A 57,671-nucleotide genomic window follows, 5' to 3' on the forward strand; every position below is an offset into this window, starting at 1 on the left:
CGCGATAGCGTTCGCGGAGCGTGCGCTTTGCGCTTAGCGTGCGTGCCAGCGCATAGGGCGCAAAGGACACAAAGAAACAATAGAAGGAATTTGGTGCAACCTCACAAAGAATTGGTATGGCGAAACTTCGCTCAAAATGTAGATGCATACACTCTCATTGCAACTACGAACTTTTTTTATTCCCCCTTTATAAGTGGGGATAAAGGGGGGTAAATTCAACTTGTGTGTAAACAGTAGCCTGATTCATGGGAAGGTGCTGCAGGAAATGCCGTTCTTCATTTCTATACATCTTCATATGCAAACGGTATTCAATCGAGAAATATTGCAACAGATGATTAAGATTCAAAAAATAGCATCAATCTTGACTGTCTGTTAACCAAAGTATAGTTATTTTAAATCTGGCAGTAGTGTCTTTTGGTAACTGTTTTTCTATATAAAACTAAAAATGACACTTGATACATCAAAACCTGTAGATTCCCCAAAATTATTACAAAATAAACAGGGCAAAAAAAAGAGCGTTACTGATTGGCTGTCTTGGCTACTCATCCCTTTTTTTATAAGTGGAATGAGCTATATTGTTTATCACCAAGTAATAATTGTTCCCCGGCAAGAAGCATTAAGGAGGATTTTAACTGTTCCTGTAGAGAGGCAAAGCCTACCGATAACAGTTTCAGCAAACGGAACCATTAAACCCGAAAGGTCGATTAACATTAGCCCGAAAAATGCAGGTGTGCTAAAAACACTACTTGTGAAAGAGGGAGATGCTGTCAAAAAAGGGCAGGCAATTGCTTACATGGATAACTCTAACCTTCAAGGGCAACTCATGCAAGCCAGAGGGCAGCTTGGACAAACGGAGGCTAATTTGCGAAAATTGATTGCAGGTAATCGCCCTGAAGAAATTGCCCAAGCAAAAGCACAATTGGATGAAGCATTAGCGAACCTGCAAAAGGTTATTGTCGGGAATCGCCCTCAAGATATTGCTCAAGCGGAGGCACGTTTAAAAAGCACTCAAGCTATTTTGAGGAAAGTAGAAGATGATTTTCGCCGCAATCAAGAGCTGTACAATGCAGGTGCTATTTCCCTTCAGACTTTAAATCAAAAACGCGCAGATCGAGACAGCACTCGATCGCAAGTGACGGAAGCACAGGAAGCACTAGCACTGCAAAAAGCCGGGTCGCGTCAAGAAGATATTGAACAAGCACGGGCTGTGGCTAGGCAAAGAAAGCATGCTTTGACACTCTTAGAAGCAGGAACGCGTAAAGAAGATATTGATGCAGCACGTGCTCAAGTGATTTCTGCTCGTGGTGCGTTACAAAATATTCAAACACAAATCAATGACACCACGATTCGAGCGCCTTTTGATGGAATTGTGACGAAGAAGTTTGCTGACCCCGGATCTGTTGTGACTCCCACCACTTCAGCTAGTTCTGTTTCTTCAGCACTGTCTTCTTCTATCTTATCCCTAGCTTCTACAAATCAAGTTGTCACAAATGTTGCTGAAACAAATATTGCTAAGATACGCCTCGGTCAAAAAGTCACAATTAAGGCAGATGCTTATCCCGGCAAAACCTTTGAAGGTCGAGTCAGTCAAATTGCTGCCCAAGCCACAGTAGAGCAGAATGTTACCAGTTTTGAAGTCAAAGTTACAATTCTCTCTGACTCGGAAAAGCTGCTGCGGTCTGGGATGAGTGTGGAAGCTGAGTTTCAAGTCGAGCAATTGAAAGATGCCATAGTCGTACCAACAGCAGCAGTTGTGCGCCGAGACAATTTTACGGGTGTGTTAGTGGCAGGAATTGATAATACACCCGTGTTTACACCTGTTGAGATTGGCGTCACAGTGGATAACTTGACGGAAATCCGGTCTGGTTTAGCAGGCAATGAAAAGGTTTTGCTTGGCATTCCTCAAGGGTTCCAACTGAAGGATAAAGGGTAAAGGATAAAGGATAAAAGTTGTGTTTATTGTTCTTTTCCTGAAGTTTTTTGATAGCTGAATATTTTTCATACTTGATACTTCTAATACTTTATCTTTTCGATGACAATATGGGTCACAAATTTTCTCAGTCCGGAAGTTACCGTAAAGTGGGAATTCTGGAAATCTTTTCAATGGCAGCAGAGGCATTGTGGAGTAATAAATTACGCACGGCATTGACTATGTTAGGTGTGATTATTGGGATTGCCTCAGTGATTTCTATTACTTCCGTTGGTCAAGGGGTGCAAAAGGGTGTTGAAAATGAGATACAGGCTTTGGGTACGAATGTTCTGCAAGTCTTTGCAGGTGCTGCTAGAAACGGAAATATCAGCCAAGGACAGGGGTCTGCAAGCACATTGACTTGGGAAGATGCTATTGCGATCGCAAAGCAAGCACCTTCTGCGGAGGTTGTTTCTGCCTACTTGCAATGGACAGCCCAGGTTGTTTATCAAGGACAGAATACTTCCACAACAGTATACGGTACGGATTTGAATTACCCAGAACTGAGAAATACTTATCCCCAACAAGGAAGATATTTTAATCAGGAAGAACTGGATACGGCTAAGCAGGTTGTTGTTTTGGGTCCAACGGTTCAAAAAACCCTATTTGGAGAAGGTGTTAAGGTTGTAGGCGAAAAAATCAGGATTCAAGGAGATCCTTATAAAGTGATTGGGGTGATGGAAGCTAAGGGAGCTTTGGGTCCAATGGATCGAGATGACCAAGTTTATATTCCCCTGAGCAGTATGTCAGCAAGATTGGTTGGGAGAAATGCGTTATCAAGTGTTTCGGTTGATGGAATTTTGATTAAAGCTGGCGATGGAGAGCAATTAGATGCGGCTGAGTTTCAAGCGACCAATCTTTTGCGCCTGCGTCACAACATTCATCCACCTCAAGCTGATGATTTTAAAATTACCAGCCAAGCCGATATTATCAATACTTTTAGCAGTATCGTAGGTTTGTGTACTGTTATGGTAGTTGCGATCGCCAGCATATCATTATTAGTTGGCGGAATTGGTATTGCTAATATCATGCTGGTTTCCGTTGTCGAGCGAACGCGGGAAATAGGCATTCGCAAAGCAGTAGGAGCGACTTATTCGGTTATTCTGAACCAATTTTTAACAGAAGCGATCGTGATTTCCACAATGGGTGGTTGTATTGGTACCGCAACAGGTGTCAGCATTGCAGCACTAGCAGCAGCTGTGTTCAAGTTACCATTTATTGTTGCCCCTTGGTCAGTTCTTTTTGGTTTCGGGCTTTCCTTTGTAGTTGGATTATTGGCTGGAGTCATTCCAGCACGCGATGCAGCTAAATTAGATCCCATCGCCGCATTAAGAAGTGATTGAGAAGATGTAAGGTGTTACTAACAGCCAAACAAATGTAGGTAGGGCTATGCCGCACACCCTCTGATTAAGTAACAGCCAAACAAATGTAGGGCACTGCCCACCGCCCTCTGATTGAGTCACAGCCAAACAAACGTAGGTAGGGCTATGCCGCACACCCTCTAATTAAGAAGCTGCAAGATGTTACTAACAGCACTGACCTGCGGTTCCAAGCAACCTCGACAGCAACAGACAATAATATTATGATGTTAGGGTAATCTTGCAGCTTTTTTGGCAGGGCAAAGCACGGGCAAAAACCCCCCACCTCCCGCCAAATCGCCAGAACCATGACAATACAATACTTTCAGCGATTAAGGTATGAGCACCAGCCGGTTTGCCAAAGCCTGAAATGGACTTTTAAAACAGTCCCGCCAAAAATGGTCTTGGGAATGGCTCTGTAGTTAGCTTCGGTTGGCTTCCCTTTCAATTAAATGAAACCCGCTTGCGGGATTGAAACTAACGAAACGCGAGGCAGGCAAGTGGCATCTCCCGACTTTCAATTAAATGAAACCCGCTTGCGGGATTGAAACATAGTTGTTTGGATCGAGACACTCAAAGCCTGTACTTTCAATTAAATGAAACCCGCTTGCGGGATTGAAACAAGCTTGTGACTGGCTGTGGCAAAGCAAGCCAAAACTTTCAATTAAATGAAACCCGCTTGCGGGATTGAAACCATTATGTTTTCTTAAGTTTTTTCGATGGCTCCGTCTACACTTTCAATTAAATGAAACCCGCTTGCGGGATTGAAACTTGATTTAAATTGGATAGATAGTGTTACGTCGGTCATCTTTCAATTAAATGAAACCCGCTTGCGGGATTGAAACACGTAAAAGCGATCGCTCACCTGATAGCACAAGACTTTCAATTAAATGAAACCCGCTTGCGGGATTGAAACATTTGTCTCCGACGTTGAATATAAAAGATAGAGGTCACTTTCAATTAAATGAAACCCGCTTGCGGGATTGAAACACGTGCGCGGCGACCAATTGGAGATCCTCGAAGCTTTCAATTAAATGAAACCCGCTTGCGGGATTGAAACTACGCAGGATGCTTCAGGTCAGTGGAAAGTAGAAACTTTCAATTAAATGAAACCCGCTTGCGGGATTGAAACCTTTTGAAGCCATCTCAAAAGCACTTCGGGATCGCTAGACTTTCAATTAAATGAAACCCGCTTGCGGGATTGAAACCTATGCGCCACTTATCATATTCATCGTAAATTACGTTCTTTCAATTAAATGAAACCCGCTTGCGGGATTGAAACACCCGCAACTGTTGCCCATCTCGCAGTTTCGGAACTTTCAATTAAATGAAACCCGCTTGCGGGATTGAAACAGCTTGAAGGTCAACCCGGAAGCGTGGGAACTTTTCCTTTCAATTAAATGAAACCCGCTTGCGGGATTGAAACAGTACCATGTACTTTTTACCAGGGCGATCTGATTTGGCTTTCAATTAAATGAAACCCGCTTGCGGGATTGAAACTTGTTCGTATATGGACACACTAGGATTGGCGCGTTCTAGCTTTCAATTAAATGAAACCCGCTTGCGGGATTGAAACAAATACGCTTTAATTCATAATCGTTAGGACAAACGACTTTCAATTAAATGAAACCCGCTTGCGGGATTGAAACTCCCAATTAGGAGAGATGGTGTATATCTTTCCATCGACTTTCAATTAAATGAAACCCGCTTGCGGGATTGAAACATTGCAGTTACCGTTTTTCATTTCCAAACCCCAACTTTCAATTAAATGAAACCCGTTCGCGGGATTGAAACTTAATTCAAGACACTTTATCTTGGAAACCTAAAGACTTGTAAATAATTGAAACCCGTTCGCGGGATTGAAACGACACTTAAGCGCGATCGCACTAATCTTTCTACTGCGCTTTCAAATTCTTGAAACCCGCTTGCAGGATTGAAACGATCATCCTTCAGAACTCCATTGAGCTATTTTGGACCTTTCAAATTCTTGAAACCCGTTCGCGAGATTGAAATACTGTTTATTAATTTATTTAGCGCGATCGCATTGGCTACTGCTTTCAAATAATTGATACCCGTTCGTGGGATTGAAATCTTAGAACAGTTTTTTTAGCGCAATGTCTAACGTAGGTAGGACTATGCCTTAGCAATTGAACAACGGTGGGCAGTGCCCACCCTACATTATTGATTTCCTGATTTTTTCATCCTTGATACTTTATGGTGTATTGGGTTTCGTTCCTCAAACGCCACTTGCTTCAATGGGGGGAACCCCCACAACGCAGTGGCTCCCCAACCTACGCTGGATACCCATGAGGAGAGAGGTTTTAAAACCCCCATTCCCTTGTAGGGAAGGGGGGCAGGGGGGTTAGGTCGAGACAGTTTACGTGTCTTGGTTTGTTTACCTGAGGTTATTGTTTTTATATTTCTGTGGATGGAAGTATAGACGGACTTTGTGTAAGAGGTGTACTAAAAATCGATATATACTGTGCCACTTTTGTAACTGGTTATCACCGAACTCTTTCGTAAAAGTCATCCATTCAGGTGAAGGCGTATACAAGCATGAAAAAATAGTATAAAGGAAAGTTAAGCAGTATAAACCTGCTTGATGACGGATTGTTGTGGTGTATATGTATTTATCATCTCTCCTTAAGTTACCATAACTTCTAGTCTTTTATAAATTTTGTTAAGTAAAATCAAATACATTAATAGTAATATGACTACATACTTAGAAATTCCTATCATTGGTAAAAAAGTTAAACACCCCTTCCGCTGGGTTATGGGTTTAGCCACGGCTGGGGTCTTGGTTGCAGGTACAGCCACAACATACAATATTGTAGCTAATCGTACAACAAGTCAGCAGGATATTACAGCCCTCACTGTTCCGGTAGCAGCAAAGGATGTCACTTTACGGATTTCTGCTAGTGGTAAAGTCGTACCAGTCCAAAGCGTAAATATTAGCCCGAAAAACTCTGGAACTTTAGTAGAGTTGTATGTTGAACAGGGCGATCGCGTGAAGCGGGGGCAAATTATTGCCAAGATGGATAGTGCAGATATTGAAGCACGCATTCTCCAAGCTCGTGCGAATTTAGCACAATCCCAAGCGCAGTTGGATCAAGCTGTTGCAGGAAATCGCCCTCAAGAAATCGCCCAAGCAAGAGCCCGTTTGGCACAAGCAGAGGCACAACTTGCGGAAGCGAAAGCAGGTAATCGTCCCCAGGAAATTTCTCAAGCTCAAGCTCAAGTGGATGCTGCTAGAGCCAGAGCAATTTATACTACCGAACAGGTAAACCGTTACAAATACCTGGTAACTCAAGGTGCTGAAAGAAGACAGTTATTAGACCAAGCGGTGAGCGATGATAATGCGGCTAAGGCTTCTTTACGAGAGGCTGAGAAACGGTTGGCACTTTTGCAAAGCGGTACTCGTTCTGAGGAAATCGCCCGAAGGGAAGCTGCTGTTTCTGAAGCGCAAGCGTCTTTGCGGCTGTTGGAAAGTGGAAGCCGTAGTGAGGAGATAGCTCAACGCAAAGCTGCTGTTGCTGCTTCTCAAGCCCAACTTAAAGCAGAGCAAGTGAATCGGGATGAAACTATTATCCGCGCTCCTTTTTCAGGTGTTGTGACACAAAAGTATGCCAACATTGGTGCTTATGTTACTCCAACAACCTCTGCATCTTCGAGTGCATCGGCAACTTCTAGTTCTATTGTTGCTGTAGCAAGCGGTGTGGAAGTTTTAGCCAGTATTCCGGAAGCTGATATCGGCAGAATCAAACAGGGGCAGCTGGTAGAAATTGTTGCTGATGCTTATCCCGACCAAGTCTTTAAAGGTCGTGTACGCCTGATTGCCTCTTGAATCATTTGCGCTCTTTTGGCAACCAGAGTAATCGCGTCTTCTAGAGATAACACCCCTGCTAGAGTGGCTGCGACATATTCACCGATGCTGTAGCCAATCATAGCCACTGGACGAATGCCCCAGGACATCCACAATTGAGCTAAAGCATACTCAATGGCAAACAGTGCTGGCTGAGTAAGATAGGTTTGATTCAGTTTTTGTGTAGCGGGATCTGGTGGTTGGGTATCGCGACCAAGCATCTGGCGTAAATCAATACCCGATTTTTCTTTTGTTGCTTCTTGCTTTTCGGTGGTCGAATGAGAAGTAGGATAAATGACTTCTTTAAGGTCAACACTCAACAAAGGTTGGAACAAAGAACAACAGCGATCGAGGTGTTCGCGAAAAGTTGGCTCGATTTGATAAAGTTCAAGAGCCATGTTAATGTGTTGAGTCCCTAAACCAGTAAACATAAAGGCTACGGGGCGCTCATTCGTCTCCTTAGTGGTAGTCAGAACTCGTTTGGGGTTTTGGAGAGCAATTATGGCATCTTGAACGTCTTGACAAATAACCGTGCGCCGATGGCTAAAAGGGTGACGACCAATTTGCAGCGTATAAGCTGTATCCGCAAGGTTAAGTTCAGGGTGCTGTTGGAGGTAATTAACCAAATTTGCAGTTGCAGTTTCTAAGGCTGAATCAGTTTTGGCAGATAGCATCAATAACTGCCAAGGGCGGGATTTTCCAGAGAGTTCAACCGTTGGAGATTCTTCAAGGACGACATGAGCATTAGTCCCTCCAATACCAAAAGAACTAACCCCAGCGCGACGTGGTGTTTCATTTGTTTGCCATGCAGACAGTTCGGTATTAACGTAAAAGGGGCTGTTGACAAAATCTATCTCGGGATTCGGTTCTTCAAAGTACAAGCTGGGTGGAATTTGTTGATGCTTTAGAGCCAAGGCTGTTTTAATCAAGCCCGTTACGCCAGCAGCTGTATTTAGATGGCTGACATTGGTTTTGACCGAACCGATCGCACAAAAACCCTTCTTATTGGTTCTGGGGCGAAACACTTTTTCCAGTGCCCGAATTTCAATCGGATCGCCAAGGGCTGTACCCGTTCCATGAGTCTCGATATAGGTGATTGTTTCCGGATCGAATCCTGCGATCGCTTGTGCTTCTGCGATCGCCTCTGCTTGACCTGTAACACTCGGTGCCGTATAGCTGACTTTCACTGCACCATCGTTATTGATGGCCGAACCTTTAATCACTCCATAGATATAGTCCCCATCTGCTGCAGCATCCTCTAATCTCTTGAGAACAACAATGCCTACTCCTCTGCCAAAAGGACCGCCTTGGGCTTTAGCGTCAAAGGCACGAGTGTGAGCATCGGGAGAAGCTATGCCACCAGGTTGATATAAATAACCCTCTACTTGTGGAGTTTGGACCGCGATTCCACCAGCCAGAGCCATATCGCACTGGTAACTCAGCAATCCTCGGCAAGCAAGATGAACCGCCACAAGGGAAGTAGAACAAGCTGTACCAACGCTAACACTTGGTCCCTTTAAATTTAATTTGTAAGAAGTTCGTGTAGATATTGAATCTTTATCATTGCCAAGGGCAATTTGCATATTTAGCGATTTGAGCAATTCAGGGTGTGAAGCGAGATTGTTAAGCAAGTAAGTACTTAAGTTGCCCCCAGCATAAATACCAGTCAGGTTGTTATCTGCTCTTGGGTTATAACCAGCATTTTCCAATGCTTCCCAAGCACACTCCAAAAAAACTCGCTGCTGAGGATCGAGAATTTCAGCTTCTTTAGGAGAGTAGTTAAAGAATGAAGCGTCAAACATCTCGATGTCTTCTAGCACAAACCCTGCTTTTACATATTGAGGGTCACATAACGACATTGGGTTTACACCTTGTGCCACTAACTCTTCATCGCTGAAAAATGAAATAGACTCCACACCGTCGCATAGATTCTGCCAAAACTGAGCTACATTTTTGGCTCCGGGAAACCGACCTGCCATGCCAATGACAGCTATGCCTTTCAATCGATTATTCATACACCCTCCTTCTTTGCTTCATCAGTTGCATTTCTTCTTCCATAGCTGCTTCTTGCCTCTTGGCACGTTCCTGTGCTTGCTCAAAGGCTGGTTGTTGATTCCGTTTCTGGCTGAAATATCCTGTCAAGGTACTTATAGTGGGATATTCAAATAAGTCACCTGTTGAGATATCACAGTTTAAAGCTACTTGCAGTTTGCTGCGGACTTGCACCAATAGGAGTGAATCACCACCTAACTCAAAGAAGTTGTCATGGACACCGACTTGTTCTCTTCCAAGAAGCTCTTGCCAGATAATAGAGATTTTTTGCTCGATTTCATTTCTGGGGGCAACATAAGCATTACTCAGTTGCGGTCTTGGATATGTTGGTTTGGAGAAATTGTCCTTTTGTATGGTTTCTTGTATGGCTTCCAAAGAATTTGGCGAGCTATAGGTTTGATCCAGTTTGACCGGAACCAAATCATGAGTCGATACCAGAACCTGGGAAAATGTAGTCCCCAGAATGCGGCTAAACGCTTCTACTCCCTCTTTTGGTACTAACCCTTGCAGCAGTAGCTGTCTTTGATATGCATTGGCAGGTGTAGTAGTTTTTCCACTGAGTCCACCGGAAACAAAAGCTCGCGAGTCAGGAAAAGCTGTTGTGATTCTTTGTTGGTCACCCGCTCCTTCTGTAACGATCTGAGTACTTAGAAAATCTTGATTTTGTACAGATACAATAATCTTACCGATATGCTTGGCTCTGGCCATATATTCAAAGGCGCGAACCACTGAATTCATGGGAAAGATTTGATGAGGCAGGGAATTAAAATCTCCGTCGTGGAAATGTTGCACCACTTCGCGCCACAAATCACTAAAGTTAGGAAGTTGCCGATCTACGTTGATAGCAAAGAAGGATAAGCATTTCGCAAAAACTTTTAGACCTAGCTGGCTGTTGTTGAGGATATCACGTTTACCAATTTCGAGAAAGCGCCCGTAGGGTGCTAGAGTCTCTAGGCTTTTGGTCATGAATTCGCCTGCAAGTGAATTCAAAACCACATCCATACCCCTGCCATGAGTGCGTTGCATGACTTCATTGGCAAAACCCAAAGATCTAGAATCAAAGACATGCTCAATGCCCATTGAATGTAAAAACGCCCTTTTTTCTGGGTTGCCTGCTGTGGCAAAGATTTCTGCTCCTACCCACTGGGCAATTTGCACCGCAGCTAAGCCAACTCCACCAGCAGCAGCATGGATGAGAACGCGATCGCCCTGAGTGAGCCTGCCCAATTTTATCAAAGAGTAGTAAGCTGTCGTAAAGGCTACCGGAATTGTTGCTGCCTCAGACAAACTCAGATGTTTGGGTTTAGGTGCAACTGACAAAGCAGAAGTCGTGAGAAATCGGCTAAAGCAGCCGTCGCCTAAGGCAATGACTTCATCTCCGATTTCAAATCCCTCAACACCTTCTCCCAACGCAACTATCTTTCCAGCACACTCCAAGCCGAACTTGAGATCGACATCAGATGGTACAGGAAGCATACCTAGAGCGAGGAGTACTTCCTTGAAGTTGAGACCAGTTGCACTAACCTCTATTTCTACCTCACCTGGATTTGGTTGCTGGCGTAGTCCCCTTTGAAATGTCATAGTCTCTAATATGCCAGGAGAAGAAATCTGCAAACACAAGTTTTGGCTTTCAGGAACGGAAGATTTTTGTTGAGTGGGGCTTGCATCGCTCTCTACCTTCCTCAGAGTATACTCTTCTATCTCGACCAACCCTCTCCCTTGGTCGTCCATAATGGTGATGTTAAATTTCAGAGTATTGTTTTGGGTTTGGTGATTTTCGGTGTATCTGATGTAACTGTATACTTTGGCAGGTAGAGACTCTCTGAACTTCAGTCTTTTATAAGAAAACGGTAAGTAAGCGCCTTCTTCCTTCAAGCTCAAAAAGCCAATGGCATTATCTAATAAGGCAGGATGCAATTTATATGAATTGAGGTCGGTGGCAAATTCTGAGGACAGTTCCAAAATAGCAAACCCTTGATTTGTGCCAAACTCTACCTCCTTGAAGTTATTCCATCTGGAACCGAATTCAATGTGTTTAACTTCAGGTTTACCGTCATCTTCCCTAAGGACAATTTTTTCGTTACACCTAGCAGCAATTTCTTCGATTTTATAATTTTCAAGCGATTCTGCTTCTATACAAGCTATTTCACCAAGAGCGTGTTCCTGCCATTTATCTTCCCTAGAGTTCGATTGGCTGATGATTGAGAATTCAAATTTATCGCCCTGCTTTTTCAAAAGTGTACGAACTTCTTTTTCCTCATCTGCTTCTATAACTAAAGGAGTGATAAAATATGCTTCACGGATTTCTATTGTACAGTTCTGAGCGTGGTTTTCAACAGCGGCTCTAGCCATTTCCAAGTAGGCTGTTCCTGGAAGAGTCGCCTTTCCCATCACTTTATGTTCATTGAGAACCCAATGTTTAATGACACTAAACTTAGAAATATATATTTCTTGCTCTGTTCCCTCTACTATGCATTGCTCAAATAAGGGATGGTTCACTGCTTGAAATTGAGGTTTGGGAATATCCTGGGTTTGGGCAAATTGCTTAATTGCTTCTGCTGCCATACCCACTTCTTGCCAAGCAGACCAGTTGATAGATACGGTGAATATACCATCTCGATTGGTCTTATAGTGAGCAAAAATGTCGAGAAAAGCGTTGGCACTAGCATAATCTACCTGCCCAAATTCGCCTCGTATCGCAGTCATTGAAGAACACAGGACAAAGAAATCTAGCTGAGTGCCTTGGAAAATACTATCAAGAACCAGTGTCCCTTTGACCTTAGGTGCTAAAATACTTGCTGTCATTTCCGGCGTTTTTCGCTGAATCACGCCACCTGCGGGAACTCCAGCAGCGTGGATCGCACCGTTGAAGTTGCCAAAGTGTTCCTGCGCCTTTTGAATCGCCCAAAGCATTTGTTCATGGTTGGTGACATCAGCGCTGACTACCAAAACTTCTGCACCTACTTGTTCAAGTTCTTGCACTTTGAGAATCTTGCGGCTGGTGCTGTCTTGCTCGTCGTGATGAGTCAGCCACTCACTCCACTTGTCTCGTTCTGGAAACTCCGAACGTCCTACAAGTAGCAGTTTTGCTTGTACTGTCTTTGCCAAATGTTCTGCTAGTGTAAGTCCAATTCCTCCTAGTCCACCTGTGATTAAATAGACTCCTTTTTCCCTTAATCTTAGTGTTTTTGCGGTATCTTTATCCAAACGGATAGGTTCAAAGTGTTGTACCCAGCGATGATTTCCCCGATAGGCGATCGCCCTTGGTGGGGCTGAGTCCTGCGGACACGCTACGCGAACGCCCATCGCTGAATCAGAGGATAAAGCTTCTAACTCGTTGAGCAACTGGTCTATAAGTTTCTCGCCTTGCCAACTTTTTGCTGACGGGGAAATCACAATATCAATACTACGACAACTGATGCCAGGATATTCTTGTGGAATGACTTTAACAGGACCAATGACGGTTGCCTTTTCTGGACACAGCACCTCTTCACCTGTTACTTCCTGCATATTGTTGGAGATGACTGCTATATGCAGTTGCTTGGTAAGGTCTTGTTTTCCAAGTGCCTGAGCGAGAAATAGCAGACTGTAGAATCCTAAATCTTCAGCTTTGTCAACTGCTGCTAGATTTAATTCTGCATTATCAACAGGCGTGACATTCCATAAATGCACAATCGTGTTTGGGAACTTGTTTTGTGCTAGAAGTTCCTTGAGCAAAGCATCGTAGTCATCCCTTTGTTGAGGATTTAAGGTGTACTTGCTATCGCTCAGTTTTCTCAACTTCGATCCTACACTAACAGCGATCGCATCCCGACCTTCCAGTGCAAGTCGCTTCACTAATTCTTCGCCCAAGCCGCACTCATCGGTAAACACAAGAGTACAAGACAAAGCCGATTTTTGGCTCTTGTGCTTTTCGGGTAGTGGAGAGCGTTTCCATGATGGTACGTAAAACCAATTGCCAATGTCTGACTTTTTACCAGGTAGAGAAGAGGACAATGGCTCTACACTCGTCTTGACGGTTACGGCTGGTTTTTGGGCATGAATCCAATAACGCTGGCGCTCAAAGGGATATGTTGGTAAGGGGAGACGATGACGGCGCTCATTGGCATAAAATCCTAACCAATCTACCTGTACTCCATACAACCAGAGTTTGCCTAGTGTGTTCAGTAAAAACGCCACATCTGACTGTTTTTCCCGAGGATGCCGTAATGAACAGAGTGCTGGGGAATCTGAATGCTTTTGAGCAAAAGTACACAAACTGCGTCCCGGTCCGACTTCCAGTAGAATGCGATCTGGCTCTTGCAATAATGTAGAAATGCCAGTAGCCAACTGCACGGGTTGCCGTAAATGTCTCGCCCAGTAATTCGGATCTGTGGCTTGTTCTGCTGTTATCCAGGTTCCTGTAACGTTGGAGATAAAGGGAATTTGTGGAGGATTTAGCTTGACTTTTTTAACTTCCTTAATGAATGGCTCAATGATGGGTTCCATCATTTGCGAATGAAAGGCGTGGGAGGTATGCAGACGGCGACACTCTACACCTAATGCTGTGAGTTGCCCATGAACTGTGTCTATAGCTTCATGAGTTCCTGAAACTACGCACAAAGAAGGAGCATTGCTAGCGGCTAAAGATAAATTTTCATTTAGTAAAGTTTTAATCTCTGCTTCTGTTTGTGAAACTGAAAGCATGGCACCTGCTGGAAGTTGTTGCATCAGTCGCCCACGGATAACAACCAGAGTCAAAGCATCTTCAAGTGACATGACACCAGCAAGGCAAGCTGCGACATATTCGCCAATGCTATGACCAATCATTGCCTGGGGAGAAATCCCCCATGACATCCATAATTTAGCGAGAGCATACTCTATTACAAATAATGTAGGCTGAGTGATGGCAGTTTGTTGTAGTTTTTTTGCTGCGGCTTCTGACTCAGCCTCGTTGGCATAAATCAGTGAACGCAAATCCAGCCCCAAATGAGGTTGGAGCAATTGACAGCACAAATCCACCTGCTCCCTAAAGATTGGCTCACTTTGATAAAGTTCTTTCCCCATATCCACAGACTGAGCGCCCTGTCCGGGGACCATGAATACGAAACCAAAAACCGTGCTTTGGCAACGGTTAAAGCATTGGAAATGGAGTTAGAACTGACTCATCCTGTAAGAATACACTGGACTGGGTGCCCTAACTCCTGCGGGCAGCCACAGGTTGCAGACATTGGTTTAATGGGAACCAAAGCTCGCAAAAATGGTAAAGCAGTGGAAGGCGTTGACATATACATGGGTGGCAAAGTTGGTAAAGAAGCCCATTTGGGGTCTTGCATTGCTAAGGGTATTCCCTGCGAAGACTTACTACCAGTCCTGCGCGAACTGATGATTGAACATTTCGGTGCTCGCTTGCGAGAAGCAGCTACAGTTTAATGTTATTTGTCCGGTGTCATTTGTCCTTTAGAACTACAACTAACGCTGGACAAATGACCGATGGCAAATGACCCTTCACAACAATATTTTTGGTTTTTTACCATGCTCAAAGGACTATTTTCGCTTCAAGGTCGCTACCGCATTCTGCATCAAACTTGGTTTGCCTTCTTTCTCACCTTTGTTTGCTGGTTTAACTTTGCTCCCTTCGCTACAACCATTGGGAAGCAACTCCATCTTGCACCAGAACAAATTAAAACCTTGGGTATTTGTAACCTTGCTTTAACTATTCCCGCACGTATTATCATCGGTATGCTTCTGGATCGTTTTGGTCCGAGGATTACCTACTCATTGCTGCTGATGTTTGCAGCCGTCCCCTGTTTGGCGACAGCGCTGTCACAAAATTTTCACCATCTCGTACTCAGTCGCCTGCTCATGGGAATTGTTGGTGCGGGGTTTGTTGTGGGTATTCGGATGGTATCGGAATGGTTTCCACCAAAGGATATTGGAATTGCCCAAGGTATTTATGGTGGTTGGGGTAACTTTGGTGCTTTTGGAGCTGAGTTTAGCTTACCCCTGATTGCGGTTGGCGCAAGCTTTATGACAGGTGGTGCTTCCAACTGGCGCTTTGCAATTGCCCTGACAGGAATTGTTGCTGCAATCTACGGCGCAATCTACTACAACAGCGTCCAAGATACACCTCCTGGTAAAGTCTATAAAAAACCCAAGAAAAATGGTGCTCTAGAAGTTACCAGTGTCAAAAGCTTCTGGGCAATGATTCTCTCTAATTTCGGTTTGATTTTTGCCTTGGGTTTGCTTGCTTGGCGTTTGGAACAAAAGAATGTTCATTTTCTCAATCAGACCCAAATGTATCTCATTTGGATTTTGTTAGGGGGCTTGTTTGCCTACCAATCCTACAAAGCTTGGTTGGTGAATAAAGAACTTCTCATTGGCAAGAAAACCTATGCTCCTTCAGAACGCTATCAATTTAGTCAAGTTGCTTTACTTGAATTAACCTATGTCACTAACTTTGGGTCGGAACTGGCTGCCGTTTCCATGCTGCCTGCATTTTTTGAAAAAACCTTTGGCTTAGAGCATGTGGTAGCTGCAATGATAGCTGCTAGTTATCCCTTCTTAAATCTCATTTCCCGTCCCAGTGGAGGGTTAATTTCTGATAAATTTGGCTCTCGCAAATGGGCAATGACAATTATTACAGTTGGTATTGCTGTAGGCTATTTCATGGCTCATTCTATTAACAGCAGTTGGCCGCTGCCATTAGCGATCGCAGCCACTATGTTTGCTGCCTATTTTGCTCAAGCTGGTTGTGGCGCTACCTATGGTATTGTTCCTCTCATTAAGAAAGAAGCTACCGGACAAATTGCAGGCAATGTAGGAGCATACGGCAATTTTGGAGGCGTAGTTTATCTGACAATTTACAGTTTAACCAACCCTGCAACACTATTTGCCACAATGGGTATGGCTGCTATGGTTTGTGCTTTCTTGTGTGCCTTCTTCCTGAAAGAACCAAAAGGCTCTTTTGCTGCTAATTACGAAAGTGAATCATCAGAAACAGTCCCTCAAAATTCTGCCCAAAAGACTACCATATTAGCGGAAGAATAGGGGATCTTCAATCTTGTATGCTCTCTGCCCACAGGCTGTCAGTTTGTGGGTGATTGTTGTTTTGACAATATTAACAAAGTGAAGTTATATCTGACAAATAAATTGGAAATATATCGGCAAAAATCATCATAATTATCAGAAAAATCAAACAAAAAAATCTGAAAAAAGTATCCTGGAGAACTTTTTTATTATTGCTAGTAGTATGTAATGAATTAGTAAGAATTAAAAGGAAAGTTACTTTAATTTAAACAGAATCGATTTAGCAAATTTTAGTAACTTAAATTTTCGGGTTTCTTAGTTAGCAGTTCAAAGATTTTAATAATGACAATCAAATATCAAGAACTGCATGAGAACAAGCGCAACTTTTCAGAATAGTGAGTTAGTGGTTAATTTCCCACTAACTACTAACCAATAACAGTATTTAAACAATTAATAAACATGGTGCAATGACCATGACTGAATTTACCAAAACTCTTTGTCCTTACTGTGGTGTTGGCTGTGGGCTGGAAGTTTCGCCCCCAGCACAACCGGGAAAAGCAACTCATAGAGATAGTCAAGGAAATCCTATTTGGCGGGTACGGGGAGATAAAGCCCATCCATCCAGCCAAGGAATGATGTGTGTTAAAGGGGCTACAATCGCAGAATCTTTGGATAAGAATAGGCTGTACTACCCGATGGTACGAAATTCCTTGAGTGAGGAGTTCCGCCGTGTCAGTTGGGATGAGGCTTTTGACATTATCGTCAAGCGCATTCAAACAGTGCGTTTTACTCAAGGTCCTGAAGCTATATGTATGTATGGTTCCGGTCAGTTTCAAACTGAGGACTACTATATAGCCCAGAAACTGCTCAAAGGATGTCTGAGTAGCAATAATTTTGATGCTAATTCGCGCTTGTGTATGTCTAGTGCTGTGGCTGGATATATTCAAAGCTTTGGTTCGGATGGTCCCCCCTGCTGTTATGACGACCTAGAACTCACAGACTGTGCTTTTCTTATAGGCACCAATACAGCTGAATGTCACCCGATTATTTTTAATAGGCTCGCGAAATACCACAAAAAGAATCGAAAAGTCAAAATGGTTGTGGTCGATCCCCGTCGTACCCCAACAGCAGAAGCAGCAGACTTACATTTAGCCATTCGTCCTGGAACTGATATTGACTTATTGAATGGTATTGCTCACTTGTTAATGCGTTGGGGCTATATTGATGCGGGATTTATTGAGGACTGTACCAGTCATTTTCCTGCATTTGCTGAGGTGATTCGCCATTATTCTCCAGAAGTGGTGGCGAATCAATGTGGGATTAGCGTTGAAGATTTAGAAACAGCAGCACGGTATTGGGGTGAATCTCAACGGGTACTGTCTTTGTGGTCAATGGGGGTGAATCAATCCTCAGAAGGAACGGCTAAGGTCAGAACAATTATCAACCTCCATTTGATGACCGGACAAATTGGCAAGTCGGGCGCAGGACCCTTTTCGCTGACAGGTCAACCCAACGCTATGGGAGGACGGGAAGCAGGTGGTTTAGCACACTTGTTACCAGGATATCGATTGGTGAAAAACCCCCAACATAGGGCAGAAGTTGAGGAGTTTTGGGGACTCAAGCCAGGGCAAATTTCGCCAACTCCGGGTTTAACAGCTTGGGATATGATAACTGGGTTGGAAAATGGTTCTGTGGGAATATTATGGATTGCTGCAACAAATCCTGCCGTAAGTATGCCGGATTTGGAAAGAACTAAAGCAGCGCTGTTGCGATCGCCTTTTACAATTTACCAAGACGCCTATTATCCAACAGAAACTGCAGCTTATGCTCATGTTCTGTTGCCAGCTGCCCAATGGAGTGAGAAAACTGGTGTCATGACCAATTCCGAACGGAGGGTAACTTTATGTCCTGGGTTCCGTCAACCACCAGGAGAAGCTAAAGCAGATTGGGAAATTTTTGCTGAAGTTGGCCGCAGGCTTGGTTTTATCAAGGAATTTGCCTTTGCTAATTCAAAGGAAGTTTATTCGGAATTTGTGAAACTGACTCGCCATCGCCCCTGTGATATGTCAGGTATCAGTCACGAAAGGCTTCAGGCTTTTGGCCCAGTTCAATGGCCATGGCCGGAAGGGGCTATGGGGACAGGGAGACAGGGAGATAAGGAAGGAATTGCCGCTTCTTCAGCAAAGCGTCTGTACACTGACTTTCGCTTCCACACCCCAGATGGACGTGCTCGGTTTGCAGCTTATCACTCACGAGGATTGGCGGAACCTCCAGATCCCAATTATCCTTTTGTGTTAACAACGGGTCGGCTTTACGGACATTGGCACACCCAAACACGTACAGGTCGAATTGAAAAAACTCGCCAGATGCATCCCGAACCGTTTGTTGAAATTCATCCCCGTGATGCTGCGACTCTCGGTGTGGAAGATAATCAATTTGTAGAAGTGCGATCGCGTCGGGGAAAAGCCAAGTTCCCAGTCAAAGTGACTCGGGCGATCGCACCGGGTACATTGTTTGTCCCCATGCATTGGGGAGCATTGTGGGCAGACAATGCTGAAGCCAATGCCCTCACCCACCCAGAATCCTGCCCTGACTCCTTACAACCAGAGTTAAAAGCTTGTGCAGTGCAGATTGTTCCAGTGCTTGTAAACTTTGCGGTTCAAGGGACTACATTTGGTGGGGCTTTAAACCCTCAAATGGTGCGTACTACTGATTGATACTCCTATTCCCCTCTAATATTACCAATTGTTGTAGGTGAGCATATAGTAGTTGTAGGGTGGGCATTGCCCACCAATAGCTAACGTGTGGTACAGCCCTACCTACTACTGTGCTGATGGCTAGCGGTGCTCTTGCCATCAGCCATTTCTATAGGTAGCATTACTTATTGGTTATCAATATCTCAATCAAAGTAACAAGACAGAACGTAGAATCATAGAGTAAGTTATGGCACTTCCCTAGCTTTAGCTCTAGAAAGGAAAAACACTATCATGCAATATAAGTAAATTGGCAATCTATACTTGTGAGTTTTCTAGCTCGATAAATCTATGAATTTTTTCTTTTTGCATTTTACTTTTTGCATTTTACTTGTTACTAAGATATGGTTGCTGCGTATGAAAAGATCTATCAAGCAAATTAAAGAATCTTTTAGAGATGAAAACTTCATGCATGCCATTGAACATGTAGAAGTCATAGTTTCTAAAGTTTTATCCCTTTTAATGGTATTAGTTATTTTTGTAGCAATTGGTGATTTAGCAGTATTCCTTCTTAAGGAACTCTTTGACACACCTTATGGCAAATTTAATACAACATTGTTTAAGATTTTTGGTTTATTCTTGAATATTCTCATTGCTTTAGAAATCTTAGAGAACATTACCGGTTACCTGCGAAAACACGTTTTTCAAGTTGAATTAGTTATTGTCACTTCTTTAATTGCTGTAGCCAGAAAGATTATTATTCTCGATTTGGAAAAAGTTACGGGTATTGATATTATAGGTTTAGGAGTGGCTGTTCTTGCTTTATCCATCAGTTATTGGATCATTCGTACTAGTACTAGGCAGAAAAGTTAAAGAGCGAGTTAACGGACACAAATTTTTTAACCACAGAAAAAACCAGGATTGTATACGTTTTAAGTAATTGACCTCTTCTCCAGCTAAAAGCCTCACTCTGCTAACGTTGTCAAAAAATTAAAGGTTATAGTTATTTTTACATTCCAAAACACATAGGTGATACGGGATAGGATCAATTAATATTGACTTAATAAGCTGTCCCGTTTACAAATTATATATTGTGAACCAAATGACTGTCGTTATTTCATTGTCCTAGTTTCTTTATATGGAAAATGGTCAATGACTAATAACTGATGACGATTTTTATGACGCACTGTACAAGTCCTGTGCGTAACAGCTTATTAACACATAAGTAAAAACAGGGGATACCGGATATGGCTGCTAAAAAAATTCTGATGCTTGTGGGAGACTATGTAGAAGACTATGAAGTTATGGTTCCCTTCCAAGCATTGCAAATGGTAGGACACGCGGTTCATGCAGTTTGCCCTGACAAAAAAGCTGGTGAAAAAGTCAGAACCGCAGTTCACGATTTTGAAGGAGACCAAACTTATAGTGAAAAACCAGGTCACAATTTTACCTTAAATGCCAATTTTACGGAAGTCAAAGCTGAAAACTATGATGCCTTGGTGATTCCTGGAGGACGCGCACCAGAGTATATCCGCCTGAATCCAACAGTCCTGGAGATTACCCGCGACTTTGCTAAAGCAAATAAGCCAATTGCTGCCATTTGCCACGGGTTACAATTATTAGCAGCTGCTGATGTTCTGCAAGGGAAAAATTGTACTGCTTACCCTGCTTGCAGCCCAGATGTACATCGTGCTGGTGGTACTTTTGTAGATGTCCCTGCTGATGAGGTGGTTGTTGATGGTAATTTAGTGACTGCGCCAGCTTGGCCTGCCCACCCTCGTTGGTTAGCAGCATTTCTCAAGGTTCTCGGCACTAAAATTGAGCATCTCGAACTGGCATCTGTAGATTAAGTTTTGCGATTTTATCCTTAATTAAGGCAAGTTTTCAGAATATTGGTACCATACCGCTTGCGATTTATCCACGAAGTAGGTCAAATTGTATTTAGCAATTTTGTCATTAGGTGGTTATGGTTCCGTTTGATTGCCGAATTATTTTAGATAATAGATTAAAACACCCTGTAACTCGATGACAGGCAAAAACGCAAGACAGAAAGCAATTCTGCGGCAAGTGTCTGGTAAAGCAGCAACTTTTGTGTCAGAAGTTCAACACTCGCTGCTTCCCAGTCAAGAAGTCGTAGTTGGACGTGACCCCAGTTGCCAAGTTGTTCTAGATGCCATGAGGTATCGCATGGTGTCTCGTCGCCATGCGGTTGTTCGTCCTCTCTCCTCATCTCCAGACGCAGCATGTACCTGGGTAATATGTGATTTGAATAGTGCTAATGGCACTTATCTAAACGGACAACGGTTGCAGGGTTGTCAGCAATTGATGCCAGGAGACCGCATCAATCTAGGTCTAGATGGACCAGAATTTATATTTGAGTACGAGATTAATTATCAGAATACACTCATTTCCTCAGCTGGTGCAGGACCCTTGCCCCCAGCAAATCAGTATCAAACACCGACAGCTCATTTCAACCCCGGTCCCGCACCAAGCCAAGATTATCTCAGTTTCACTCAACTGTTTCCCATTATTTCTACTGGTAAAGATTTAACTCGTAGGGTAAGGAGCGCGGATGGGTCGGGTGCTAAAATTCTCCTCAAGCCTTGTGGTACAAGGAATTCAGCCATTTTTCTAGAGTGTTCTTTTTCCACACCTACCCATCCGCGAATTAGGGGAAGAAAATCGTGTCTTTGCGTCAAAGCATACCGAATCAGAAGATAAACGGGTTAAAAACGTTATTAAGTACTTTGTCTCAGCCCGCTCAAACAGGAAACAGTCTACCGATACTACAGCCTATACATATATATCTATTATAACTTCATTTAAAGTTTGGCATCTCTTAGTTGCAAATAGATTTATACACGAAGAACAAAAATGGAACTTGTCAGTAATAGGCAGTACCAGCTTGTGAAGAATATGTAAGTTTTAGAGTCTGCTTGAGGTGAGCGCAAGAGAAATAATCGCACAGCGATCGCACAGCTAAAGATAAATAACAACAGCGGCACGTTGTTGTCACCAAGAGCTGCTGGGTCATACCATTTTTGGCAAGAACGTTGTCACGTTGGCTCAATCGGTAACATCACTCACAAGTCAGTAGTTTACTGTATGTAGAATTTGTGATTGACAAATCCGATATATCGCGATATTTATTTAATAAATAACGATATATCGTGATACGTCAAAAACACAAGGATCTAAATATGTTCAAACAATTTCATCCACGTTTTCCCTTGCCAGCATGGGCAGGAGAAGAATCTGGCAATCAATTTTTCATGAGTAGGCGACACGGACGTAGAGCTTCCTCAATCGCCGACATATCAACCGAGATTCCTGGCAATCAATTTTTCATGGCTGGGCGACATGGAGGCAGAGGTTCGTCTGGTGGTGGTTGGGGAGATGGACCTCGCACCCGTCGTGGTGACATGAAATTCATTTTGCTTGGGCTTTTATCCGAGCGTCCCCAGCACGGTTATGAATTGATTAAAGAACTCGAAACCCGTCGAGGAGGCTTTCACCGCCTTAGCCCAGGTTCTGTCTATCCAACACTCCAGATGTTGGAAGAAGGTGGATATCTGACCAGTGAGCAAGTTGATGGAAAGCGTGTTTACACGATTACAGACAGTGGTAGACAATTCTTGAGCGATCGCAAAGAGCAGGCTGATTCAGGAAACAGTCATGACAGTTTTATGGAAAGCAAGCCTTCTGAATTGATTGAGTTGCGGCGCACCTTAACGGAGTTGAATGATGCTGTCACACACATTGCACGCAGTGGCAATTTGGAGCAAGCTTTGCGAGTACGCGATCTGCTTGTTCAGGTAAAGCGTGAGATTTACAAGTTTCTTGCAGAACAGTAAGACAGGGGTGGGCAATGAATCTTTAGTTGACGAATCCACCCATGTATATGAAGACTTCGCTAATCTCATGTCCTAGTAAACACTTACAAAAAATACCTCATCCTAGCCCAGACTTATAAAGGGGAGGGAATTGGATCTGCAGCCTTCCCCCCCTTTACGAACAAACCGATCGCTTACTAGACTCAGGAGGGAACTGGATCTGCAGCCTTCCTTCTTTATAAGGGGAATTAGGGGGGGTAAATTTAACTTGTACACCACTAAGCTAACCCCCAACCAAGGGTAGCAGCTAAATCAGGGTGTTGTAAGTAATTCAACTAATATAATATCAAATCTAAAGACAATGAGCAAAGTTAGCAATAAGTTACTCTTAGCACCTCCTCCCTAGGGGGATTAAAATATTGGTCAGTTTTGAAAAATATGCAAATGAGGGAAAAATGGTACAAGTGTATGATTCAATAGCCGAACAGTTTAAGAAGTTTTACTCTTTGCCGTTTGCCCTACATATTACGATGTATACATACTTAAATCGAATTGGAGATGTTACCGGAAAATCAATTCTTGATTTGGCTTGCGGAGAAGGAATTTACACAAGATTGCTCAAACAAAATGGCGCTGCACGTATAGTGGGTGTGGATATTTCTTCAGAAATGATCAAACTGGCAACAGAGGAAGAAGAGAAAGAACCGCATGGAATTGAGTATATCATCGCTGATGCCACGGAAATAGGCTTTATTGACAGCTTTGACCTCGTGGTTGCTTCCTTTTTTCTGAATTACGCCTCAACGAAGCATCAACTATTGAAAATGTGTCAAACCATATCAGATAATCTGAAACCAGGTGGTCGGTTTATCAGTCTCAACAATAATTTAGACTTACTCCCAGAGTTTTATCATAAATGTGAAAAATATGGTCTTGCTAAGAGCTGTCCTGGGTCGCTGCAGGAAGGTACTCCCCTAACCTTAACGTTGACAGTTGGTGGTAATGGTGAGAAAGTCAGCTTTGACAACTACTACCTGAGCAAAGCAACTTATGAATGGGCTTTGAGAAGCGTTGGTTTTCAGGATATTCACTGGCACAATCCAAGCGTCTCTCCCGAAGGCGTGCAGCAATTTAGCCAAGAGTTTTGGCAGGATGCCCTAGACTATCCTTTCATGGTGGGCATTACTTGCCAAAAATAGCTGCTAATATAGCCAAACAAACTCGTCAAGTGATTATTTTAACTAAACGCCGTTACGCGATCGCAGTCGTCGATGATATAATAGTTCAGCTTTCATAACTGAACACACAGCAATATCCTGTGGCAATAGTGATTGTCATCGGCTGTTAAATATTTCTGACTGGAAACAATAACTATTTATCCTGAAAATCAGGGAGAATTTTATGAACATTCAACTAGACGGTTTAGTTTGCCTTTGACCGCAGCTTACGTAACACTGCTCCTAAATGGATTTTGTCGAAATAAGTGCATAAGTTAATTTCACTTACACCTACTTAAGAAAGCAGTTATGAGAACTTATGTTCTCTAGAGGAGAGCCAAAAAATACTTAACCACCTTATTAAAAGGAATCACCAATTATGCCGACAAACCAACCACTAAAGCTGGATATTTATTTTTATGGTTCTTCCTAAGTTGAGGTGATTTATGTCTTATGACAATTCTCACACAATCACAATTTTGCCAATAGGTAAGTTCTAGCAGATTCTTTCGTGGGAAACTCATCAAGTACTTTTGCAACGCACAACAAAATAGCTCAATTTTTGCTCAAAATATAAGGTTTCGTTATGCGTCAACCCCCAAGCTCTGTCAGTGTTACTACCGCACCCATGTGTGATTGCGAATCCGATCCTATTGCCTGCCTTGAACAAATGTTTGTTGAGATGGTACAGATGGGACGAATTCAGCAAGGTCAATGTCCAGCCCGTCGCCCTGTTTTTCTGCGTTTGCATGGCGTTGCCCACGGACGCTTAGAAATTGTTCCCGATTTACCAGAAAACTTGAGGGTTGGTCTGTTTAGCAAAACTACATCTTATCCAGTGTGGGTGCGTTATGCAAGCGATTTACCAGATGGTAGACCTGACCTGAAAAGCACAGTGGGTATTGGTATTAAAGTTTTTGGCGTTCCAGGAGAAAAAATTCTCCCTCCCGACGAACATTCTCCCACCATTGACCTGCTATTGCAAAATATAGATGTCTTTTTTGTAGATAATGCATATGAAATGTGTGCATTTACAAAGGCTTCTTTAACGAGTCAAGAAGCAGCGGATGAATGGTTGAATACACACCCCAAAACAAAAGAAATTCTCGATGAAATGGAAAAGATCGTGCCTTCTGTCCTAGAAACCGATCTATGGAGCGCTATGCCCTTTCATTTTGGAGAAAATCATTTTTGTAAGTATAAATTAGAGCCAGAAATAGTTCCACCAGGACCTGAGCCTGATTACGAAGATCCCAATTATCTACATACCGATCTGGTGCAGCGACTTCATCAAGGCGAAGCACGACTGAAGTTTTTAGTCCAGTTGCAATCTGACCCCGAAACAATGCCCATCGATCGCGCTACTGTTCGCTGGAGTGAAACTGCATCGCCACCCATTCACGTCGCTACATTAATTCTTCCCTCTCAAGATATTAACGCTCGTGGTCAAGCAGCATATGGTGAAACGCTTTCGTTTAACCCGTGGCGGACTCTAGCCGCTCATAAACCTGTTGGTAGTATTGCAGAAGCTCGAAAGATAGTCTATCAAGCGTCAGCAAGACTCAGACGCAATGTAAATGGTGAACCTATCGGAGAACCACAAGAAATTCGACCCAGTACCGTTTGGCCTGATGCAAAGGACAGCTATATTGTTCGCGCCGCTATTCATCCAGGGATTGGGGTAGCACGTGTGGGAAACAGTACCGCTGAAGATGGCTACTACCTTGGACCGGAAGTGATACACCCAACTCAAGGAGATATCCGTGACGCGCAAGGAGCTATTAAACGTCAAGCTGCTCGATTCCGAATATATGGTTACAATGCTGCCGGTGAAGTTGTTGGAGAACTCAACAGCAACAATGCAGATATCGAGTGGACTGTACATCTCGCCAATCGCAAGGCTCAGTGGTACCAGTTTCAAACTGCCTTTGATATTCCCGAAGCTAAAGATCTCTCCGTTCCCCTCCGGAATCCAAAAGTAAAAGAACGAAAGACGCTAGCGATCGATCCGGGAGCGCGAACAATTAAAGGCAAAAACACATCTGGTGCAGCTTACCAGTTTGATAACGGTAAATTTATGGATGTTACAGTGCCCTTGGGTGAGTTACGAACGGACGCAGTCGGGCGTCTATTAGTCTTAGGAGGGTTTGGCAAATCTGAGTCTCCCCAAGGAACACCTATTTTCGATCCCGCTAATTCCAATAGCTTTAACAATGCTGATGGATGGTTCGATGATATTTCTGATGGTCCTGTCAGTGCTAAGGTAAATATTGCTGGGCGAGAAATTCCCATTGAGCCAAGTTGGGTGATTGTTGGCCCGCCTAACTATGCCCCTGATATTATTGGATGGCGCACACTCTACGACTTACTCGTCGATACTTATGTAGAATGCGGTTGGATAGCAATGCCCACAAAGGCTTCCTTCTCCAAAGATATTTTGCCAATTTTGTCGCGTTTGTCGAATTTAGAGTGGGTAAATAAAGGGTTTGCGGCTCTATTTGGCAAAGGCAGCCCTATGGATTTTACCGACTCTCAATTAATTGCTAAGCTAGCCCATTCACCGGAAGGTGATGACGATCTATATTATGAGTTACGGCAGATCGTATTTAATATGTTTCGTCCGGCAAATACTCAAAGTAGCGATCGCAGTCCTTTGCCGTGGATTTATGGTGACGCCTTTGGAAGCGCACCTCCCGACTCTCCCCGGAACAATCTGGCTTTATCAAAAGTGCGGATGCAGTTGATGGAGTTTTGGGTCAACGGCAATTTTGTAAATGACTGGGATAGAGAACTCAAAGCACCGACCAGCCTGAGTGAAGTACCACTCGCAGAACAACCTGCCATGTTGGATCGAGCAGCCCTAGATTTCTGTTTAGCAGATGCTTTTCATCCCGGATGTGAGGTAACATGGCCCATGCGTCACAGTACACTTTACACTGCGCCGTTTCGAGTGCGTCACAGAGATGCAAATGAACCCGAACCAGATTATGGCACAACTCTAACTCAGACAATTGCTCTGCAACCAGGAGGACCGCTCTCGTCTCAAGGACCGGGAGACTTAACACGATGGATGGCGCTTCCTTGGCAAGGGGATACAGCTTTCTGTCGATCTGGCTACGACCCAGAATACGATCCATACATTCCTACGTTTTGGCCCGCTCGCGTTCCGAACCAAGTTCTGACACAAGAGAATTATGAAATTGTTATCAATGTAGATTTACCTCGAGAACAAAGACTAGCAGCTTATTACACACGGAAAAGTTGGTTGCGTGAATTAAAGGGAACAGCGCCCGAGCAGATGCTACAAATGGTTGCTGAGTTTGGCAAGATGGGGATTATCGAACCACGCCCAGGTATAGAAAACGACCCTGATTTTCCACCAGTAATATTTGTCGAGAGTCTTACCGCCGAACGGGCTGAAGAGCTGAGAATCAAATTTGCAGCTTTGCAGTTAGAGGAGCCCTCAACCCCGCCTCCTCATATCCGACGTGCAGGTTGGGAAAGCGTTGAGCAACTTGAAGAATTTAAACAGATTAAGTTCCGTTAAGACTATGTGGGATGTGTTAGTCGCGGGTGCTGGTCCTGCAGGTGCCGTAGCTGCTTTTGTTTTGGCACAAGCAGGGCATCAGGTGCTCTTGGTTGATGAGTTCCGGGCAAATTCACACAAAGTCGGTGAATCTTTACCGGGTGCAGCTCGGCAAATATTGCAGAATTTAGGCTTGCTGGCTGCTCTAGACTCAAGTTCGCATTTACCGTGTTATGGCAACATCTGTGCTTGGGGGTCAGATCGGCTGGTCGTGAATGATTTCATCAATGACCCCCATGGGCTGGGTTGGCATTTAGATAGAGCTCAGTTTGACGAAGCACTCCGACTAGCAGCTCTTCGTGCAGGAGCGGTTTTGTGGAGAAATCGAGTTAAAGAAGTGACGCAGTGGCAGCATAGGTGGCGGATTCGCTTTCAGGATTGTGAGGTTCACTCACGTTGGTTCATTGATGCAACCGGTCGTGCTGCTAGCCTTGCACGGAGTCAAGGCGCAATACGGCAGCGTGACATTCCATTGTTTGCTACCTATCGTTGGGTTGTTCCATCCGATGATGACACTGAGACTCGGACATTCATAGAAGCCGTTCCCTATGGATGGTGGTATACTGCAAGGCTGCCGCATCACACTCGTGTAATTATTTTTCACACCGATGCTGAACGGGCAATACACATCCAACGCAAACCAGACCTGTGGGACGATTATCTCAAGGACACACAATACGTTCGTAAATGTTTGTGTGATGTAAATTATACTAATTTACCGCGTTTTATCGAAGCAGGGGGTGGTTGTTTAAATAACGTTGCAGGGTCTCAATGGATTGCAGCTGGAGATGCGGCACTGAGCTTCGATCCGATTTCTTCACAGGGTATCTTTAATGCACTATACACGGGAATGAAAGCAGGACAGGCTGTAGATGCTGCCCTTACAGGTGATGAGAGTTTGGTTGATGCATATGTGAATCGGTTAAAAGCAATCCGTGCTGCGTATCGTCGCCATCATGGTTTCATCTACCGTAGTGAAAGCCGGTGGACTGACAAGCCCTTTTGGGCATCGCGACAAGCTGTTTTCAATTGACAATCGTTCACTTAAGCACGGTGTTTACTAGACATCTGGTGAAAAACAATGTAGAGACGCGCCATGGTTTTGAGTTCTCTGCCTGTGGTATCCCACAGTTTGACGGTGTTGTCCGAACTTGCAGAAGCGATGGTCTTGCCGTCGGGGCTGAAGCTGACGCTCCAAACCGAGGCGGTATGCCCTTTGAAGATTTTGAGTTCTCTGCCTTTTGACTCATACACTGCTTGCCGTAAAGCAACAACAACTTGGTTGCGGGTATGAGCTTCCATCCACTTTGACCAAATTGTTTGTTGCAGTTTTTCTCCTGCTTTAATCGCTTCTACCAAAGCTTCTTCTTGAAGAGTCGCAGTAAAAAGTGCTTCGGAAGAGGAGGTAAGAGCGCTAATTTGGGCATTTGTCTCACCAATAGTTGACTTAACTCCAAATGTGAGAGCGACGGCTGTTAATGCTATCAACCCAACCCCTGCACTGGAAGCTATTCTTAACCGCTGTTTTAAAACCTGATTTAACTTTGCCTCTGCTAATTGGCGTTTTTGTTTTTCTCTTTCCAATTCTGCTAATAATTCTGCACCGCGTTGTTGCCGAATAAAAGATACTAAATAATCATGAACCAGTTGATAGCGATCTGCTGGAGATTGCGGTATCAAAAAGACTATCCCTGATGTCACTAAAATATTTAAAACTAACTCTAATTTATGAACTTCGGCTGCTAAAACTTTTAAAGCATCTGCCAATTCAGCATAGGTTTTTAATGGGCGAGTGTTATTCTCATCAGTCAGTAAATACAAGACTAATTGAGCAGCACTTTCGTTTTCTTGTCCGCAATCTTTGACAACTTCTTCTAAATATCTTTGAACAAGCTGTTCTTTTGGCCCTTTTTCCTGATACTGTTTCAACTGAGTAATTTTCTCTGTTTCCAGTTGTGCGCCCACGACTTGTAACTCAATGGGACGCACTTCTCCTTCTTCTGCAGCTAAATCTTGTACCAATTCATCAATGAGTTCTGGTTCTAAAGAGGAGGAACGTTGGGTTAAACTCTTAATGACCTTTCTCGCACCTTCTGGAGAAAAGTTTCCAAAATAGTAACGAATTCCTTTATTCAGGATATCATTTTTGGTAACTTCTAAATTTATGATGCGATCGCACTCTAACAAATAATGCAAATAATCTTCACGTAAAGAAAGAATCACTTTCACATAGGGAATATCTAAACTATCCAAAGAAAGTTTCAAAAACTGCCAGAACTCTTTGCGTTGAGATGGTTGAGAACAGTTAAAGAAAAACTCCTCAAATTGGTCAAAAATCAGAATAGTTAAGAAATTGCGAGTAGCATTTTGCCGTAATTGTTGCAGAACTTCATGATTTTGGATTTTTGGATTTGATTGTACCTGGTTATCTGTTGTGTTACGAAGCACTTTACTCAATTCCTGGTGCCAATCACTGTAAAATCTAACTATCACAGGCAAAGGAATTCGACTATCAATAGCAGGTATGTCCTGCAATGCTGGTACTAATCCTGCTGTCAGCAGCGAACTTTTTCCAACTCCAGAAGGACCATAAATCACGACTAATTTTTGGTCATCCCTACTGATACGCTGGATTAATTGTTTAACATCTTCCTCTCGCCCAGATGCAACAATTTCTTGAGCAATGGTTCCTTGCTGAGAAGTTGTCCCGACAGCATCACCATACAATTCAGTTGAACCAACCGTTATCAAAGCAGGATGAATCACCTGTCGCTGAGATTGCAATCGCCCCGCACCAATGAAAGCACGGAAACCATACTGTTGCTCAATGGAACGTCTTTCCTGCTTGAGTTCAAAAGCTTCAAGATACCTCCGGTGCTGGTAGTGGATTTCGCTCAATGCATTTAATATCCGTATGTAAAGCTGTGGGTTGTAATCCTGTTTACATCCTTCTTTGGCTGTTTCTAAATTGTGTAGCGCTGCTTGTGCTTCGTTTTGATGGTGTTGAGCTTGAGATATTAAGAATTGATACCAACTCTGATAATGTTGTTTAATTGCAGAATTTTCATTTGATAATTGTGCGATCGCTTCAAGTGCTGTTGCTGCATATTGCGTAGTATCCTCCCAATTAGATTTTCCCAATGCAACTTCTGCAAGGAAACCATAAGCATTTGCCAACCTAATGGGATTGGGATAGGTGAGGTGTAGTTGAATAGCAGTGTTAGCAACAGTTTCCAAATCATCCCACCTAGCCAACTGTTGCAGCACCTCGCCCCAAGGGTTGATAAATTGAGCGACTAAATCGGAACGCTTTGCTTGTTGCAATATTTCCACACACCGTTGATAGTAACTTTCTGCTTGACGACACGCTGTGTCATACTCGGCTCGATGTAACACTGCGTATCTACGCCACCATAGCCCGAGGTGGAAGAGTAAGCAGGCTTGTTGTTCTGTATAAGGAGGAGTGAGGGAGGGAGTGAGGGAGGGAGTGGAATCCTTGGAATTTTTCTGTTCTCTCTGTTCCCAGAATGCAAGGCTTTGTTCGTAAAGTTGACGCGATCGCTCCATTTGATTGTTACTATAAGCATCGCGTCCTGAGATAAATTGCTGGCTGGCTTCTAGTTCTGGTTCATAACAACCTTGAGTGTGTAATTCTTCCAATGCTGATTCAATCTCAGCTGCATCCATCCCTATCTTGAGTGCAGCATTGTCTAAAAAACTGTCTCCACCTGTTTCCAGAATTTTAGAAAATAATCCATCTGCTTTTTTTTGAAGAACTTGAATTAACTCCGTAGTAGAGATGGCAAATTTAATGGGTACACCAGCATAAGTATAAAAATCCGGTGCTAATTTTATGAACTTTTGCAGCACTAAATCGTTAATCCAGATGACTACGGGAAATGAAAAGTTTTGGGGAAAATCATCCCGTACTCGATTCATGGAAATCAACACATCGTCAATTCTTGTAACTGACTGTAACCCCATTACCATAATGGCATTGGCAACAGATGATGGAAGGGATAACCCATCTGTCGCCAATTTTGCCTGAATAATGGAATATAGATTTGTAGCTGACTTATCTAAAGTTATTTCCAGAATGTGTAATTGAGGGTTTTGGCGCAACTCTTCTAAAATGCGTTCTTGCAGATGTGCGTAGTTGCAGCGTACTAAAATGAGGGCAAAGCGACCTTGAGAACGAACGATCGCCCTGATGAGAGTAGCTAGCGATCGCTCATTTTGCACGGAAATCTCTTCTGAATTTATAGGCTCGCTCATACCTGAAATTGCTTTGCTTCTGCTAATACAGGATTAATACCAAACCAGCGTCCTTCTTTGTCCTGATATTCAAAGACAAATAAGCTTCTTAATAAAGTTTGGTAGTCATCTTCACCACTCACACTTTGCTGCTGAACGACTTGACGCAGCAATTTCCACTCATCTTTTGTAATAGATAGTACCAAGCTTTCGCGGTATTCGCGGATAGAATTTTCCAGACCTTCCCGCGACAAAGGGGGATCTTCTGACTGAAGACAGCTATAAAGTAGCCCTAGTAAATTCCGCACGTGACCTCCACTGATTTGGCAAAGCCTGTTTAACGTGTCCGGAGTATCGAAGACTTCTGCAATTAAACCCAGCCTCAGTTGGGAGTTAACTGTGGGAAAAGCTCTAGCCAATACCATCTGCTGCAACAGCGCCATACCTTCAGAGCACGGACTCCCATCGCGTAACTGCACGGGAACCATCGGTAGTATCTTGGGACCCACGCCACCACCCAAACGATTTTTCATCGTCTCATATTCATTAGAGAATACCAATGCTAGGGGTATTGTGTAAACAACATGGCACTTCAGTTTGCGTAACTCTTCGCCGCGATCGACAAACAAGTGTTCGGGTTGCGATCGCTCTCGGTTTTTCGCCCTTGGATCGACCCGATCCAAATTATCCACAATCACCACCAGCCCTTTCTTACCCTTCTCTTTTAGTTCCTGGTTAGCACGAGTGAGGAATTCTTCATTAAGAGATTCTAAAATATTATTAGTGCGAGGTTCTAGATATTGCCTCAACTGACTTCGCAAATGGGGGCTATCTTTTGTTTTAGCACTAATTTTAGCAATACCTACAGATAATTCTCCCGAAAGTTCTTTTGGAGTTTGTAAAAATTCATGAATTTCACCTAATAGTTTGGCAAAATATCCCGGTCTGAGTTTAATCCCTACTGCTTCTAAACTTTCACTCACCGACCTGGCGATCGCCAGTAAAATATCTGTAACATCTACATCAGCCATGTCTAGGTCTTGTGTGGACTCAAAATAAACCACATGAAAACCTTGCTGTTTTAACTCTGCTTCCAACCGTCGCAACTCTGTAGATTTGCCACAACCAATATGACCGGTAAATAATTGGCAGGTTGGTTTATCTGGTGAAAGGCGTACAATCGTTCGCCCAAGTGCTTCAATCACTTTAGAACCACGCACAGAAGCAAAGTCTACATAATATTGTCTATCTTGAGGATTTGCCAAGACTAGAGTTTTGCTAGGGTTGCAACTGTCAAAAAATCTTTGCAAATCAAGTTTGAGTCGCATTCACCTGTCCTATCCGTAGATTTACTACTAGTTTGGCAGTAACTTCAACGTTATTTTCTCTTTTTCCGCAAATTTTTCCAAGTGAAGTAGAAGTCAGCAGGCGCAAAGATGCCCGACTTAGCAGAAGTTGTCGGGAATTTGACTTACCTAATTTTCTAGTTGGCAAATTGCTTTCAACACTTGTAGTAACTGAATAGAATCTTCAGTATCAATCAAACTCAGTTCTGGCATTAACTGATAAACTGAGGGGTTACCTTGTCTTAAATGTACAAACTGGTAACTGCGTCCGTTAGTTGCTAATCCCCAAACTGAGGATTGCTTTTCTAAGCTTTTAAAAGCGTAAGTCAGCAGTTGGGGTAAACCTTCAAATACGTCTATCGCACTATTTTTCGTTTCTATCACCAAAATCCAAAACGTATTTGCGGTGGTTGCTTGAGCGTTGCTGAGAGCTAAAATATCCATCCGCCCTGTAATCTTTTTGTCCTCGTCTTCAATGGCTATGGCGATCGCATCTTCCATTGTTAATCGCACGGGTACATCATAAAATCCAGCCAATCGCATTAAAGGAGCGATGGCCATAAATTTAACTAAACCTTCAGAAACTTTTCCAGCAGTAAGGTAACGCTCAAAGTCGTTACTAATTCGTGATAAATCCTGCTGTTCCAACTCAATCAGAGGTTCTAAAGTTAGGTAGTCTGTAAATGAAGCATTTGACGCCTTTTGCAGTTTCAACAGGCGATGAACATCATTGAGAGATAAGTTACTGGCTTCTAGAGTTATTGGCATAGGTATTAACCACTTTTTCTAGTACTAATGAACATATTGCAATATGAAAAGCAACAATTTCCATAGAGGATGTCCAAAAGGTCACATTTGGTACTTTTTTCGGAACTTATTGTCTAGCTATGCTATAATTCATTGTCTGAAAAACTATTGTCATCTTTTGGCGCAAGAGCAATTCGGTAACTCAGTGCATCCAAAAATTCAATCAAAGTGAGAATTTCAGCCCCACCAGTTTCTGCAAGGATTTTATCCAGTTTTTCATAATGTTGTTTGGCAGTTTCCGAAAGATCGTTGGCTTGTAGACGCGCATCTATCACATTTTTGAGGGCTGAACCTAGCATTTCAAGCCCAGCGCCATCTTCCTCCAATTCCAAGAAAGTTTGAATATAAGCAGCAGCTTCTTGGGTATCTTGAAGAGATGAAATTAAGTATTCACGGTAACTTCTACTTACTGGTGCTTTCACTTTTTTCATAATTTCTCCAGTATTGCTTAGCTTTCAGAACGTCTTGTTCCTAAGTACTTTTATCGCCACCACATAGCAAGAGTATGATTACTAAACCTATTTGAGATGTAGTGTACCAAGCCCCTACTCTGTTAATGTCCATACATCTTAACGAAAATCAAACCTACTTCTGGTAAATTTGCGTACACAATAGTTTTCAGTCGGAACGCCAATAATAGAAACCATCATGTCCCAAGTCACCATAGAATCCATACTTCAAGAAAAGCGCCTTTTTCATCCAAGCCAGGAATTTTCCCAAAACGCTCATATTAAAAGTCTTGAAGACTACCAAAATCTTTACGATCGCGCTAAGGCAGACCCGGAAAAATTCTGGGCAGAATTAGCAGAACAGGAATTACATTGGTTCCAGAAGTGGGACACAGTGCTAGACTGGCAACCCCCTTTTGCTAAGTGGTTTGTTGGCGGAAAAATTAATATTTCTTACAACTGTATTGACAGACACCTCAGCACTTGGCGCAAAAATAAGGCTGCCATCATTTGGGAAGGGGAACCAGGAGACTCCCGCACTATCACCTATGCCCAATTACATCGCGAAGTTTGCCAATTTGCGAATGTGCTCAAGCAACTGGGTGTGAAAAAAGGAGATAAAGTTGGCATTTATATGCCGATGATTCCCGAAGCAGCAATAGCAATGCTTGCTTGTGCCAGAATTGGTGCGCCTCATAGTGTGGTGTTTGGTGGTTTCAGTGCTGAAGCATTGCGCGATCGCCTTGTGGATGCCCAAGCTAAACTTGTCATCACTGCTGATGGTGGTTGGCGCAAGGATGCGATCGTACCCCTCAAACCCCAGGTAGACAAAGCTTTGGCTAATGGGGCTGTTCCTACGGTGGAAAATGTCCTGGTTGTACGGCGAACTGACCAAGAAATTGATATGGAACCGGGGCGAGACCACTGGTGGCACGATCTGCAAAAAAATGTATCGGCAGATTGTCCCGCCGAACCAATGGACAGTGAAGATATGCTGTTCATCCTCTACACTTCCGGTAGCACTGGTAAACCAAAAGGAGTTGTGCATACCACTGCAGGTTACAACTTGTATACCCACATGACCACAAAATGGATTTTTGACCTGCAAGATACTGATGTTTATTGGTGTACGGCTGACGTAGGTTGGATTACAGGGCACAGCTACATTGTCTACGGGCCTCTGTCTAACGGTGCAACGACGATAATGTATGAAGGTGCGCCTCGTGCTTCTAACCCTGGCTGTTTTTGGGACATTATAGAAAAATACGGCGTCAACATCTTCTACACTGCCCCTACTGCGATTCGCGCTTTTATTAAGATGGGAGAACATCTACCCAAAGCGCGAAATCTATCTTCTCTGCGTTTGTTAGGAACTGTGGGGGAACCGATTAACCCAGAAGCTTGGATGTGGTACCACAAAGTCATAGGTATGTAAATGTATGTGAAACTCTTACGAATGACCAATGACAAATGACTAAGGACGACCCTTACCAGTTACGTTTTTTCTTACCGACTTACTTATGTATCTGCATTTATTTGCAGTTAGTTTTCATTTTTTTCTTTTGCAAGTGGTCTATTCAAACTTACTTTGCATCCTCGCCTCAACCAACTTAAATCCCACCCAATTAAAAATCGGAATTAGATACAAATAGACTGCGTATGGAATAAATCCCGAATCAGTCATCAAAATAGTTGCAGGAACTAAACCAGCAATATTCCAAGGAATGAGCGGTGCAAGAACAACAGCTGTATTTTCAAGATCGGTTGCTAATTGATAATTGCTGACTTTTTCCTGGTGGTACTTGTCTTTCATCAGTTGATAGGTCATAAGAATAGCAAGTGTTTGAGTACAACCAAAAGCAGCAGATACCAGACCAACTGTAATAGTGCTCAGAAATAAGCCACTCTTGGAGGAAATTCTTCTAAAAATTTTCTCTACGGAGGCTAGGGTTTTAGTTCCAACAATAATCCCTACAAGAAATGTGGAGATAACGACGACTATTGAAACTCTCAGCATTGATAAAATGCCTCCACCAGTTAAAACTTCAGCAAGAGCGGTTTTGGAATCTAAATTAAATCCAATGACAAGAAATTGTAACATTTGCCACCCAGAATAATTTTGAACAAATATTCCGAGAAATAATGCGATCGCAATACTGATAATCAGGGTAATTTTCACCTCTATTTTTAAGAGACAAAGAAAGAAAACAGCAATAGCAGGACATAAAACTAGCAAGTTTATGTCAAAGATTGTAGGAATTTCTGCCAGTAGGTTATGACTTCCAGCTTGAATGGGATTGCCAAGGGAAAGGAAAAAATAAACAATGATAGAAGCGATTAATGGAAACCAAGCAGTGGTCATGAGATATGCCAGGTTTCTATATAGGTTCGTTTTTGTAAGACTGGCAATCAAATGAGCGCTAGAAGACATGGGGGAACATCTGTCTCCGAAATAACCTCCAGCAATGATGGTTCCAGCAATTATGTGAGGGTCGATATTTCCCTCTCTCGCCATAATCATCAATGCGACACCGACAGTGCTGACAGTACCAAAGGAAGTTCCTAGAAGTACGGAAATAACACAGGTTAGAAGAAAGGCTGAAAGAATAAAATATTGAGGATTGATGAATTGAGTCCCATAATAAACCAAAGCAGGAATTGTTCCAGATGCCATCCAAATTGATGTCACAACTCCTATAAGTAATAAAATTGTGATGATGGAAAAAGCTTTTTGACTGCTCGCGTAACCCAATTTTAGCAGGCTGAAGAAAGGAAATCCTTGATAAGTAAAGGTAACAAGCAATATGACTAAAGATAGACCGAGAGAATAAGCAACAAAGTATCCTTTAGTCACGCTAAACAACAAAATGACAAAGCAAAGCGTGAGAGAAAATAATGAAGACATTGTTTGAATTTATTTAGCTATAAGAAACAGTGTATTGAGGACTGAATTCAAAAACAAACGATAGCCTCGATACCATCTATCGATAAAATCGATAAATGGAAAGCTTTCTTGACTTTGATGAGCAAAATCAACGACTGTAATCTCAAAATCTCTCAGCTACGAGCTTTGGTGGCTGTTGGCGATCGCAACAGCTTTAGCGAAGCGGCTTTGGAGTTGGGTCTATCTCAATCAACAGTGAGTCATGCGATCGCGACATTAGAAGAAGAACTAGGAGTTGTCCTCCTGGTGCGAGGTCGTCATGGTGCGACCTTAACCCCAATTGGAGAGGAAATTTTTGAGGAAGCAAAAGAAATTTTGCGTTTGTTGGGGAACGTTTTAGAAAAAGCCAAACGAGAAAAAGGGTTGCAAAGCGGACAAGTGCGAGTTGCTTGCGTGAGGAGTATCGCAACCCACGTGCTACCAAAAGTCATCGCTCGTTTTCGCGAGAAGTATCCGACGATGGGTGTTGTCATTACCGAATATGACAGGTATGCAGAAGTAGAACAAGCACTACAAGAAGGTCAAGCAGAAGTAGGTTTTACGTTGCTACCTACAGGAAAAGAGTTCGAGGGTTGGGAGTTATTTCGAGACGAGTTTGTTGCGCTGCTGTCACCAGGAGCGCTTGCTTCTGATGTGCTACTCAGTTGGGAACAGTTAGCAGAGTACCCAATGATTGTCAATGTTCGCAGCCCACAACACAACAAAGTCATCCAAGAGCATTTTTTACAATTTGGTCAAACGTTGAAAGTGGACTACAAAGTCAGAGAAGATTCAACCATTCTCAGCATGGTGAAGCAAGGGTTGGGGGCGACTGTCATGGCTCGACTCGCCGCCGAACCCATACCAGAAGAGATACAGGTTAGGAGTTTGCCAGTTCGTCTAGAGCGAATTATTGGAGTCATTATTTTAGCCGATGCCATCTTACCAAAAGGAGTCTTTGCTTTTTTAGATATTCTCAAACAAGTATGGAAAGCACCTCAAAAGAAGGCGAGTACAAATTCATAATTGCTTATCTTCTCGTTCGCAAGCTTTGCTAACACGACAATCCTTTTACTAAAGACTAAGATGGGCTAATATTGAGTTGTATCGGTACACAAGAGAGTTTAAAGATGTTAAATGCGGTAGAGTTTCAAGCAAAAATTCAAAACGGTTTAATTCAGATTCCCGATAAGTATAAAGAAGAACTTGGTGAAGAAGATGAGATTAAAGTAATTGTTTTGGTGAAGAAAAAAACGCTACTCAAAAAGGACATAATTGATGAATTGACTGAGAAACCTGTTCAAGTAACTGGTATACTTAGCCGTGACGAAATCTATAATCGCTAATTATGATTGCTGTTGCGTCTTTCATCGATACAAATATTTGGCTCTATCGTTTGTTTGAAGACCAAAAATATGAATAAAGGGCTTTTCTCCTGCTGTTAGTGTACTGTCTTACTCGTCGCGGTAAACCTCTTTACGATGCCCTACTCTCACAACATTGATTAGTAGCACATCATCAAAAATATCATATAAAATTCGGTAACTACCGACTCGAATTCGATAACCATTGTCCGAGTCTTCTAGCTTAACAACCCCGTTAGGACGGGGATTATCAGCTAGCTCATCAATTTTTGTTTGTATCCTTGACCGTACTTTTATAGGTAGTTTTTTAAGTTGTTTAGATGCAGCATTAGAAAATTCAATTTTATATTTCTTCACTGGCTAATTCTCGCTTAACTTGTTCCCAGGGAATAGTGCCATTTTTCTTAATATCTTCTCTTGCTTCGTGTAAAGCTTTAATATCCTCTTGGTCTTCTGCTTTACGAATGTCTAAAAGTTCTATGACATCCTCTAAAGTATCTTCATAAGCTTGTTCTAATCTCTCATAAATAGCTTTTATTAAAGCTTGTTTTCTCGTTGTAGTTTCCATTTTTACCTCTATTAATTATTAGAAGTTACTTTCTTGACGCCGTTGTTTGGTTGACCGTGTCATGTAGTTATTGATGCTGCATCTCGATTTTTTGTTGCTGCAAGCAAAAATTTCAGAGAGATTGCGGTCTAAATTTAACATTTTATGGATATCTTAAAGTAGGATTTTCAGAAAAATGACACACAAGCAGCAATAAATTTTAACATATAGTTCTGTTTATTCTTGTCCACCTACTTACTATAGGCTAGCACTATAATTTTACTGTATCAGCCTATCTTCATTTGAGTCTAGGCATATTTTGGTTGGAGTTCAAAAGTTACCAGTAGAGAAGGTTTATCTACTAAGCCAAATTGAGTTGAATCTTCGTCTTCTAAATGCAAAGCGACTGCCTCACGAAGGTTATGCACAACTTCATCTAGAGTATCTCCCTGAGTTACGACGGAAACTTCTAGACATTCTGCTACGTATCCGTGCTGTTCACCTGGATGAATGACTGCTCTAATATTTTGCTTCAACTCCATAAGCGATCTTAAAAATCCAAGAAGTCTATTAAGTTAAGTTATGCTTTTATGCTACACCATTAACTATGAATAATTCGTATCCGCGTTGAATTTAGCACGCCCCTATCTTTTGTTGCCAAAAAATGAGTAATATTCAAGAAAAACATACAGCCGCAATGGATTTAGCTGAAGCAGCCTTCCTCGCTAACGCGACTTAAGTTCAACTTAGAAAGACAAAAAATCTCATGGATGCTAATAGCCGTCTAGCGCCAACTCATTCCGGCACTGTAATTGAGCTTTTGTCACCTATAGATGCCATAGCCAGCACTCAACTACCAAGTGATTTTCATCTATACCCAGTTGACAGGATTATAATAGCAATTGCAAGGCGATATGGAATATCTTTAGTCACTTGCAATACCAAAATTATAGATTATCCTCATGTGCAAACTATATCTACGTGGAAATTAAAGATGGCAAAATTTGGATTGAACGGGATGGTACAGAAATTGGAGTGGCTAATGAATTAGTAGAAGCAGGAATTCCCAAACAAGATATAGTTCTGGCATTTAAGGCTCCCTATAAACGGAAATTTACTGAGTTTGCTGTTGGTTAAAGTAGTAGTGCAATGGGTAACACAACGTCCTGATGTCGTAGTAAAAGAAATTTTGGGCTCTGAGTTTCAGTGGATTAGTCGAGCACCACCAGAGCGATCGCCTTGATGAGGATATGAATATTGCGGGTGTAACTGGGTTAACAGCAGCGATCTTGGTTTTGAGACACATGAAGGTATTGCTTTTTTAAAGCGACAATTCACTACGGTAAGTTAAAAAACTTTGCCAAATTTTCTTGTAAATACAAATTTATCGATAGTAATTGGGATTATCAGTAATGAGTTTTTCGGCTTGAGCAACTGCTGCATAAATATTACCACTATGTCGTTTTTCCTCAAGAAAATAAATCCATTCGTTTTTTGATTCTTGTGCCATTTTACTGTTGGTATACATTTTTATTTTTTGATAAAATATCTACTATCTTAAAGGGGAACCTGCTTCAATGATTAATTAGTAATTAGGTCAGACCAATTTTGGCTGGCAACTCTTTTACTGTAGCTGTTACCATTGAATTCTCCTGTTGGACTAACTTTTCTCCTACTTTTTTAATAGGTAAAAATAAATTTATTTATGCACTAATAATTCAATTCTCACGTTTTTTGACTATTAGCTCGACAAGTCTAGTCGAGTTTACGCACATAACAATTTATCTGTAAAGTGCGATATGTTGTTATATACTTTAGTTTGCATACTTTCACTTATTTACACCAGGCAACTAAGCCAAGTTAATTTCAACTTAAGGGTTTCGTAAACAAACGAGAGCGATAGCTTCGCTGCTACCTTCGGTAGAACGCCTACATCAACCCCATAATCAGAAGGGTGCAGAAGCTCTGTTTTTTATCGCCAGACATGATATCACACATTTGACACAGTTGCTCAGAGCGATCGCCCACATTACCTATCACTAGAAGTGCGTAGAAGCTCTGCTTCTTGTCGCCAGACACCGCCTTGATTGCCAATCAATTAGATGCTGAACCAACAAGCTCAGTTTTGCATTGAAGTACTGCAACAGTGGTTTGTGCATAAGTAAACTTAAGTACTACTGAGGGACAACAGTTATTCCAGCAGAAAGGACAATTCACGGGTACAGAACAACAGGCACAGCGATCGGCACTTTTGGCTTTGGGGGCTGTGGAGGGCGTAGGATAGGTTTTATTGTTAGCGATATGCTGAAGGCAATAAGCTTCGCTTATCGCTTATTTGAGACAGTTGGTAAAAGAGTAAGGCAAACGCATTAAAAATTGAGAATAATTAACTTGACAAAAATACGTACATATGAATTGTGAATTTATAGATTCTTTAAGCTAATAAAACGGGTAAAGGGAACGTAGACGCCATCATGAAACGCTCGTTCGCGTAATTGATATCCATCATGGATTTTTCGCGCATTTCTCTTTAGCGTTATTAACTCTGAAGAAACACATCTTGCACCAAGAAAAATTGATATAATTTAATAACTCAGTATTAAATCACAACTCTTGATTTAGTGATAAAAGCCAACAAAAATCAGGTAGTCTTATCGCGTATCTTTTTACATTCCCCAAGTTTGTACGTAAAGTTGCAAGATCTGAGTTAACTTCACGCATCTTTTTTGCTTTAGGGTCAAGATTTTTTGGCAGTTTAGTTTCTTTATTGTAACAGGCATTCGTTAAATCAGTCTTTTCATTAACCCTAGCATCCTGAAGATTAGCACCTCTCAGGTCAGCTTTGATGAGCTTTGCTTCTGTGAGGTCAGCTTCTGTGAGATCCGCTTTGATAAGCTTTGCATTTGTGGGGTCAGCTTTGATGAGCTTTGCATTTGTGAGGTTAGCTTCTGTGAGGTCAGCTTCTGTGAGGTCAGCTTCTGTGAGGTTAGCTTCTGTGAGGTTAGCTTCTGTGAGGTTAGCTTCTTTCAGATTGGCCGCTTTTCTCTTTACAGTGAAAAGATCTGTTAAGAAATTACTATTACCTTTTTTTGTAAATTTGACAGATTTAAGGATAGCCTTGCTTAGGTCAGCCCCTTGAAGGTCAGCACCCCTCAAATCCGCATTTTTTAAATCAGCACCACTAAAGTTAGCTTCCTTTAAATCGGTATTACTAAGATTAATATTTCTCAGATTTGCTTTAGGAGCCTCTATATTCCGTAAACTTACTCCTTGTTTAACTAAATCTTCAAGAGCTAATTTGTTAGCACTTTTAATTTCTTCTTTTCCAGAATTAATAATTTCCCATGCACGGTATTTTGGTTCGACCTTATCTTGAAGACTATCGTTGATATAGGTCAGAGGTAGCATCTCTAATAATGCTCATTACTGGATTTAAGGATATTTTTCTATAGTTTGCGTACTTTTCCTGACTTACACCAGGTAACTTTAGCAAGTTAATTTCAACTTAAGGCTTTTGTAAACAAACGACAGCATTCACGTAGTGGCGGCTTCTGCATCGCCTAAATCAACTCCATCATCACAAGTACGTAGAAGCTCTGCTTATTGTCGCTAGACATCGTTGATTGGACACAGTTGCTCAGAGTGCGATCGCTTATCTAACACAGTTAATTGCCAGACATCATCTCAATTGAAAATATTGATCTCTGGCGATCGCTGTTCTAGTAGAGATATTTGAATAAGTATAAAAAATTTATTTACCAAAACGGTAAAGTTTTATTTGATATGATATGTTCTCCGAATATAACCCCTGTTTGTATTGTTTTTATTGGAGATTACCATGATTGACTGTAGACAGGGCTAGAGAGCTTATCCTTGATGACAAAAGTATTAACGCCCAGTGTGTCAGAACATTGCTGACAGAGACAACAAATGAGGATGCTCAAGATAAGCTACCTCTTTCTCTAGTACGTTGGCAAGACGACTCAAACAGATTTGATACTCACTACTACTTAAATTCATTAGTTCATCTCGATTTATTGGTTTCAGCAACTCTGGATCTAAAACCACCACGCGATCCAATGGAAAAGAAACACGTTGTAGAATTTATTGAAACCATTGATTCTACCCTAGGCATTAACGACCAAAAAGTTCAGTATGAAGGGCGAACCCTTGAGCAATACTATCTACAGGACTACTGTGACGAAGACGGAGAACCCGTTACACCATTTGCAAGAATACCGGAGAATTATTTAGATTCAGCAATAGAAGGATTTAAGGTAAATTTTCGTCCCTGGTTAGTCAAACTTTTGCTGGAATTTAAACCATACCGTAATTTACTTCAATACGCTCGTGAATATAATTTAATTGAAGGTACTTTTGGTAGATTTCAAGCTCAAACCAGTAAACATAAAGCAATAATTCGCGAGCAAGAGAATGCCAAAGACAGTGATTGGCATAACCGGGAAATCCTGGCACACCAGACTGCCATTGGAAGTATGAAAGAAAATCAATGGGCTTTTAAAGCTATATTTCAGAAAGCTATGGTTCGTCTAGGGAGAATGGTCGAGTTTGACAATAAAGGAAACGATTCAAATCTAGGCAACATAGATAATGTTTTGAGCTTTCTAGATCGGCTCTATGACAAGGGAGTTCTTAGAGTAGATGCTAATTTGCAAAATTCTTCTTTTCGTTTATGGACATTTGTAGCCATAAATCCTGGAAATGACAAAATTAAGGTAGCAAAAGCAGTAGAAGATAGAATATTTTCCTTGCTGTGTCTGTGGTACTTCGGTTCTCGTAAAGTTGAAATCGATGTTACTAATGGTAGCCAACTTTTATCAAAACGAAAATTGCTTAATTTCTTTGGTGCTGATACAAATAAAGCCCAATGGCCTGGTTGTACTGATGTTTATAAAATATTATATAGGGGGTTTGATACCAATGCATTTTATGGTAAAGACCATGAAAAAATGAGCGATCAGAAAAAAGAAGACATGATTCGGGATAGATTTTCTTCTGTACTAGCAGCAGGCTTGCCTGAGATTTACAATCAGTTTTTTGAAAAACAATCATCTGAAGATAAAAACGAAACTAATGTGGAATAAGTTTCTATCAAGTACGTTGTACCATGTTAACTAATTTCAAATAACAGTAGTTTAAGACAGGAATTTAGTTAAATCAAATTCCTCGTCTTCCTCTGCTTTCTCAAATCGTTCAGAGCTAAGAATAAACAAAATCCTTTTTAAAAACTCTACTGTAACCCGAACTTCTACGTGTAAAATGTCCAACTCACCTTAAGCGTATTTCTCAAAAATATGAAGATGTTAAAAACTTATAAATTTACTTAAATCAAACTCATCTTCTGGCTGCTGCTCATTTGTTCTCTCTAAACTCAAAAGCAATAAAATTCGTTCCAAATAATCCACCGTACCCCGGACTTCTGCTTGTAAGATTTCCAGCCCACCGTTAGCATACTCCTCAAAAATACGAAGACGCTCATCTTCAAATTCTGCTTCTTGAGAGGAAAGGATTTGAATATCTTGAGTTGTCGTTACTCCCAGTAACTTAATAACTAAATCGTATCCTCTGGATACAAAGATTTCTTGTCCTATGGAACCTGGTTCCCGTTTGGATATCTCTCCTAAGGGAACTCGCCTTTTGTGCTTTGCACCCAAAGCCGCAGCAAAAGCGATCGCATCAGCATAGGTTTGGAAAGGACCAGTTGTACCATCAGCCGAAACTAAAGCCTTGACCAACTCAGCCTTATCTTTAGCAACTCTAATTTTTCCTGTTTCAGCCATTTCACTTCTGTGTAAGTTGTATCAATGATAACTTAGAGTAGCACCAATGTCTAACCGCAAGCCGCAGCAAGTTGCTGGAATACCCTTTGGTTCCACCCCTTTTGAGGTTTTGAGGAATTATAACTTTAGTTTTTTAAAGGCAATCATCTTGACAAATAATTAATTTGTTTTAAATTTTTATGTATTTTTAGGAACAAAGTTAGGACGAGAGGGTTTAGAATAGTGCTTTATATTTAAACTTGTTGTTATCATCTAACGGGAAAATATAGGAGATATGACTATGTTAAGCAATGGTCAAGATAGTAAGGCAAGTAACGAATTTAAAGACAAACTTAATCAGCTGAATGCCGATAAAAAGGGATTTAATATTGATGATGTTATAGATACTATCAAGACAGCAATAGTTGAAGTTATTGAATTGGAAATTGTGACTTGGGTTTTAGAGCCATCGACTCACCAGGATAACCCAAACCCAAATGAACCAGAAGTTCCCAAACCGGGCAATAGAATGTGTACCACAATTAACTTGATCGACGGCAATATAAAAAATGAAATTGGCAGTCAATTTATCGGGACTGGTCCCTATACAGAACTTCGAGAATTCCATTTAAGTCAAGTTAAAGAAGGTCGGGAAATTATACAAAAAAATATAGAAAGCGTACATAAATTATATGAAATTTTGATGGAAATGCTTAAGTCTCGCAAAACTTCCCAACAAAGCAATATTCGTTAAATTTAAATTGGAGACTGAGCAGTTATGATTATGCGAGCCAATAAAAATCAAACTTCAAACGAAACTGATGAAATTTCAAGTAAAGCCGGAAAACTGTTACATAAATTTGTATCGTCTGTAGGCGTGTTGGTCGATGACATCACTGCTTTAGAAGTGAATACAATGGTTGTAGACGAGATTACTGGGGCAAAGTTTAATGCTAGGGATGCATATCAAGAAATTTATGCCATAAGTGACAAAGACTACTTTAATGCCAAAAATATTCCACAAAACCTAATTAATCGTTACAAAGCTTTATTTGCACAACTTGAAAAAGAGTATTTTTATCTTCTTCTCGATCCAGCAGAACCGAATTTTTACAATCCAGAAAGTGAAAAAGTAGAAAGATACCAAGCTCGCCTTAAGAATTTAAAACAAAAAGAACAAAATAAGAATTCTGAAGAAATAACTCAAGAAAAAGCAGGAGGCATAGTTGAAACAGACCCAAAATATATAGAATTAGCTCGACCAATACTACCAGATCCATCTCCAGTTCCAGATGGAGAAAATCAAAAAAATCCAAATTGGCAACAAGATATTGAAGAAATTCAAAAACTCTTGGGTAATGATAAATTTCTTCGTACCCTTCGTAAAGTTTCTGAACTTAAAGCTGCACTTGATAGTAGTGATGTTACAAGCACCAAAATTGATATTATTTATGCCCAAACTGTCATGCAGCTGGATGGGGATATTATCAGCCGTTATCATAAGGAACTCTTTCAAGAGGATGAAGATGTCAGAAATTTAATTATCAAAATACATAATGAAGGGTTGGTTGCTGGTGAGCAACAGTGGCGTGGAGTATTAAATTTTCTGATGACATTGGTACAGGGAATCGCACATTCATCTTTTCTATCTAGAAATGGACGCCGAGACAACAAGTAGAGATAAGCAATCTAATTCTGCATTCTCTTTTCTTCTGCAACTCCCTCAAGGTATTTCCTTTGAACTTACAGTTGACCGGGGGATGTATAGTTTTTATCTGAATGAGACGGTTGTAGAACAGATTCAGCAAGCGCAAAAAGTAGGTCATTCTTTATACATTCCACCAAGGCTGCTTGTTCCTCTTTGGTACTATACTTGCTTTAATGATAATATTACGAACTCAATGAAACCGGGTAATACTAAAAAATGGTTTCCACCTTTTTACTTGCGTTTAATTGTCAATATTCTCAGTTTATTTTTAAATAAATCTTTACAAGAAAAAACGACCTTCCAGTCTGGGCTCACTTTTAATTCATACTATAGAGATTGCTCGACTTTACCTCCCAATCAAAAGCAAGACGTATGTGTTTTGCAAAGTAACGTCTTGTTTGATGGTGATATTATTCATAAAGTTCGCAGAGACTTTCTCAAAAATCCAGACTGCTTCCTCATTGTCTCTACCCATCATTGGCTAACTGACCAACTACTTAGTAACCTACGCAGTAATTTAAATCAGCTCGCTTGGGAGGTAGCTTCCCTTGTTCCTGCTGCTTCTTTAACTGGAGAACTATATCAAGTCGAGAATCAAGTAGATACTATAGTGATAAATCACGTATTATCGCTATTTGAATTGGTAGGAGGAGTAGTCACAACTGGGGTACTACTGTTTATATTTGTAATTTTTACTTTCTACTGGTTTGTTGCACAACTTCAGAAAAGTTTTGCTACTAGGCTAAGTTGGCTTGATTTACTAGAATTGGGAATAATTGTAATTTTTCCAATCATTTTAACAATTCTAACTTTAACTCAGCCTGCTGGATTGCTAGTAATATTCACTGTGATTGGAATCACTACAGCACTGATTGCTATTCGCTATGTGCTTTTTAATAAACTTCTGCAATCTACTTTTATTAATCTTAGAGATATAAATAAAGTGACATGGTATCTAACTAACTTGAGCACTGCGATCGCAATTCTTTTCACCCCTCATATTACGACCAATCCTCATTTTATTATTTTTTTATTTTTACTATTGTTGTCACTCTTTAAACCGCTTCTTATAAAGAACTTCTTCCGTTTTCTACTGCAGCAGATTGGTCGATATACAATGCGTTGGTTGCTATCTTCCTAAGGGTTAGCTGGGAAACTGAACATCTTCGTACACCAGAGATATGGGAAAGTGAAAATCAATGCTGGTTAAATGAACTTCATCTTCTTCCTCGTAGGGATGCAATTCCCAAATTCCGTTTTCATTCAACCGAAAGCACTCCACACTGATTTTTTCAGCATCAATCAGGACGTATTCCTTCAGAGTCTTAATGCGGCGATATTGATAAAATTTGCCACCCCTGTCGTATGCTTCTGTACTAGGAGAAAGAACTTCGACAATAAGACAAGGGTTCTGAATGAATTTGATTGCCTGTCTATCGCGTTCATCACAACTGACGACAACATCAGGGTAATGAAATGGGCCATTTTCAGATACGCCGACTTTCGCATCTGCCATATTCACGCGGCAACGACTACCCCGAAGGTAGCTTTTTAACGCTGTAGCTAGGTTTAAAGCAATATCGTTATGGGGAATGGTACCCCCAGTCATAGCAAAGACTTCGCCATTGACATATTCGTATTTCATGTCTTGGCGTTCTTCCCACTCCAAGTATTCCTGGGGACTGAGGTACTGTTTGTTTAAATTCGCAACCATAAACCTACGCCTTTCAGTTAAAGGTTGTTTGCGATCGTTCCATAGGGATCTAGACGTAGCATGCTAGGTCTCTACATTTATTGCTACCTCTTCTGCCCTACAGTACTCTCTAACTGCAAAAACTCCTGCACTCGCTGTAGATAAGTTGGTGCATCTTCCAACATGGGGAAATGAGCCGTCTGAGGGATAACAGTAAATTCCACCTGCTCGTTCAGGGCTGCAGCTTGACGACCCATTTCAGCGGGAATGATTTTGTCGTACTGTCCGGAAACGAGAAGTGTAGGCACCGTTATTTTCGCAAATTCCTGGGGCATCACCTCAGATGCTGCTTTGCTGACTGACGTAAAAATCGTGCCCAAGGCAGCTTCATAATCTGCCATTAAAAAATCGTCTAAAAAAGCTTGACGTTCAGCAGCTGGGATAGGACGGTGTAAAAACCGTGCCATAAACATCCTGTCAACAAATGGAATTTTTCCCAGCCACGGAGGACGGAATTTAACAACGTAGCCACCAAATTTATGAAAGGCTGTAAACGCTTTTTCGTCGTACTCAAAAATGCCGCTACAGGTCAAAATGGCTCTTTCTACACGATGGGAATAGCGATTGAGAAACAAAGTGGCTACCGATGCACCCATTGAATGGGCGTTGAGGTACACTCGTTGGAGGTGCAACCCATCTAACAAACCTGCCAAATCGTCAGCGTATTCCTCTATCTCATAAGTTAGCTCTGCGATCGCTTCGGATGCTGCTTCAGGCAAGCGCGACTCTATAGACTCTACAACGGATTCACTTGCTTGGGCTATAGTTGGTTTGCCACGAGAACGTCCAAATCCCCGCATATCATAGAGCAAGCAATCAAATTGCTCTGACAAAGCCTCTGCTGTGCTTTGCCAATACCGACCCGAACCAGCCCAACCGTGAACAAAAACCATCACTGGCTTATTTCTACCCTCCGATGGTTTCCTTATCCATTCGTAATAATGGTCAACACCACGAACACTTATGTAAGACATTTGTCCAAAGTCCTTTGTCCAAAGTCCTTTGTCTAATCAATGACTAATGACAAAGGACTAATGACTATTATGCCGATTCTGGTTTTGGTAGTGAAGATGGATGCACCAACAGTTCGGCAGTTGAGCGCTTCTCTACCATTTCCCGCGTTACCGTACAGCGAGTCAAATCCTTGCGAGAAGGCAACTCGTACATAACATCCAACATCAGTTCTTCGACAATCCCGCGCAGCGCCCTTGCACCTGTTTTGCGACGGTAGGCTTCTTGAGCAATTGCTCGCAAAGCTTCTTGTTTAAACTCCAACTGGACATTATCCATCTTGAGCAGTTTTTGGTACTGCTTCACTAGGGCGCTACGCGGTTGGGTCAAAATTGCCATTAGCGCTTCTTCATCTAAAGGCTCTACAACTGCCACCATTGGAACCCGCCCGATGAATTCTGGAATCATGCCAAATTTCACCAAGTCGTCTGGTTCTAGGTAACGCAGAGTATCTGCCGTGCGCTTATCTTTTGTTTGACCCTCTCCTGGTTGTACAAACCCTATTGACTTTTTACCAATTCTCTGCTCTACAACCTTCTCCAAACCAACGAAAGCGCCTCCACAGATGAACAAGATATTGCTTGTATCAATCTGAATGCAATCTTGATAGGGGTGTTTGCGCCCTCCTTGTGGTGGAACGTTAGCGATTGTCCCTTCTAACATTTTCAGCAAGGCTTGCTGTACGCCTTCGCCAGAAACGTCTCGTGTAATTGAAGGATTTTCGCTCTTGCGAGCAATTTTATCGATTTCATCGATATAAATAATTCCCCGCTGTGCTTCTTCCACATCTAGATCTGCCACTTGCAATAGTCGCAGCAAGATATTTTCCACATCTTCTCCCACATACCGAACTCAAGCAAGCAGGCGTATTTTGGCTGGATAATGACTCTCCAACTAATGTACCAGTACCCCGTCGTGGAGGTGTGCGCCCTCCTTTTCCCTCAAATGGTGTCTTCATTACCCGTCTGCACGTGCGTTACACCCGAGATAAGTTCCCTGAAGACTTAATGTTTCAAGAAACCTCTAACCGCGAATCTTTCCAAGGACGTTACATTTTGCAACATCCTTTTAGAGGGGAAATCACCTGTGATGCAGGTAGAGAATACAAACAATCTTTGCCCAAGCGTTTTGAAAGGGAGGCGCAAACTCTGGCAAAACTCACCAATTGGAAAATTCAAGAGATTCGTAACAAAATGAAGCAAGTACAAAAAGGCAGTATTGCCATAAAATGAAGTGGATAATATGGCGATAGAGGGTAGTAGTATAAATTGCATTTGCGATCGATACTAAAAATTGCTCTCTTTGCAAAAACTTGCTATGGATCGATTGGAGGAACTATTAAGCCGTTTAGCTGAAGAAGCCTGCGGACATCCACCTGGAAGCCAACAACGCCAGAAACTGCTTACGAAAATCATTCGCTTGACTTCTGGCAAATTATGGAGGGAAAATAGCCCCTTCTATCAAGACGCACTGCAACAAACCTGGTTGTATTTTTGTCGCAATCTTTGTGAAGCTACAACGGGTCAAGCTTACGATCCTAATCTAGGCAGTATTGTTACTTGGCTAAACGTTTATTTAAAACGCAGATTGCAAGACTTTTATCGCAACCAACTGCGACAACAAGCAAGAACAGTTTCTCCAAATCTCAACCAATCTCGGTCAGGTGAAGACAGTGATGTTCTTGACCCTATAGATAACCTGGCTGCTGAGCCGGATGTTCCTCCCATTCTAGAAAATATCAGGTCATGGGTCGAAACAGATTCTGATGGAGATCTGCGTAGTACTCATATTAAAGGACGACCTGATGTGACTTGTCAGGTGTTAATCTTGAGACGTTTACCGCCGGAGGTTGGTTGGAAAGAACTCTCCACAGAATTTGGCTTATCTGTTTCTACATTAAGCAGTTTTTATCAACGACAATGTCTTCCTCGGATGCGAACATTTGCTGAACAAGAGGGGTATTTTTGACATCCTCCCACGGCTAAAAGCACGTGGCATTCCCAGAATCACTTCTGAGAATTCCTCTTTCTACGACTCGACTTACAAATAGGGTAGCGCAGGTGGGCAGTGCCCACCCTACTGCTTGGGCTAGAGGTAACCCACGTTAACAGGAACAGCCACTGTGGCTACAGCCTTGTATAGTTTTGTGACCTTCGGCACAGCCTTCAGAACAATAATATTTTTCACCCTTGATAATCACATCTTCAAGTGAAATACCAACAATGCACAGACAAGTATCACAAGCACATTTCATTTGAGTAACGGTCGTCATAATAGTCGCCTTAACGATTTTTAAAATAAGAAAAGCAATGGTGTAATGTTAAACTGCCAAGACAAAGAGTACTGTGGTTAAACAAGTATTGTCTGTGTAGTATGGTCTTGACTAGTGACAATCGTGATTTTGAGATTGAAGTTAGTATGGCTGAAAATTATTCAAATACTCATAAAGAACTGCTCACCTCATTAGCGATGATTCCAACCACATTTAGGTTACTTAAAATTAAGGCTGCTTCAACCAGCTCAGTGGAGGATACCTGACCGAGGCGTCCTACCAGGATCGCGCCATTGCAGTAGGAGGCAAGAATTCTGGCATTGACTGTACCAAGAATGGAAGGAGCATCTATCAGCACAATGTCATAGTTTTGCTCGAAAAACTCCATTAGTTCTTTCATCCGCGCAGAACTGAGCAGCTTTACCGGATCTTCTGGTATGGGTCCTGCCGTCAAAACATCAATGGAGGGATGCACGGGCTGAATGAATTCTTTAACAGAAGTATTTGTTTCCTCCAGTAATAATAGGGATAGCCCCCAATCATTAGATAGTGCCAGAATTTTATGTAGGTTGGGTTTACGCAGATTGGCATCAACAAGTAATACCCGTTGATTCATATGAGCAGCACTCACCGCAAGCCCTAATGCCAAAGTTGTTTTGCCTTCTCCCGATGTTGCTGACGTTAACATTAAGGACTTGCAAGGTAAAGAAGACCCTAGTTGAATATTTTGGTACACCATATCAAGGCTTTCATAGGAAGGCAACACGGAATAGATATTGAGTGGATGTTTGTGAGATATCACTTTTTTTGAAGAGCCAGTGAGTATTTTCTGCATAATGGAGGGCAGGCTGAACACCCTCTTTTCCGTACTTAATAACGGTAGTTTTGGTACTGTTCCCAGTAGACGAAGTTTTGTTAGCTTTTGCAAATCTTGTGGAGAAGAAACTGCATCACTTAAAGTTTCTGACATTAAGGCAGTTCCAACACCTAAAATCGGTCCTAATAGCGCTCCTACAAGTATGATGAAAAATCTGTAGCTTCCTAAATAAACTCCTCGTTGGGGTTCTTCTAGAACTTGCAAATCCAATCCCCCTTGAGCAGCCATCGCTCCTAACGATTGTTTTGTCACCATCAGCTGCTCAAGTTTTTTGCGATTAGTTTCCACCTCTGGTAACAAACGATTGTATTCTCCTATCAGACTGGGAAATTTGTTTAGTTCCAGCCGAATTTGTGCTTCAGATTCAGTTAAGCTCTTTTCATTAGCACGCAGTCCCAATAGAACTGTCTGTACTTCTACTAACTCTTGTACCAGCTTTATATCAATACCTGCTATTTGTCCTTGCATTCCCAGAGGTGTCTCTAAGTTGGGGGATTCCAAAGCATCCAACTGCTTCTGTTTAAGCAAAGTCTCTGGTAATTCTTCTGTTTTATTCATTCGCATTCGCTTTCCCTCTGCAAAAGAAAACCGCTCCATTTCTTCGTGTAAAAGAGCAACTTGATTTTGACGCTGCTGAATCAGTTTTTGTATGGTAGGGGAGTTTTCTGTATAACGCTGCCGTTCTTTAGTCAAAGCCAATTCTGTCTTTTGAATTTCATTAACCAATATTTGGTATCGAGTTGATTGACTCAGACGAAAAGAGAGAGACCCCTTCTGGGGTAAATAATCTAGTTCTTTTTTAAGATTGTTGTAACGAGCTTGTGCATCTTGAAGCTGCGCCCGAGTGATTCTTAACTGTTTTTTAATGTCAGCTAGAGCTTCCAAAAGAATTTTGCCTTGCACTTCCGGGTCTAGCAAATTATGTTTTTTCCGGAATTTTTCCAATTTATCCTCAGCTTGAACCATCTCATTTTTGACTTTGGGAAGTCGCTCGTTTAAAAAAGAGATTCCTTGAGAAATCCGCTCTTTTTGCTGTTCAAGTTTATAGTTTTGATAGACCTGTTGTATAGTCAGAAGAACTTTTTGTGCTTTAACTGGGTCGCTGTCTTTATAGGAAATCTCAAAAACTGGAGACAACTGCCTATTATTTCCTGTATAATTTTCTACTTTTGTGACAAACAAACGTCCTTGTTTACCTTGCTTACCTTTGATATCTTCCACTGTGAGATCTGGATAATCAGAGTGCAGTAAATCTACAGCCTTCTGTATCAGTTTAGAACTGAGCATGAGCTTTAGCTGGGGATTATAATCAACAACTTCAAGATTGCGATCGCTAACTCTACTTCCTACGTCTTCAGAGGCTTTGGAACTAACCAGTATTTGCATAGAACTCTGGTATGTTGGTTTTGTCATAAAAGCCAAAAGGCTTGTAAAAGACATGACTATGCAGTAAACACTCATAATTTGCCAGCGTCTGCGAAGCAGAACTGTGGAGAGTTTTCTAACCTCAACCGTATGTTTTGGGGATATAACTGTTATCTTCCCACCTTCCAAACCAATGTCAGTCACTATCAAATTCCTCTCATATCAAATAATTTCTACAGTATTGTGAAAAAAGTTTCGCAAAATTTGTTACTGAACTACAAACCATGTAGTGTACATATGATTTCTTTTTAAAGAAGAAATGAGGCGTCAATGAATTGTTTTTTCCAATAAGAAATCATGTTTTCTATCTACAGCAGTTACAAGCTATAACCTCTAATAATCTTTATTTTCATCTCAACCTAAATGAAAACAACGCAATAGTCAATGTCTTACATGAATCTTTATCATATTGTTAATAGGCTCTATAGTATTGCTTTGTAGTTATTGGGTCACTCGTTTATACAATGAACTATAAAATGATGTTTAGTCATAAATTTTACTAAAACGGTCGTAAATGACTCTGTTTTTTATACAACTTAAATTGTGTTTTAAATCACATTTATAATACTTATAAAAGTATAGTTAATCCTATTTGACTTGTGAAAATTACCAGACCTCTAAAACCCAGTTTTTTAAACAACCTAGGTTTCGGGAATAGCTGACTTCCTTACCGTCATTTGATTACCTAAAGAAGTAGGTAGGGCTATGCCGCACAACAGCTAACTAATGGTGGGCAGTGCCCACCCTACGAAATACAACATTTTGCAGGTCAATGAAGTACATGGGTAGGGGTGCAAGGCATTGCGCCCTTACTTTTATTTTTGCAATAAGGTGATGGTGTATGAATATTTATTAATCAGTAACAGCAAAATTTATGATTCAACCCATTGTATTCTTTTTGTTTAAGTAATGACTTTGTCAATAAATTATGACACACGGTACAATCTCAAAGAACCTGACCAGAAGCTGTCCATTTCTGTATAATTAACTCTATAGCAGTGTACTATTTTACTAAAGCAAAGCTAAAAATAAAAAAAATATTTGATTTGTTTGATTTAGGGAATTAAAGTTTTTGTAAAAATCACCAAAAATTTGCGGAAATTCATCAAAACGGCAGATAGCTGCTAGTACAGGTTGGTAGGAAGAAAGCTATCCTTAAAAGTAACTGAGTTGGGTGCAATTACTGTATTTATTTCCTAGGAAAAGTATAAGCATTGTTTGTTGTTAGTGGATGTTGGTTAGTTGTAAAAGTTCTGCTTTATTAAGATGAGAGCGACTAACATCTGACTGGTAAGCATTAACCGAGGGATTGGAAACGGCTCTCCTGTGGGTATTGGTATGCTAACTTGATACACATTTAGAGATTGTTAAAAATAAAGATTCTGTAAAAATATACTCTTTTTTCAAAAGTTTTTTCGATAGAAAATTACTCGTCTTCAAATATTAAATTTTTCTCGCTCACAAAAATAAGATTTGTATACAATAGATTGATGTGTAATGCAGAATTGCCGCAAGGCTTGCGCTACAAATAAATTGTTAGCGCCCTGTTTAATGATAAGGATGCACTGCCCTTGGAAGGGTTTACGTAAAGGCTAGCGCAGATGTTACTTCTTTTGTGAATTATTCTCCAAATGATATGACTGCCAGCTTTAGTTCTAAGAAGTTGTTAGCCAACAACAATTGTTGTGGCAAATTTTGCGGAAAGTCCCCTGTAATTGCATTTTTAGTGAATGCAGCAAGTGAAATCGATGCTGAGACAACTAATTGAAATGCCAACTCCTGTGCAGCATGAGGCAGCAAGACTTAAGATACTTCACCAGTATGAAATCCTTGACACTCCTGATGAGGAAGACTTTGATGATTTGACCGAATTGGCGACACAGATTTGTCATACTCCGGTGGCGTTCATTACCTTTGTAGATGCTAATCGACAATGGTTCAAGTCAAAAGTGGGCTCGAAGATAACGGAAGCATCAATGGAGGAAGGTTTTTGTCCATTGGTCGTTCAAAAAAGTCGTGAGTTCATTATCCCAGATACGCTAGCAGATGAGCAGCTTGCAACAAACCCCGTTGTTGTCTCTCCACCCCATGTTCGGTTTTATGCTGGCATACCCTTGATAGTTAAAGAAGGCTATGCTGTGGGAACAATTTGCGTTATTGACTTTGTACCCCGTCAACTAAGCCAACAGCAAATTGAGACGCTAAAAACCTTAAGTCGCCAAGTCGTAAGGCTGCTAGAACGCAAGCGAACTGAATCTGCTCTTGTGGCACTGACACAGAAAGAACAAAACAGAGCTCAACAACTTGAGCAAGCCATGCAAGAACTGACTCGCACCCAATCCCAATTGGTACAAAACGAAAAAATGATCGGTTTGGGTCAGCTTGTGGCGGGGGTCGCCCATGAAATTAACAACCCACTTAACTTTATCTACGCAAATCTGATCCATGCCAATGAGTATATGCGGGATTTACTCAACTTAATTGAACTTTACCAAAAGCACTATCCGGAGGCAGTGACGGAAATTGAAGCCAGGATGAAGGCAATTGACTTCCAGTTCATGCAAGAAGACCTACCCAAACTGATGTCATCAATGACTATTGGAGCCGAACGCATCCGACAAATTGTCTTATTGTTGAGGAATTTCTCACATCTAGACCAATCCGAAATGGTAGCTGCGGACATTCATGAGGGTTTGGATAACACTTTGTTACTCCTTAAATATCGACTCAGAAGTATGGTGGATAAACCTGGCATTAAAGTTATTAAAGAATACGGTAACTTGCCTGATGTGGAATGCTATGCCGGACAATTAAACCAGGTGTTTATGAATATTTTGACTAATGCAATTGATGCTCTCAATAGCGAGAGCTCGAAAACCACTCAAGGTCACTCCAACCCTGCGTCCGATCCTTGTATTTGGATTCGTACCAAAGTTATAGACTCTGAGTATGTCCTAATCCAAATTGCTGACAATGGACCGGGTATGACTGGGGAGGTACACTCCAAGCTATTCGACCCGTTTTTTACAACTAAACCCGTGGGAGCAGGGACTGGTTTGGGATTGTCAATCAGCTACCAAATTGTTGAGAAGCATGGCGGACAATTAACTTGTACTTCAGCACCCGGACAAGGTGCTGAATTCGTCATTAAGATACCAATCCATAATAATTCGTAATTGTACGAATCATTACGCCTGTCGAAATACATCTGTCGAATTAACAATTAGGCTCTCCCGCCTTCTAGGTACTTCATAAGTCATAAAATCGTAAGCCATATCTGTTTTAGGAAAAATAGCACGGGCTTCCTCAAGCAAATCCTTTAATTCTATAGCATTTCCAGGGGCATAACGAGGACTAAAATGTGTCACGATCAGCCGATGCACCCCAGCAGCTAAGGCTGTTTGTGCTGCCATTGTGGTGGTGGAATGCAACCGCTGAAAAGCTAATTCTGCGTCTTGATGAGCAAAAGTCGCTTCATGAATTAACACATCAGCATCCCTTGCCAATTCCACCGCATTCTCACACTAAATTGTGTCGCAAAAACTGTGATTGAAAACATCGAACAAGCTGGTGGGCT

At 41.7% G+C, this 57,671-nt stretch carries 35 protein-coding genes, 11 pseudogenes and 1 CRISPR repeat array (1 of these 47 running past the window's edge); of the genes and pseudogenes, 26 read left to right on the plus strand and 20 right to left on the minus strand.

Annotation, left to right across the window (positions count from 1 at the left end; all coding sequences use genetic code 11):
- Positions 1-445: 445 nt before the first annotated feature.
- From ACYRY3_RS09285 to ACYRY3_RS09295, 3 genes and pseudogenes are all read left to right on the plus strand, one after another.
- Positions 446-1,933 (plus strand): efflux RND transporter periplasmic adaptor subunit, encoded by a 1,488-nt coding sequence (locus ACYRY3_RS09285; protein WP_460201405.1) that lies wholly within the window; start codon positions 446-448, stop codon positions 1,931-1,933.
- Between the two features lie 107 nt (positions 1,934-2,040).
- Complete coding sequence (locus ACYRY3_RS09290) at positions 2,041-3,312, plus strand: ABC transporter permease (protein ID WP_460201406.1); 1,272 nt, start codon at positions 2,041-2,043, stop codon at positions 3,310-3,312.
- A gap of 456 nt (positions 3,313-3,768) precedes the next feature.
- Positions 3,769-5,267: a CRISPR direct-repeat array (repeat unit 37 nt; unit sequence CTTTCAATTAAATGAAACCCGCTTGCGGGATTGAAAC).
- Between the two features lie 770 nt (positions 5,268-6,037).
- Positions 6,038-7,165, plus strand: a pseudogene (locus tag ACYRY3_RS09295) (HlyD family secretion protein); the annotation flags it as partial.
- Here ACYRY3_RS09295 and ACYRY3_RS09300 read toward each other — a convergent pair.
- Positions 7,165-9,204: pseudogene (locus tag ACYRY3_RS09300) on the minus strand (type I polyketide synthase); the annotation flags it as partial. The pseudogenes ACYRY3_RS09295 and ACYRY3_RS09300 sit on opposite strands and share 1 nt — an antisense overlap.
- Positions 9,197-14,323, minus strand: a pseudogene (locus ACYRY3_RS09305) (acyltransferase domain-containing protein); the annotation flags it as partial. The pseudogenes ACYRY3_RS09305 and ACYRY3_RS09300, both read right to left, overlap by 8 nt.
- Positions 14,324-14,326: 3 nt before the next feature.
- On the opposite strand from ACYRY3_RS09305, the pseudogene nirA reads away from it, so the two are divergent.
- The 10 genes and pseudogenes from nirA to ACYRY3_RS09355 all read left to right on the plus strand — a co-directional run.
- Positions 14,327-14,653 (plus strand): annotated as a pseudogene (gene nirA / locus ACYRY3_RS09310) (ferredoxin--nitrite reductase); the annotation flags it as partial.
- 102 nt (positions 14,654-14,755) lie between these two features.
- Positions 14,756-16,270 carry a NarK family nitrate/nitrite MFS transporter gene (locus ACYRY3_RS09315; protein ID WP_460201456.1) on the plus strand — a complete coding sequence of 505 codons (1,515 nt, stop codon included), beginning with the start codon at positions 14,756-14,758 and terminating at the stop codon, positions 16,268-16,270.
- A gap of 452 nt (positions 16,271-16,722) precedes the next feature.
- Entirely contained in the window at positions 16,723-18,966 is a 2,244-nt protein-coding gene (locus tag ACYRY3_RS09320) for a molybdopterin oxidoreductase family protein (protein ID WP_460201407.1), read from the plus strand.
- A gap of 393 nt (positions 18,967-19,359) precedes the next feature.
- Positions 19,360-19,815 (plus strand): phosphate-starvation-inducible PsiE family protein, encoded by a 456-nt coding sequence (locus tag ACYRY3_RS09325; protein ID WP_460201408.1) that lies wholly within the window; start codon positions 19,360-19,362, stop codon positions 19,813-19,815.
- Between the two features lie 374 nt (positions 19,816-20,189).
- Positions 20,190-20,792, plus strand: a complete 603-nt coding sequence (locus ACYRY3_RS09330; RefSeq protein ID WP_460201409.1) for a DJ-1/PfpI family protein — start codon at positions 20,190-20,192, stop codon at positions 20,790-20,792.
- A 175-nt stretch (positions 20,793-20,967) separates the two neighbouring features.
- Positions 20,968-21,501, plus strand: a pseudogene (locus ACYRY3_RS09335) (FHA domain-containing protein); the annotation flags it as partial.
- Between the two features lie 641 nt (positions 21,502-22,142).
- On the plus strand, positions 22,143-22,796 hold the full coding sequence (locus tag ACYRY3_RS09340) for a PadR family transcriptional regulator (RefSeq protein WP_460201410.1): 654 nt from the start codon (positions 22,143-22,145) through the stop codon (positions 22,794-22,796).
- A 398-nt stretch (positions 22,797-23,194) separates the two neighbouring features.
- The gene (locus ACYRY3_RS09345; protein WP_460201411.1) at positions 23,195-23,974 is read left to right on the plus strand and encodes a class I SAM-dependent methyltransferase; all 780 of its coding nucleotides are present in this window, start codon (positions 23,195-23,197) and stop codon (positions 23,972-23,974) included.
- Positions 23,975-24,578: 604 nt separating this feature from the next.
- Entirely contained in the window at positions 24,579-27,539 is a 2,961-nt protein-coding gene (locus ACYRY3_RS09350) for a LodA/GoxA family CTQ-dependent oxidase (RefSeq protein WP_460201412.1), read from the plus strand.
- 4 nt (positions 27,540-27,543) lie between these two features.
- On the plus strand, positions 27,544-28,611 hold the full coding sequence (locus ACYRY3_RS09355; protein ID WP_460201413.1) for an NAD(P)/FAD-dependent oxidoreductase: 1,068 nt from the start codon (positions 27,544-27,546) through the stop codon (positions 28,609-28,611).
- Between the two features lie 11 nt (positions 28,612-28,622).
- Here the strand turns inward: ACYRY3_RS09355 and ACYRY3_RS09360 are convergent, their stop codons facing one another.
- The 4 genes from ACYRY3_RS09360 to ACYRY3_RS09375 all read right to left on the minus strand — a co-directional run bounded on the left by ACYRY3_RS09360 (position 28,623) and on the right by ACYRY3_RS09375 (position 34,416).
- Positions 28,623-31,853, minus strand: coding sequence for an nSTAND1 domain-containing NTPase (locus ACYRY3_RS09360; protein WP_460201414.1), 3,231 nt, complete (start codon positions 31,851-31,853; stop codon positions 28,623-28,625).
- Positions 31,850-33,160, minus strand: a complete 1,311-nt coding sequence (locus ACYRY3_RS09365; RefSeq protein WP_460201415.1) for a P-loop NTPase fold protein — start codon at positions 33,158-33,160, stop codon at positions 31,850-31,852. Before ACYRY3_RS09365 ends, ACYRY3_RS09360 begins: the two co-directional genes overlap by 4 nt.
- Before the next feature lie 147 nt (positions 33,161-33,307).
- The gene (locus ACYRY3_RS09370; RefSeq protein ID WP_460201416.1) at positions 33,308-33,946 is read right to left on the minus strand and encodes a restriction endonuclease subunit R; all 639 of its coding nucleotides are present in this window, start codon (positions 33,944-33,946) and stop codon (positions 33,308-33,310) included.
- Between the two features lie 122 nt (positions 33,947-34,068).
- Positions 34,069-34,416: a transcriptional regulator gene (locus ACYRY3_RS09375; RefSeq protein ID WP_460201417.1), complete on the minus strand. Its 348-nt coding sequence runs from the start codon at positions 34,414-34,416 to the stop codon at positions 34,069-34,071.
- 217 nt (positions 34,417-34,633) lie between these two features.
- On the opposite strand from ACYRY3_RS09375, the pseudogene ACYRY3_RS09380 reads away from it, so the two are divergent.
- Positions 34,634-35,863 (plus strand): annotated as a pseudogene (locus ACYRY3_RS09380) (acetate--CoA ligase); the annotation flags it as partial.
- Between the two features lie 144 nt (positions 35,864-36,007).
- Here ACYRY3_RS09380 and ACYRY3_RS09385 read toward each other — a convergent pair.
- Complete coding sequence (locus ACYRY3_RS09385) at positions 36,008-37,339, minus strand: Na+/H+ antiporter NhaC family protein (protein WP_460201418.1); 1,332 nt, start codon at positions 37,337-37,339, stop codon at positions 36,008-36,010.
- A 117-nt stretch (positions 37,340-37,456) separates the two neighbouring features.
- On the opposite strand from ACYRY3_RS09385, the gene ACYRY3_RS09390 reads away from it, so the two are divergent.
- Both ACYRY3_RS09390 and ACYRY3_RS09395 read left to right on the plus strand, forming a co-directional pair.
- Positions 37,457-38,383, plus strand: coding sequence for a LysR family transcriptional regulator (locus ACYRY3_RS09390; RefSeq protein ID WP_460201419.1), 927 nt, complete (start codon positions 37,457-37,459; stop codon positions 38,381-38,383).
- 104 nt (positions 38,384-38,487) lie between these two features.
- Positions 38,488-38,703 carry a hypothetical protein gene (locus tag ACYRY3_RS09395; protein WP_460201420.1) on the plus strand — a complete coding sequence of 72 codons (216 nt, stop codon included), beginning with the start codon at positions 38,488-38,490 and terminating at the stop codon, positions 38,701-38,703.
- 108 nt (positions 38,704-38,811) lie between these two features.
- Here the strand turns inward: ACYRY3_RS09395 and ACYRY3_RS09400 are convergent, their stop codons facing one another.
- From ACYRY3_RS09400 to ACYRY3_RS09410, 3 genes are all read right to left on the minus strand, one after another.
- The gene (locus ACYRY3_RS09400) at positions 38,812-39,078 is read right to left on the minus strand and encodes a type II toxin-antitoxin system RelE family toxin (protein ID WP_460201421.1); all 267 of its coding nucleotides are present in this window, start codon (positions 39,076-39,078) and stop codon (positions 38,812-38,814) included.
- Complete coding sequence (locus tag ACYRY3_RS09405) at positions 39,065-39,289, minus strand: hypothetical protein (protein ID WP_460201422.1); 225 nt, start codon at positions 39,287-39,289, stop codon at positions 39,065-39,067. Before ACYRY3_RS09405 ends, ACYRY3_RS09400 begins: the two co-directional genes overlap by 14 nt.
- Positions 39,290-39,576: 287 nt before the next feature.
- Positions 39,577-39,810, minus strand: coding sequence for a type II toxin-antitoxin system HicB family antitoxin (locus tag ACYRY3_RS09410; protein WP_460201423.1), 234 nt, complete (start codon positions 39,808-39,810; stop codon positions 39,577-39,579).
- Positions 39,811-40,034: 224 nt separating this feature from the next.
- On the opposite strand from ACYRY3_RS09410, the gene ACYRY3_RS09415 reads away from it, so the two are divergent.
- Both ACYRY3_RS09415 and ACYRY3_RS09420 read left to right on the plus strand, forming a co-directional pair.
- Complete coding sequence (locus ACYRY3_RS09415; protein ID WP_460201424.1) at positions 40,035-40,319, plus strand: PIN domain-containing protein; 285 nt, start codon at positions 40,035-40,037, stop codon at positions 40,317-40,319.
- Positions 40,256-40,405: pseudogene (locus ACYRY3_RS09420) on the plus strand (element excision factor XisI family protein); the annotation flags it as partial. The gene ACYRY3_RS09415 and the pseudogene ACYRY3_RS09420, both read left to right, overlap by 64 nt.
- Positions 40,406-40,652: 247 nt before the next feature.
- Here ACYRY3_RS09420 and ACYRY3_RS09425 read toward each other — a convergent pair.
- From ACYRY3_RS09425 to ACYRY3_RS09435, 3 genes are all read right to left on the minus strand, one after another.
- Positions 40,653-40,796, minus strand: coding sequence for a hypothetical protein (locus ACYRY3_RS09425; RefSeq protein WP_460201425.1), 144 nt, complete (start codon positions 40,794-40,796; stop codon positions 40,653-40,655).
- Between the two features lie 1,076 nt (positions 40,797-41,872).
- A complete protein-coding gene (locus tag ACYRY3_RS09430; protein ID WP_460201426.1) occupies positions 41,873-42,676 on the minus strand; it encodes a pentapeptide repeat-containing protein in 804 nt (267 codons plus the stop codon).
- 495 nt (positions 42,677-43,171) lie between these two features.
- Complete coding sequence (locus tag ACYRY3_RS09435) at positions 43,172-43,336, minus strand: hypothetical protein (RefSeq protein ID WP_460201427.1); 165 nt, start codon at positions 43,334-43,336, stop codon at positions 43,172-43,174.
- Positions 43,337-43,347: 11 nt separating this feature from the next.
- Here ACYRY3_RS09435 and ACYRY3_RS09440 point away from each other — a divergent pair, with 11 nt between their 5' ends.
- Complete coding sequence (locus ACYRY3_RS09440; protein WP_460201428.1) at positions 43,348-44,373, plus strand: hypothetical protein; 1,026 nt, start codon at positions 43,348-43,350, stop codon at positions 44,371-44,373.
- Between the two features lie 219 nt (positions 44,374-44,592).
- On the opposite strand, the gene ACYRY3_RS09445 is transcribed toward ACYRY3_RS09440, so the two are convergent.
- Positions 44,593-45,069, minus strand: coding sequence for a DNA phosphorothioation-associated protein 4 (locus ACYRY3_RS09445; protein ID WP_460201429.1), 477 nt, complete (start codon positions 45,067-45,069; stop codon positions 44,593-44,595).
- A gap of 280 nt (positions 45,070-45,349) precedes the next feature.
- Between ACYRY3_RS09445 and ACYRY3_RS09450 the strand changes: the two genes are divergently transcribed.
- From ACYRY3_RS09450 to ACYRY3_RS09460, 3 genes are read left to right on the plus strand one after another with little or no spacing between them, the layout of a single operon-like run.
- On the plus strand, positions 45,350-45,802 hold the full coding sequence (locus ACYRY3_RS09450) for a hypothetical protein (protein WP_460201430.1): 453 nt from the start codon (positions 45,350-45,352) through the stop codon (positions 45,800-45,802).
- 30 nt (positions 45,803-45,832) lie between these two features.
- Entirely contained in the window at positions 45,833-46,726 is an 894-nt protein-coding gene (locus tag ACYRY3_RS09455) for a hypothetical protein (RefSeq protein WP_460201431.1), read from the plus strand.
- Complete coding sequence (locus ACYRY3_RS09460; RefSeq protein ID WP_460201432.1) at positions 46,704-47,897, plus strand: hypothetical protein; 1,194 nt, start codon at positions 46,704-46,706, stop codon at positions 47,895-47,897. The genes ACYRY3_RS09455 and ACYRY3_RS09460 overlap by 23 nt, the downstream gene beginning before the upstream one ends.
- A 3-nt stretch (positions 47,898-47,900) precedes the next feature.
- On the opposite strand, the gene ACYRY3_RS09465 is transcribed toward ACYRY3_RS09460, so the two are convergent.
- From ACYRY3_RS09465 to clpX, 3 genes and pseudogenes are all read right to left on the minus strand, one after another.
- Positions 47,901-48,470 carry a Uma2 family endonuclease gene (locus tag ACYRY3_RS09465; protein ID WP_460201433.1) on the minus strand — a complete coding sequence of 190 codons (570 nt, stop codon included), beginning with the start codon at positions 48,468-48,470 and terminating at the stop codon, positions 47,901-47,903.
- Positions 48,471-48,553: 83 nt separating this feature from the next.
- A complete protein-coding gene (locus ACYRY3_RS09470; RefSeq protein WP_460201434.1) occupies positions 48,554-49,483 on the minus strand; it encodes an alpha/beta fold hydrolase in 930 nt (309 codons plus the stop codon).
- A gap of 67 nt (positions 49,484-49,550) precedes the next feature.
- A pseudogene (gene clpX, locus ACYRY3_RS09475) lies at positions 49,551-50,366 on the minus strand (ATP-dependent protease ATP-binding subunit ClpX); the annotation flags it as partial.
- A gap of 2 nt (positions 50,367-50,368) precedes the next feature.
- Here clpX and ACYRY3_RS09480 point away from each other — a divergent pair.
- Positions 50,369-50,752 (plus strand): annotated as a pseudogene (locus tag ACYRY3_RS09480) (DUF2330 domain-containing protein); the annotation flags it as partial.
- Positions 50,753-50,837: 85 nt separating this feature from the next.
- Positions 50,838-51,488, plus strand: a complete 651-nt coding sequence (locus ACYRY3_RS09485; protein WP_460201435.1) for a sigma-70 family RNA polymerase sigma factor — start codon at positions 50,838-50,840, stop codon at positions 51,486-51,488.
- 136 nt (positions 51,489-51,624) lie between these two features.
- Here the strand turns inward: ACYRY3_RS09485 and ACYRY3_RS09490 are convergent, their stop codons facing one another.
- Together ACYRY3_RS09490 and ACYRY3_RS09495 are read right to left on the minus strand one after the other, a co-directional pair.
- Positions 51,625-51,792 (minus strand): metallothionein, encoded by a 168-nt coding sequence (locus ACYRY3_RS09490; RefSeq protein WP_460201436.1) that lies wholly within the window; start codon positions 51,790-51,792, stop codon positions 51,625-51,627.
- Between the two features lie 169 nt (positions 51,793-51,961).
- Positions 51,962-54,238 carry a GumC family protein gene (locus tag ACYRY3_RS09495; RefSeq protein ID WP_460201437.1) on the minus strand — a complete coding sequence of 759 codons (2,277 nt, stop codon included), beginning with the start codon at positions 54,236-54,238 and terminating at the stop codon, positions 51,962-51,964.
- Positions 54,239-55,842: 1,604 nt separating this feature from the next.
- Here ACYRY3_RS09495 and ACYRY3_RS09500 point away from each other — a divergent pair.
- On the plus strand, positions 55,843-57,270 hold the full coding sequence (locus tag ACYRY3_RS09500; RefSeq protein WP_460201438.1) for a sensor histidine kinase: 1,428 nt from the start codon (positions 55,843-55,845) through the stop codon (positions 57,268-57,270).
- 12 nt (positions 57,271-57,282) lie between these two features.
- Here the strand turns inward: ACYRY3_RS09500 and ACYRY3_RS09505 are convergent.
- Positions 57,283-57,618 (minus strand): annotated as a pseudogene (locus ACYRY3_RS09505) (ribonuclease Z); the annotation flags it as partial.
- 12 nt (positions 57,619-57,630) lie between these two features.
- Here ACYRY3_RS09505 and ACYRY3_RS09510 point away from each other — a divergent pair.
- Positions 57,631-57,671 (plus strand): annotated as a pseudogene (locus ACYRY3_RS09510) (DUF6930 domain-containing protein) (its annotated part continues 331 nt past the right edge of the window); the annotation flags it as partial.

It is taken from the genome of Scytonema sp. NUACC21 (assembly GCF_054684315.1).

Excerpts from the sequence above, each read along its gene's own strand:
- ACYRY3_RS09285 (WP_460201405.1), top strand. The coding sequence starts at position 446 with ATGACACTTGATACATCAAAACCTGTAGATTCCCCAAAATTATTACAA.
- ACYRY3_RS09375 (WP_460201417.1), bottom strand. The coding sequence starts at position 34,416 with ATGAAAAAAGTGAAAGCACCAGTAAGTAGAAGTTACCGTGAATACTTA.
- ACYRY3_RS09290 (WP_460201406.1), top strand. The coding sequence starts at position 2,041 with ATGGGTCACAAATTTTCTCAGTCCGGAAGTTACCGTAAAGTGGGAATT.
- ACYRY3_RS09385 (WP_460201418.1), bottom strand. The coding sequence starts at position 37,339 with ATGTCTTCATTATTTTCTCTCACGCTTTGCTTTGTCATTTTGTTGTTT.
- ACYRY3_RS09390 (WP_460201419.1), top strand. The coding sequence starts at position 37,457 with ATGAGCAAAATCAACGACTGTAATCTCAAAATCTCTCAGCTACGAGCT.
- ACYRY3_RS09360 (WP_460201414.1), bottom strand. The coding sequence starts at position 31,853 with ATGAGCGAGCCTATAAATTCAGAAGAGATTTCCGTGCAAAATGAGCGA.
- ACYRY3_RS09315 (WP_460201456.1), top strand. The coding sequence starts at position 14,756 with ATGCTCAAAGGACTATTTTCGCTTCAAGGTCGCTACCGCATTCTGCAT.
- ACYRY3_RS09450 (WP_460201430.1), top strand. The coding sequence starts at position 45,350 with ATGTTAAGCAATGGTCAAGATAGTAAGGCAAGTAACGAATTTAAAGAC.
- ACYRY3_RS09330 (WP_460201409.1), top strand. The coding sequence starts at position 20,190 with ATGGCTGCTAAAAAAATTCTGATGCTTGTGGGAGACTATGTAGAAGAC.
- ACYRY3_RS09500 (WP_460201438.1), top strand. The coding sequence starts at position 55,843 with ATGCTGAGACAACTAATTGAAATGCCAACTCCTGTGCAGCATGAGGCA.
- ACYRY3_RS09365 (WP_460201415.1), bottom strand. The coding sequence starts at position 33,160 with ATGCGACTCAAACTTGATTTGCAAAGATTTTTTGACAGTTGCAACCCT.
- ACYRY3_RS09405 (WP_460201422.1), bottom strand. The coding sequence starts at position 39,289 with ATGGAAACTACAACGAGAAAACAAGCTTTAATAAAAGCTATTTATGAG.
- ACYRY3_RS09370 (WP_460201416.1), bottom strand. The coding sequence starts at position 33,946 with ATGCCAATAACTCTAGAAGCCAGTAACTTATCTCTCAATGATGTTCAT.
- ACYRY3_RS09465 (WP_460201433.1), bottom strand. The coding sequence starts at position 48,470 with ATGGTTGCGAATTTAAACAAACAGTACCTCAGTCCCCAGGAATACTTG.
- ACYRY3_RS09325 (WP_460201408.1), top strand. The coding sequence starts at position 19,360 with ATGAAAAGATCTATCAAGCAAATTAAAGAATCTTTTAGAGATGAAAAC.
- ACYRY3_RS09460 (WP_460201432.1), top strand. The coding sequence starts at position 46,704 with ATGGACGCCGAGACAACAAGTAGAGATAAGCAATCTAATTCTGCATTC.
- ACYRY3_RS09490 (WP_460201436.1), bottom strand. The coding sequence starts at position 51,792 with ATGACGACCGTTACTCAAATGAAATGTGCTTGTGATACTTGTCTGTGC.
- ACYRY3_RS09340 (WP_460201410.1), top strand. The coding sequence starts at position 22,143 with ATGTTCAAACAATTTCATCCACGTTTTCCCTTGCCAGCATGGGCAGGA.
- ACYRY3_RS09410 (WP_460201423.1), bottom strand. The coding sequence starts at position 39,810 with ATGGAGTTGAAGCAAAATATTAGAGCAGTCATTCATCCAGGTGAACAG.
- ACYRY3_RS09440 (WP_460201428.1), top strand. The coding sequence starts at position 43,348 with ATGGAAAAGAAACACGTTGTAGAATTTATTGAAACCATTGATTCTACC.
- ACYRY3_RS09350 (WP_460201412.1), top strand. The coding sequence starts at position 24,579 with ATGCGTCAACCCCCAAGCTCTGTCAGTGTTACTACCGCACCCATGTGT.
- ACYRY3_RS09395 (WP_460201420.1), top strand. The coding sequence starts at position 38,488 with ATGTTAAATGCGGTAGAGTTTCAAGCAAAAATTCAAAACGGTTTAATT.
- ACYRY3_RS09430 (WP_460201426.1), bottom strand. The coding sequence starts at position 42,676 with ATGCTACCTCTGACCTATATCAACGATAGTCTTCAAGATAAGGTCGAA.
- ACYRY3_RS09470 (WP_460201434.1), bottom strand. The coding sequence starts at position 49,483 with ATGTCTTACATAAGTGTTCGTGGTGTTGACCATTATTACGAATGGATA.
- ACYRY3_RS09320 (WP_460201407.1), top strand. The coding sequence starts at position 16,723 with ATGACTGAATTTACCAAAACTCTTTGTCCTTACTGTGGTGTTGGCTGT.
- ACYRY3_RS09445 (WP_460201429.1), bottom strand. The coding sequence starts at position 45,069 with ATGGCTGAAACAGGAAAAATTAGAGTTGCTAAAGATAAGGCTGAGTTG.
- ACYRY3_RS09355 (WP_460201413.1), top strand. The coding sequence starts at position 27,544 with ATGTGGGATGTGTTAGTCGCGGGTGCTGGTCCTGCAGGTGCCGTAGCT.
- ACYRY3_RS09415 (WP_460201424.1), top strand. The coding sequence starts at position 40,035 with ATGGATGCTAATAGCCGTCTAGCGCCAACTCATTCCGGCACTGTAATT.
- ACYRY3_RS09485 (WP_460201435.1), top strand. The coding sequence starts at position 50,838 with ATGGATCGATTGGAGGAACTATTAAGCCGTTTAGCTGAAGAAGCCTGC.
- ACYRY3_RS09455 (WP_460201431.1), top strand. The coding sequence starts at position 45,833 with ATGCGAGCCAATAAAAATCAAACTTCAAACGAAACTGATGAAATTTCA.
- ACYRY3_RS09425 (WP_460201425.1), bottom strand. The coding sequence starts at position 40,796 with ATGTATACCAACAGTAAAATGGCACAAGAATCAAAAAACGAATGGATT.